This is a genomic window from Nitrospirillum guanabarense (assembly GCF_034653355.1).
Lineage (GTDB): Bacteria > Pseudomonadota > Alphaproteobacteria > Azospirillales > Azospirillaceae > Nitrospirillum.
Genome location: NZ_JAYEER010000002.1, coordinates 230,686 through 286,958 on the forward strand (window position 1 = coordinate 230,686; position 56,273 = coordinate 286,958).

A 56,273-nucleotide genomic window follows, 5' to 3' on the forward strand; every position below is an offset into this window, starting at 1 on the left:
TCTGGTGGCGCCGGGTGGCGTCATCGCCAACGTGGGCGTGCATGGACACAAGGCCGACCTGCACCTGGACCGACTGTGGGCGCAGAACATCGCCATCACCACCCGACTGGTGGACACGGTCAGCACGCCTATGCTGCTGAAGACGGTGCAGTCGCGGAAGCTGGACCCCTCGGTGCTGATCACCCACCGGTTCACGCTGGACGGCATCCTGTCCGCCTACGACACCTTCGGCCATGCCGCCGACAGCCGCGCCCTGAAGGTGATCATCAGCCCCTGATCCCACGACCGCCGCGACGCGATCGGAGATTGAGGTGGATCATTTTGCCAACGGCCGGGATGGTGAATGGTTGGGTCATGAACGGGTAGGCGTCTGGACAGGCTCCAGCCCCTGCCCGGTGATCGTGACAAGGACGCTTCCCATCATGTCGCGCGATGCTTCGAAGGCCGACAACCGGGCGCAGTTGGCGTCCACCGCCTATCGCCTGCCAGCGCTGGATCAGAGTTTCCTGATGAGCGACAGCATGCGCGGGGCGCGGCTGATGCTGGAGTATGAAAAGGCGGAGGAGAGGCTGCGGGCCTGGGGCGTGCGCTCCACCCTGGTGGCCTTCGGCAGCGCCCGGGTTCGCGATCCGGCCGCGCCATCGACGACGGCGGAGGAGGTGGCGCGCGCCACGGAATTCCCCGGTTCCGACCGGTGGTACGGCGAGGCGCTGGCCTTCGGCCGGCTGGCCTCGCAGCAGGGCGGGGCGCTGGACGGCATCCCCGGCGGGTTCCGCGACAACGTCATCGCCACGGGCGGTGGCGGCGGCCTGATGGCGGCCGTGAACCGCGGCGCATGGGAGGCCGGCGCCCCCAGCATCGGCTTCAACATCGCCCTGCCGCATGAGCAGGAGCCCAACCCCTACACCACGCCGGAACTGACCTTCCAGTTCCATTACTTCGCCATGCGCAAGCTGCACTTCGCCATGCGGGCGGCGGGCCTGGTCATCTTCCCCGGCGGCTTCGGCACCCTGGACGAGATGTTCGAGATCCTGACCCTGCGCCAGGCGGGCAAGTCCCCGGCCATTCCGGTCGTGCTGATGGACAAGGCCTATTGGAATCGGGTGGTGAATTTCGACGTGCTGGCCAAGACCGGCATGATCTCCCCGGCCGATTTGGAACTGTTCAGCTTCGCCGACGACGCCGCGGGCGTGTGGCGCGCCCTGCTGGCCCATGGCCTGAAGGTACCGACGGCCCCCGCTGCACGCCCTTCCGAAACCGGATCCTACGCCTGACCATTCAAAGGCCTGTTCCCATGATCCCCACCGTCACCTTCCACGGCGCCGCCGGCACCGTCACCGGGTCCTGCACCCTGATCCGCCACGATGGCGGGGCGTTGCTGATCGACTGCGGCCTGTTCCAGGGCCCCAAGACGGTCAAGGAGCTGAACTACCGCGACTTCCCCTTCGACCCCCGCGAGCCGGCGGCGCTGGTGCTGACCCACGCCCACATCGATCACAGCGGCCTGGTGCCCAAACTGTGCCGCCAGGGATTCAAAGGCCGCATCCACTGCACCGGGGGCACGCGGGACCTGCTGACCTTCATGCTGCCGGACAGCGGCTTCATCCAGGAAAGCGAGGTTCAGCACCTGAACCACCGCAACCGCCAGCGCGGCCGGGCGGAGGTGCAACCCATCTACACCCGCAAGGACGCCGAAGCCTGCCTGGACCAGCTGGAGCCGGCCGGGTACGGCGTCTGGATCGACGTCATGGCCGGCGTGAAGATCCGCTTTTGGGACGCGGGGCACCTGCTGGGCTCGGCCTCGGTGGAGGTGCGGGTGGCGGGCGACGGCGGGGAACAGACGCTGCTGTTCTCCGGCGACCTGGGGCCGGGCGACAAGCCCTTCCACGGCCTGCCCGACGGCCCGTCGGGCATGGACTGGGTGTTTTGTGAATCGACCTACGGCGGCACGCTGCGCCCGCCCATGGACAATGAGGAACGGCGGCGCCAGCTGGGCGAAGAGGTGGCTGCGGCGCTGAAGACCGGCGGGGTACTGCTGATCCCCGTGTTCGCGGTGGAGCGGACGCAGGAGCTGCTGTACGACCTGGCCCGGCTGATGGACGACGGGGCCCTGCCGCGCACGGACATTTTCCTGGACAGCCCGCTGGCGGTGAACGTGACGGATGTCTTCCGCCAGCACCTGTCCGACATCAACCACGCCGCCGTCGCCGATCCCTTCGACCGGCCCTATTTCCACCCCATCACGGCGGTGGAGAACAGCAAACGCCTGAACCGCCTGGGTGGTGGCGCCATCATCATGGCGGCCAGCGGCATGTGCGACGCCGGCCGCATCCGCCATCACCTGAAGAACCATCTGTGGCAACGCAACGCCACGGTCCTGTTCGTCGGCTATCAGGCGCCGGGCACGCTGGGCCGCATCCTGACCCAGGGGACCAGCCACGTCCGCATCCACGGCGAAGAGGTGGAGGTGCGCGCCCGCATCCGCACCCTGGACAGCTATTCCGGCCACGCCGACCAAGCGGCCTTGTTGGCGTGGCTGGCGGCGCGCGGCCCCATCCGCAATGGCATCGCCCTGATGCACGGGGAGACCACGCCGCGGCAGGCCCTGGCGGACGCGCTGGCCACCCGGGGCCTGTCGGTCCCGGTCTATCAGCCTGAACTGGATGAGACCATCGTCCTGCGGCCCGGCCATGCTGAGCGGAAGCCGGCCAACCAGCCGCGTCTGGCGGCCGTGCCCGAACAGGATTGGCACAACGTCTATGCCGCCACGATCCTCGACCTGGCGGAAACGCTGCGCCACGCCGACGGCGACGCCCAGCGCCTGGCCCTGCTGGACCGCATCGCCGCGCTGTTGAAACCCCAGGCCCCCAACCCGGCGCCCCCGGCCAACCCCTGAAGGAGCACCGGCCCCATGCGTTTCCTCAAGTTCCTGCTGGTGTTGATCCTGTTGGCCGGCGCCGCCGGCGGCGGCTACCTGCTGTGGCTGCGCACGCGCGGCAACGTGCTGCCGGCCGGCTTCGTCTCCGCCGACGGCCGCATCGAGGCGCAGGAGGTGGACATCGCCGCCAAGTACGCGGCCCGCGTCCTGACCATAGAATTCGAGGAGGGGCAGCTGGTGCAGGCCGGCACCGTGCTGGCCCGCCTGGACGTGCGCGACATCCAGGCCCAGTACCGCGCCGCCGTCGCCGCCCTGGCGCAGGCGCAGAAAACCCGTGACCAGGCCGCCAGCCTGGTGGTGCAGCGGCAAAGCGACCTCGAATTCGCCACCAAGGAGATGAACCGGGCGACGGAGCTGTTTTCCCGCGGTAACGTCTCGCAGCAACGGGTGGACACCAACCGCAACCAGCTGAAAAGCGCCTCGGCCGCCCTGCGATCGGCCAAGAGCGGCCTGAGCGCCGCCGAGGAGGGCATCCGCGCGGCGGAGGCGGATGCCGACCGCCTGCGCGACCTGGCGGACGACGGCATCCTGAAGGCGCCGGTGACCGGCCGCATCCTCTACAAGCTGGCGCAACCGGGGGAAATGCTGGGCGCGGGCGGCAAGGTCGCCACCCTGCTGGACCTGTCCGACGTGTACATGACCTTCTTCCTGCCCACCGACTACGCCAACCGGGTGGCCTTGGGCGCCGACGTGCGCCTGCTGCTGGACGCCCTGCCCGGCCTGGCCATCCCCGCGTCGGTCAGCTTCGTGGCGCCCAAGGCGCAGTTCACGCCCAAGCAGGTGGAAACCCGGGCGGAGCGCGACCGCATGATGTTCCGGCTGAAGGCGCGTGTGCCCCAGGCCCTGGTGACCGGCCATATCGAACAGGTGAAGACGGGTGTCAGCGGCACCGCCTACGTCCGTCTGGACGCCAAGGCCGCGTGGCCCGCCTGGCTGCAGTCGCGCCTGACCACGACGGCGGCGCAATGACACCGCCGCCGGCCATCCGCGCCACGGGCGTCAGCCATCGCTATGGCCATACCCAGGCGCTGGATGCCGTGACCCTGGTGGTGCCGCCCGGCGGCACCCTGGTCCTGATCGGCCCGGACGGCGTGGGCAAGTCCACCCTGCTGGGCCTGATCGCCGGCGCCAAACGCCTGCAGCACGGCGGGTTGGAGGTGTTGGGCGGCGACATGGCGCGCGGACGGGACCGCCGGCGCCTGCAACCCCGCGTCGCCTTCATGCCACAGGGGCTGGGCCGCAACCTCTATCCCGACCTGTCGGTGCGGGAAAACCTGGAGTTCTTCGGCAAGCTGTTCGGCCAAGGCCCGGGGGAACGCCGCCAGCGCATCGACCGCTTGCTGGCGGCCACCGGCCTCGCCCCCTTCCCCGACCGGCCGGCGGGCAAGCTGTCGGGCGGCATGCGCCAGAAGCTGGGGCTATGCTGTGCCCTGATCCATGATCCCGACCTGCTGATCCTGGATGAGCCGACCACCGGCGTCGACCCGTTGTCGCGCCGCCAGTTCTGGGACCTGATCGACGGCATCCGGGCGGAGCGGCCGGGCATGACCCTGCTGGTCGCCACCTCCTACATGGACGAAGCCCAGCGTTTCGACCGCGCGGTGATGATGGACGGCGGTCGCATCCTGGCCGACGGTACGCCAGGCGAGCTTATGGGCCGTAGCGGCACAAGCACCCTGGAGGCGGCCTTCGTGGCCCTGCTACCGGTGAACCGGCGGGGACCGGGCGAGGCGGCCGCCATCGCCCCCCTGCCGCCCGGTGGCCCCATCGCCATCGAGGCCCGGGAGCTGACCTGCCGCTTCGGCGATTTCGTCGCCGTGGACCGGGTCAGCTTCGCCATCCCCAAGGGGGAGATCTTCGGCTTCCTGGGCTCCAACGGCTGTGGCAAGACCACCACCATGAAGATGCTGACCGGCCTGCTGCCGGCCAGCGCCGGCACGCCCCTGCTGTTCGGCCAGCCGGTCGACCCCGGCGACCTCGCCACCCGCCGCCGGGTGGGCTACATGGCCCAGTCCTTCTCGCTCTACGGCGATCTGTCGGTGGCGCAGAACCTGGACCTGCACGCCACCCTGTTCGGCCTCGGGCGCGGCGCGGCGCAGGCGCGCATCGCCGAGGTGGTGGCCGACTTCGGCCTGGCCCCCTACCTGCCGGCCCTGGCGGATAGCCTGCCGCTGGGCGTGCGCCAGCGCCTGTCGCTGGCCGTGTCCGTGCTGCACAAGCCCGAAGTCCTGATCCTGGACGAGCCGACCTCGGGCGTGGACCCCGTGGCCCGCGACGCCTTCTGGCGGCAACTGACCACCCTGTCGCGCGACCAGGGCGTCACCATCTTCGTCTCCACCCATTACATGAACGAGGCCGCGCGCTGCGACCGCGTCGCCTTCATGCAGGCCGGCCGCGTGCTGGCGGTGGGCGCGCCGGAGGACCTGCGCCGGGCGAAGGATGCCCCCAGCCTGGACGACGCCTTCGTCGCCTACATGCGGGAAAACGCGCCGGATGAGGTACCCGGTCCCACCCCGGTGGCGATCTCCCCCCACCGGACGCCACGGCGGACGCGGGCGGCCTTTCCCTGCGGCGGCTGTCGGCCTACGCCCTGCGCGAGGGGCTGGAGCTGCGCCGCGACCCCGTCCGCCTGACGGTCGCCCTGCTGGGCACCCTGATGCTGATGCTGGTCTTCGGCTTCGGCATCAACTTCGATGTCGAGAACCTGCGCTACACCGTGCTGGACCGTGACCACAGCCCCCTGTCGCGCACGGTGGTGGAGGCGTTCTCCAGCTCACGCTACTTCCAGGCCACGCCGCCCGCCACGGACGCGGCCCAGGCCTTGAGGCGCCTGCAGGCCAACGACATCGCCCTGGTGGTGGACATACCGCCGGACTTCGGCCGCGACGTGAAGAAGGGCACCCCGGCGGAGATCGCCGTGCGCATCGACGGCGCCATGCCCTTCCGGGCGGAAACCATCCAGGGCTATGTCGCCGGGCTGTTCACCCGCCTGCGGCAGGATCTGGCGACGGAGGCCGGTGTCGAGGAGGCGCCGGGACTGAACCTCATTCCGCGTTTCCGCTACAACCAGGCCTTCCGGTCCGCCGACGCCATGGTGCCCTCCGTCATCGGCCTGCTGCTGGTCTTCATCCCGTCCATCCTGACGGCCCTGGGCGTGGTGCGGGAGAAGGAGCTGGGCTCCATCACCAATCTGTACGTGACGCCGGTGTCGCGGCTGGAATTCCTGCTGGGCAAACAGCTGCCCTACATCGCCATCGCCTTCTTCAACTACACCATCATGGTGGTGATGGCACTGGTCATCTTCCATGTGCCGCTGAAGGGCAGCCTGGCGGGCCTCAGCCTGGGCGCGCTGGCCTACGTCATGGCCACCACCGCGCTGGGCCTGCTGGTGTCCTGCTTCGTCAGCACCCAGACCGCCGCCGTGTTCGGCACAGCCATCGTCACCATGCTGCCGGCCATCCAATTCTCCGGCATGATGCAGCCCGTCTCCACCCTGTCGGGCATGCCCCACCTGCTGGGCGCCATCTTCCCCACGACGTACTTCGTGAAGACGGTGGTGGGGGCCTTCACCAAGGGGTTATTCCTGGCGGAGCTGACGCCCTTCATCCTGTCGCTGCTGGCCTTCTTCCCGGCGCTGGTGTTGACGGCGGCCGTGCTGCTGCGCAAGCAGGAGACCTGAGCCCATGGCGGCCTTCCGCAATCTGCTGACCCTGGCGCGCAAGGAACTGGCGGGCCTGCTGCGCGACCGCTTCATGCTGTTCTTCGTGCTCTACGCCTTCACCGGCATGATCTACCTGCAGGCCACGGGCATCAGTCACGAACTGCGCAACGCCTCCATCGCCATCGTGGACGAGGACCAGTCGCCCCTGGCGCTGCGTTTCCGCTCCGCCTTCCGCGCGCCGGACTTCCAGGCTCCCGCCCTCATCGGCAAGGGCGAGGTCGACCGGGCCATGGCCGAAGCGCGCTACACCTTCGTGCTGGACGTGCCGCCGGACTTCCAGGCCGACCTGCTGGCCGGCCGGGGGGCGGAGCTGCAGATCCTGGTGGATGCCACCGCCATGATGCAGGCCGGCATCGGGGCCGCGCAGATCCAATCGGTGCTGAGCGATGAGGTCGCGCGCTTCCTGGCGCGCGACAAGACCACCACCGTCCCCGACGCGGTCAGCGCCCAGCTGCGCTTCGCCTTCAACCAGACGCTGGAGACGACGCGCTTCACCGGCCTGATGGCCATCCTGTTCAACGTCACCATGCTGTCGGTGCTGCTGACCGGCGCCGCCGTCATCCGCGAGCGGGAGCACGGCACGCTGGAGCATCTGCTGGTCATGCCCGTGCGCCCGCTGGAGATCATGGGGGCGAAGGTGCTGGCCAACGGCCTGGTGGTGCTGGGCATGACGGCGCTTTCCCTGGCCCTGATCATCCGCTGGGCCCTGGGCATCCACCTCGCCGGGTCCATGCCCTTGTTTCTGACGGGCACCGGTGTCTACCTCTTCTTCACCACCGCCCTGGGCATCTTCCTGGCCACGGTGGCGCGGTCCATGCCGCAACTGGGCCTGCTGTTCATCCTGATCGTCCTGCCCTTGAACCTTCTGTCCGGCGGCAACACGCCACTGGAGAGCATGCCCCTCTGGCTGCAGCGGATCATGCAGTTCTCGCCCGCCACCCAGTTCGTGGCCTTCGCCCAAGCCATCCTGTACCGGGGGGCGGACATCACCTTGGTCTGGCCGCATTTCGCCGCCGTGGCCGGCATGGGCGCCCTGTTCTTCTGCCTCAGCCTGTGGCGCTTCCGCCGCCACCTGGCGGCGGCGCGCTGACCGTCAGGGCACCAGAACCGCCGCCCCGCGCACCCGGCCGGCGCGTAGGTCGGTGATCGCCTGGTTGGCCTGGGACAGCGGATAAGCCGTCACTTCGGGCCGGATGCCGGCCAGGGGCACGACGCGCAGGAAGTCCAGGGCGTCGGCCCGCGTCAGGTTGGCGACCGAGACCAACTGGCGCTCGCCCCACAGCAGGCTGTAGGGGAAGGCGGGGATGTCGCTCATGTGGATGCCGGCGCAGACCACCCGCCCGCCCTTTCGTACGGCCGCCAGCGCCGCCGGCACCAACGCGCCCACCGGGGCATAGAGGATGGCCGCGTCCAGGGGCTCCGGCGGCGGCTCTTCCGACGAACCGGCCCAGACGGCGCCCAGGGACAGGGCAAACTCCTGCGCGGCCAGGTCATCGGGCCGGGTAAAGACGAACACCTCGGCGCCCTGCCAGCGGGCGACCTGAAGGATGATATGGCCGGCGGCGCCAAAGCCGTAGAGGCCCAGCTTGCGATGTGGGCCCGCCATCACCAGCGACCGCCAGCCGATAAGGCCGGCGCACAGCAGCGGGGCCGCCATGGCGTCGCCCAGGTCGATGCCATCCAGGGGATAGACGTAACGCGCCTCCGCCACCGCCAGGGTGGCGAAGCCGCCGTCGCGGGTGTAGCCGGTGAAGGCGGGCTGGTCACACAGGTTCTCATGGCCCGACAGGCAATAGGGGCAGCGCTGGCAGCTGTGGCCCAGCCAGCCCGCGCCCACGCGCTGGCCCAGGTTGAGGCCGGTGACCCCGGGGCCCAGCCGGTCCACGACGCCCACGATCTCATGACCTGGAACGCGGGGCAGGCCACCGGACGGCAGGTCGCCATCGATGAGATGCAGGTCGGTGCGGCAGACGCCGCAAGCCCGGACGGCGATGCGCACTTCGCCGGACTCCGGCCGCGGGTCGGGCAACTCCCGTTCCTCCAGCGCCCCCGTTCCATCCCATACCATGGCGCGCATGACATTCCCTCCGGTTCGGCAGCTTCCGGCCAATCCCCAGTGAACACCTTTCTCCGGGCCCCGGCATTGATCGGCCGCAATCCGGATCGGAATCGCCGATGTCTTGACGCATCACAAGGAACCCTGGGCCCTGCGGATGATCCCATGGGCTGGCAACCGACACACATGGGATGGAGGTTCTGATGGTACGCGTCGCTTTGGTCACGGGTGGGGTCGTCGGCATAGGGGCCGCCGTCAGCCTTGCCTTGAAGGCCGCCGGCCATACGGTGGTTGCCACCTGCCCGCCCGCGGATGAGGCCGCGGCCGGAGCCTTTCGGCAGGCCACGGGCCTGCCGACGGTTTTCTGGGACGTCGCCGACTACACCGCCTGCGCCGACGGCGTCGCGCGGGTCACCGCTGACTTTGGCCCGATCGACATCCTGGTCAACAACGCCGGCATCACCCGCGACGCCATGCTGCACAAGATGACACCCGAGCAATGGCGGGCCGTCATCGATGTCGACCTGGGCGGCTGCTTCAACATGTGCCGCGCCGTCATCGAAAGCATGCGCGAACGCCGCTTCGGCCGCATCATCAACATCAGTTCGGTCAACGGCCTGTCGGGTCAGGCGGGACAGACCAACTACGCCGCCGCCAAGGCGGGCCTGATCGGATTCACCAAGGCCCTGGCGCTGGAAGGCGCGTCCCGCAACATCACCGCCAACGCCGTGGCGCCAGGCTACACCAAGACCGCCATGGTCGAAGCCGTGCCCGCCGACATCCTGCAGACCATCGTCAATGGCATCCCGGCCAAGCGCCTGGCCCAGCCGGAGGAGATCGCCCGCGCCGTGGCCTTCCTGGCCGCCGATGACGCCGGCTTCATCACGGGCGAGACCCTGTCCGTGAACGGCGGCAAATACATGCAGTAAGGGCGGATGGGCCCGGTCGGGTGGGGCGGCGCCGGGGGGCCGCCCCATCGCTTTTTCAGCCGTGCGGACCGCGTGCGGCCCGAGGCCCCAGCGCCTCCACCGCCACGTGCAGCAGCCGCCCGAGCCCCTCGGCGTAATCCTGGCTGGCCTTGGCCGCGAAGGCTTGGCCGAAGCGCTGGAGGTCCAGCGGCGTATGGCAGGCCGACAGGGTCTTGCACGCCTCGCAGTCCTCGTGGAAGCGGCCTTCCCAAAGCCGCACCATCTCCTGGACGGTGCCCAGCATTCCTTGCGTCCAGCGGCCATAGATGTTGTGGACATCGTCCAGCCAGGCGACGTTGCCGGTGAAAACCTCCTCCATCACCCCTTTCGCCAAGGCTTCGGTCGAATTCAGGGGTTGCGTACCGTCAGGCATGATGACCTCCGTTTCCTTGGGTGTGGATGTCCAGCGGACCAGGCCCCGTGAAATGCGGCGGGACTGACGCCTCCCGGCCGGATGGCGTCGCCCCGCCATGCCGGGCCAGGGCCGGCAGCTCCGTGGCCAGCGAGGCCAGGACCATCAGGTCCCTGGCGGCGATGACGCCGACCAGGCGACCCTGATCCAACACCCATAGCCGGCTTCGCCCGATCTGGCCCAGCCGGCGGAAGGCATCGACCACGCCGGCGTCGGCGGCGATGACGTCCTCCTCCCCGCACGGGACCATGATGTCGCGGACCGGGGTCGCGGACCACTCGTCGGACGCCAGGGCCGCCACCTGCGGGATGCCGACGACACCCATGACACGGCCGTCCCAGACCACTGGAAAGCTGCGGTGGTGATAGCGGTAGACATAACGGGTGAGGAAATCGCCGACGACGGCCTGCGGACTGACGTAAATGGGATCCGGCGTCATCACGTCGGCCACCCGCGTCCCACCCAGGACCGTGCGCACCTGCATGTCCCGGTATCCGCTCGCGGCGGCATTCCGCAGAAACATGCCGACGATCACCCCCCACAGGCCGCCCATGACATCGCCCGTCACGGCGTTCCAGAACCCCATCGCGATGAGGAACAGGCCGAACAGATCGCCGCAGGCCGCCGCGACACGGGTGGCCCAGGCGTAGTCATCGCGCAGCCGCCACAGCGCCGCCCGCAGCACGCGGCCGCCGTCCAGCGGGAAGGCGGGCACCAGGTTGAACAGCGCGAGATAGGCGTTGAGCTGGCCGAGATAGGCCAGGGTCACCGCCACCGCCGGCCAACCATCCACGTCCGGGAGCTGGCGCGCCAGCGCCCAGCAGGCGGCGGCGATGACGCCGCTGGCGGCGGGGCCGGCGATCGCCACCAGGAACTCCTGGGACGGTTTCCCGGGCTCGTCGGCGATTTCGGCCACACCCCCGAAAATGAAGAGGGTGATGCCGTTGATCCGCATGCCGAACCGGCGCGCCACCAGGCTGTGCGCCAGTTCATGCAGCAGGACGCAGACAAACAGGCCCAGCGTCCCCGCCACCGCCATCCACAGATAGAGCGGCCCCGGCCTGCCGGGAAGCAGCGCGGGGAACACGCCCGCCGCCAGCGACCATCCGATCAGGGCGGCCACGAAGAACCAGGACAGGTCCACGAAAATGGGAATGCCCAGCACCCGCGGCAGTTTGAGGCGACCTGGCGTCATGATTCCTCCCCTTCCCGGCCCGCCGATGGGGAAGGCCCCTTCGCGGGCGGTGGAGACACTGTGCGCCCCCACGGACGCGCGCGCCTTGCGTTGCATCAAGGCCGCCGTCACCACGGCTGCCATGATGGGGATGGCCGGCCCCATGCCGTGGACCGGCGATAGGAGGCATCCCATGACCGCCGCCGTTCCCATCCCCGCCCCGCCTCAAGCCCCGGCCCGGCGCGCCCACCGCCGGGCGTCCCGACCGACCGTGGCCGTCGCCCTACCGCCCCCGCCCGCCGCGGAATCGGATCCGGATTTTCGCGCCCTTGACCGCGCCTTGCGTGCCACGGCGGCGCGCATGACGCAGGGACTGTCCCCATCGGTCGTGCTGGAGGCGTGGACGGACTGGGCCGTGCACCTGTCGGCCAGCCCGGGCCGGCGGCTGGGCTGGACCCTGGCGGCGGCGGACGCGGCCGGGCAATTCGCCGTGTGGCTGGCGGAGGCGTTCGCCAGGGGCGGCGCCGCCCCGCTGGTCGACCCGCAGCCCGGCGACCATCGCTTCACCGATCCGGTCTGGCGGCAATGGCCCCATGTGGCCGTGGCGCAGGCCTATCTGCTGGGCGAAAGGCTGCTGCTGGACGCCCCCCGTCGCGTGCCCGGCGTGGCGCGTCAGCATGAGAACGAACTGGCCTTCCTCTTCAGCCAATTGGCCGACGTCCTGTCGCCCACCAACCTGCCCTGGCTGAACCCCGTCATCATGGGGCGCACGCTGCAGGAAGGCGGCGCCAACCTGGCGCGCGGCTGGCTGAACTGGCTGGAGGACGCCAGCCGCCTGATGAAAGGCGCGCCGCCGGCGGGAACGGAGGAGTTCCAGGTGGGCCGCGACGTGGCGCTGACCCCCGGTTCGGTCATTTACCGCAACCGGTTGATGGAGGTGATCCAATACGCGCCGGCGACGCCCACCGTCCATGCGGAGCCGGTGCTGATCGTTCCGGCCTGGATCATGAAGTACTACATCCTGGACCTGCGACCGGAAAATTCGCTGGTGCGCTGGCTGGTGGGGCGCGGCCACACCGTCTTCATGGTCTCGTGGCGGAATCCCGACGCCGGCGATCGGGATTTGAGCCTGGACGATTACCGCCGCCTGGGCGTCATGGCGGCGCTGGACGCCGTCGCCGCCGCCGTTCCCGGCCAGCGGATCCACGCCTGCGGCTATTGCCTGGGCGGCACCATCCTGTCCATCGCCGCCGCCACCATGGCCCGCGACGGGGACGACAGGCTGGCCAGCCTGTCCTTGCTGGCGGCGCAGACCGATTTCGCCGAGGCGGGCGAGCTGATGCTGTTCCTGGATGAGCGCCAGGTCAGCCTGCTGGACGACCTGATGTGGATGCAGGGTTACCTCAGTGGCGGCCAGATGTCCGGCGCCTTCCAATTGCTGCGCCCCAACGACCTGATCTGGTCGCGGTTCATCCGCGACTACCTGCTGGGCGATCGCGAGCCCATGACCGACCTGATGGCCTGGAACGCCGACACCACGCGCATGCCGGCGCGCATGCACGGCGAATACCTGCGCGGCCTGTTCCTGGAAAACCGCCTGTCCGCCGGCCGCTTCGCGGTGGACGGGCGGGTGATCGCGCTGCGCGACATCAAGGTGCCGATCTTCGCCCTGGGCACGGCCCGCGATCACGTCGCCCCCTGGCGCTCGGTCTACAAGATCAACTTGTTCAGCGACACCGCCGTCACCTTCACCCTGGTGTCCGGCGGCCACAACGTGGGCATCGTCAACCCGCCGGCGGGGGAGCGCGGCAGCTACCAGATACTGACACGGCACCCGGATCAACGGTACATCGACCCCGATACCTGGGCGGCGTCGGTGCCGAGCCAGGGCGGCTCCTGGTGGCCGGCCTGGGAGGAGTGGTTGCGCGGCGCCGGAAAGGCGGTCCAGGTCGCGCCTCCTGAAATATCGTCCACGCTGTGTCCGGCACCCGGCGAGTATGTGCATCAGACGTGAGCCACCGGACCCTCCGGACGCCAAGGCGCGCCCGGAGGGTTGACCGAGCTGAACGTCTTTCGACCTTCACCACCCGTTCGTCAGGACGATCTTGCCGCGCGCGCGGCCGGACGCCTGGTGATGGAACGCCCCGATGGCGTCGCGGCAAGGCACAATGCGGTCGATCAAGACCTCGGTCCCCGCCGCGACCTTGTCCATGACGGCCGCCAACCGGAGGCCGTCGGAACTGTGGAAGACGAACGCGGCATCCACGCCGTGCGCCTTCGCGAAGGCCTCATCCGGCGGGGCCGCGACGGAGGCGAGGAAACCACCGGCGCGCAGCACCTGATAGGAGCGCGCCTGGGTGTCGCCGCCGATGGTGTCCAGGACCATGTCCACGTCTGAGACGCGTTTGGTGAAATCCTGGTTGCGGTAGTCGATCACGAGATCGGCGCCTAAGCGTTCCGCGATGGCGATGCCGCTGCCGGATGCGGTCGCCACCACCCGCGCGCCGGCTTGGCGGGCGAACTGGATGGCGAAGCTGCCGACCCCGCCCGCGCCGGCATGGATGAGTATCGTCTGCCCCGCCCCCAGCCGGGCGACCTCGAACAGCGCCTGCCAGGCCGTGCCCGCGGCTGTCGGGACACCGGCGGCCCGCTTAAAGGTGACGGCATCGGCCAGACGCACGAGGTGGTCGGCCGGGACCAACGCGAACTCCGCCAGGGCGCCGCCGCTGGTCGGCGCGGTTCGCGCCACGACCCGGTCACCGGCGCGCCAGCCCGACACGCCGTCGCCCACGACCTCGATGGTGCCGCTCAGGTCGCTTCCCAGCGTGTAGGGGAAGGCCAGCGGGAAGAAGGCCTCCATGTAGCCGCGCTGCAGCTTCACATCGAGCGGGTTCAGGCTGGCGGCCGCGACGCGCACCAGCACCTGGCCGGCTCCGGGCTGGGGCATATCGATGGTGTCGATGACCGGATCCGCCGCGTAGCCGTGGATACGAAACGCCTTCATTCTCCCTTCTCCCCGGCACCCATGGCGCCCACCTGATGCAGCCAGCCGAACCAGTCCTCCAGGTGCCAGGTATGGGTGACGCGTCCATCCCGCACATGATGGAACTCGTGGATCGGGATGGCGAAACGGATGCCGGTCGGCGCCACGCCGAACCATTCGCCCTGGTGGGTGCCCGTTATCTCGGCGCGCACGGCCGCCCGGCCCGGTGCGCCGATCAGTTCATGGATGATGATGCGCACGTCGGGGAAGGCGGCGCTGAAGGCGCGAACCAGCGGCTTCATGCCCTCGCGGCCGGGGGCCTGGCCGGGGGCGAGGGGAATGTCCTGCCAGTCCGTGGCCAGCACCTCCTCCAGAAGGTCGGGATTATGGTCGGAAAAGGCGCGGTAGAGCGTCTCGATCGCGACGCGATCCCGCTCGGCGAGCCCATTGGATGTGACGATAGGGTTTTGCGACATGGACTGTCTCCTGGTTGACACCCTCCAAAGCTAGGCAAGCGAGCAACATTCTTGAAATCGATAGTCTGTATGTGAAAACATCCATGGCATGGATTTGCATGGCATCGACCTCAACCTGCTCGTCGCCTTCGACGCCTTGATGGCGGAGCGGAGCGTCACGCGGGCGGGCAAGCGGACAGGACGCACCCAGCCGGCGATGAGCGCCGCGCTGGCGCGGTTGCGCGCGCTGTTCGAGGATGAACTGTTCGTTCGCAGCCCGTCGGGGTTGCAACCCACCCAGCGCGCCAGCGACCTGGCGGAACCCCTGGGCCGGGCGCTGGCCGAGATCAGCCGGACACTGGAGTTCACCCAGCGCTTCAACCCCACCACATCGTCGCAGGCGTTCACGCTGGCCCTGTCCGATCATCCGGCCTTGGTACTGCTGCCGCGGCTGACCGAAGCCCTGCGGGAACGGGCGCCCAATGTGACGCTGCGCATCAACGCCTTCACCCACCGGGACGATGCCGTCGCCATCCTGGACGCCGGCGACGCCGACCTGACGATCAGCGTCCCACCCCGCCAGCCGGTGGGCGGCCGCATCCTCAGCCTGCCGCTGTTTGAGGAGCGCTTCGTCTGCATCATGCGGCGCGGCCATCCGGCGGCCTCGCGCACGCTCGACCTGCCGACCTTCCTCAGCCTGTCCCACCTTCTCGTCTCGCCAGAGGGGGAACGGTTCGGCCAGGTCGACGCCGCGCTGGCGGCGATGGGCTTGCGCCGCCGCATCGCCCTGTCGCTGCCGCAGATGTACGCGGCCCCTTCCCTGGTGGCCCGCTCCGACCTCATCGCCACCCTCATGGAAGGTGCAGTCGACGCGTCCGCCGCGCGCAACGATTTGTTGATCCTACCGCCGCCCGTCGCGCTGGGGCCGGTGTCGTTCGCCATGTCCTGGCACCGCAGGAACGACGCCCACCCGGTTCAACGCTGGCTTCGCGAAACGCTCTCAAGCCTTTATCCGATCCAGCCGGCGCACGGCTGATCATCGAAGCCATCCCGGAGAGGTCGTTCCAGTCCATGCCCGCACGCCCGGCCGCGTCATGGGGAGGTGCCGGCCTTCACCCCTGAAGCAAGGATGGACGCGAAGAGCACCCGCTTGAACTGCTCGATGGGTTGTGGGGACCGGTCCACTTTCATGCGCATCATAGCGCCTTCCCAGGCGGCGAGAAGGAAGGTCGCGACGTCGCCGGCATCGAGATCGTCCCGGATCTCACCCGCTTCCTGGCCGGCACGCACAGCCTCGGCGAACGCGTCGGTGAGCGTGCGGCAAACCTCGACCAAATGGGTGCGCAGCACCTCGCTCTGTTCCGGCACTTCAAGGCTCATGTTGCCGACAAGGCAGCCGTATCGCCAGCCCGCCGCTTCCAGCCGTTCGGTGATGGCATCGAAATAAGCGCGCAATCGTTCGACCGCCGGCCGGCTTTCATCGCGCAACGTGCCGTCCATGATCGCCTGTGTGCGCTCATGGTAGCGATCGAGGATGGTGGCGGCGAAAGCCTCCTTCGATCGGAAATGGTTGGTGAAGCAGCCCTGGGGCACGCCGGCGTCACTGGTGATCTCGCGCACGCCGGCACCGGCGTATCCACGCTCATGCAGCGTACGCACCCCGGACTCGATGATTTTTTCGCGAAGGGACGGTCTGGCCATTGCTAATAAATACAGTTGGACGTATTGCTTGGCAAGCGCAGTCCGCCGGCGGCGCCTGAACGCTCACGGTTCCCCGCATGGAAGTGCTCAGCGCAACAATCCAAGAAGGCGAGATATGGCGATCATCGACTACACCCCTGCGGCGCTGGACGCGGCGGGCGGCGCACTTGCCGAAGCGGGCCCGGTCTACATGGTCAATCTGGTGCGTTATCGAGACCAGGCCACCTATGAAGCGGCCTCCGATCTGCCGCCCTGCTCGGGCAGGGAGGCCTATTTCCAACGATATGCCCCGGCCTTCCAGGCTGTCGCGCGGGGTGAGGACTATTCGGTTTTCTGGGTCGGCAATGTCCGGGGGGTGCTGGTGGGCATCGCTGGCGAAGCCTGGGACGATATCGTCATCGTCCGCTATGCGAGCTTCGCCACGCTGCGCCGAATTCTTGAAAACCCGGCCTACGCGGAGCAGGCCGCGCCACACCGGCACGCGGCGCTCGCCGATTGGAAATTCATGGTCACGACCCAGCCCGAGCTGCCGAGATAAGGCGCCGACCCTGGGGGCAAGGCAATCGCCGCTTCATGGCGATTGCCGCCTTTGAATGGCTTCCTGGACGATTCATGATCCTTGGAGCCACCTTTTTGGGAACTTCGAGAAACCAGTTCGGCGGTGGCGCCACGGGATGGCTCCTCACCCAGCCTTGGCGCCTTGGATCCTCGGCCTCACCAGCCGCCGAACCAGGACACATGAACCCTGCGGCGCTTCAATCCGTCCCCGGACGCGGGCCCGCCTGGCGGATCACCGCCAGCGCCGCCGCCGGCCAGGCACGATCGGGCAGCAGGTGGTCATCTTCCACCCGCATACCGATCTCCGCCCGCCAGCGGCCGCCGACACGGGACGAATTGTGCCAGTTGCCGGTGGCGGCGTTGTCGGCGGTGACGCCCCAGGCGAAGTTCTTGCCCACGGTATTGGCGTTCAGCCAATAGCCGTCGGTCTCCACAACGTTGCCCTCCACCCGCAGGTGCTTGCTGCCCTCATCCAGGTAGATGCCGATGCGGTCGGCGATGTCGAAGATGTGATTGTCGCGGATGACCGTGCCGGGGTTGGCCGACAGGTTGTAGATGGCGCCGCCGTCGAAGAACCACTTCTTCACACCATGGATGCGGTTGCCCGCCACTGTCATGTTCCGCAGCACGGTCGGCTGGTCGAACACCGGGTTGTGCAGATAACCCTTCTGGTTTTCCCGGTAGTTCCGGTTGCCGCCCACGTCGTTGTAGCCCCAACCCCAGCCGATGGCGATGCCGTCGTAATTGGCGTCGGAGATGTCGTTGTGCAGAATGTCGGCCCTGTCGATGTAGGTCGTCAGCACCGCCGCGTTGTCCTTGTAATCGCGGGCCACGTCGGTGATGACGTTGTCGGCGATGGTCAGGTCGCGGTTGACCTGGCGCGGGTCGGCGGGGTGGTGCGCCTCCACCCGCACGCCGCCGGCCATGATGGCCCCGCCGGCGATGACGGCGAAGCGGTTGCCCAGAACCTTCACCCCATCCGTCCCCAGGCCCACGCCGGTCAGGTGGGCGTTGGCGTCGTTACCTATGCCCAGCGCCACCTGCCCCAACTGGCTGAAGGTGTTGCCTGTGAAGGTGATGTCGCGCGCGGCCGAGACCTGCACGGCGCCGGGGATCTGGTCCCACTTCTGGCGCATGCTCTCGAATTCCGGGCAACCCCAGCCGCAGGTGGCGTAGGCGTCCACCGGCCGCAGGGGGGAAACCTCCTTGAGGTAGGCGCCGCTCTGCTGGTTGGCGTAGCCGGTGTCCCGCGACGGCCCCATCCAGCTGGTATGGGAAAAGCGCAGTCCCTGGAAGGTCAGGTTGCGGATGGGATGGTCATAGCTGCCGCCGATGGCGACCAGCGCCTCCAGCCGGGGCAGAATGATCGTCATGGCGGTGATGTCGGCGTCGGGCCGGGGCTTCACGTACAGCTTGCCGGCGGCGGGATCGATGTACCATTGGTTCTGGTTCAGGTGCCATTCGCCGCGCTTGCCGAAGAATTCCGGCGCGTTCACCAGGAACAGCCGCGCCTGGTCAGGCATGAAGGGCTTGTTCAGCGTGTCATAGCCCCAGCTGTTGTTGTCCCAGGCCGGCCGCTTCAGCGTGACCTGCATGCCGTCGATCCGCTCCACCGGGGAATAGCGATCGGTGAAGATGCCTGTGGCCTCCACTTCCAGCCGCTGCGGCGCCTTGACGGCAGCGATGGTGGCCAGCGCCGGGTTCTTCAGGATAAAGCCGTGGGCGGTGAACTCCACATCATGGTGGGTGATCTCGATGGCCGGCCGGTCGGCGGCCGCGCCGTCGATCCACAGCTGGCGGCTATCCAGGCCCTTGGGCACATCGGCGACATAAATGTCGTTCTCCGCGTCCGCCAGCGTCCAGCCGGTGACGCGCATGCCGCCCGAAATCAGGGCCTCCACCCCCGCCGCCGCCTTCCATACCACATGATGGTCCCCCTGTCCGCCGTCGGCGGCGGCGAAGAGCAGCGGCTTGTCCAGCGCGTACGTGCCGGCCGCCAGTTCCACTATGACGTCATGGTCGCGGTTGGCGGTGCGCACCGCCGCCTGGGCGCGGACCAGGGTGCGAAAAGGTCGCGCCATCGTTCCGGGTGCGGAATCATCCCCGCCAGGCGCCACGTGAAAGGTCACCGGTTCTGCCGCCACGGCCACGCCGGGCAACAGCAGCAGCACACCCGCCAACAGCAGGCGGGTCCAGGGCGGCGGGGTGATCATAAGCAGGCGCTCCTTAATGTTTATCGTCCCGCCCCGACGGGCCGCCCCAGTACAGGCCGCTATCAGACCACCTGCCGTGCCGCATCCAGGCGCAAGGTCAGGTCGGCGCGGCCCGGCATTTCGGCCAGGATGTGCCGGGTCAGGCGTTCGTAGAACTGGATGAAGCGGCTGACTTGGTCGTCGGTCATGGTGCCGTCGGTGGGCTTGCCCGCCGCCCGCAGCTTGGCGCGCAGGCCCTCCTCCTGCTGGATGCGCCAGCCGCGCACCACGGCGAAGTCGGGGGCGGCCAGCAGGACCAGGGCGTCCAGCCGGCCGAACAGGCGCTGATAGTCCCCGGCCAGGGCGGCGTTCACATGCCGGCGCCACTCCCCAGCGGCATCACGGTCCCGCTCCAGCTCATTCACCGGCGGGTCCAGGTCGGCGGCGTCCTGCGGCACGGCGCCCACGCACCAGCCTTCGAACAGCACCACGTCCACCGGACCCTCGACCCAGGCGCCCTCGGCGGCGCGGCTGTCCACGGCCTTGTCGAAGCGCGGCAGCAGCGTGCGGCCCGGCGTCCCCAGCCCGTCCAGCACCGCCAGGCCCAAGCCTACGTCATGCGTGCCGGGCACGCCGCGCGTGGCCAGCAGGGGATGGATGTCACGGGCCAGATCCTGCCGCTCCTCCTTGGTCAGGTACAGGTCGTCCAGCGACAGCACGGCGACCCGCAGGCCCGACGCCGCCAGCCGCTCGGCCAGGCCGTCGGCCAGGGTGGACTTGCCGCTGCCCTGGGCACCGCAAATGCCCAGGATGAAGGGGCGGCGCGGCGCCTCATCCAGGCGCCGGCGCAGCAGGCCCTCCACCTGGTCAAGCGACGCGGTCATGCGGCACCTCGCCCGCGAAGAAGCGGTCCAGGTTGGCGGCCACCCGCATGCCCATGGCGGTGCGCGTCTCCAGCGTGGCGCTGCCCAGGTGGGGCAGCAGCACGGCGTTGGGCAGGGCGATCAGGCCGGGGTTCACCGCCGGTTCCCCCTCGAACACGTCCAGGCCGGCCGCGGCGATGGCGCCGCTGGACAGGGCCGCGATCAGGTCCGCCTCGTTCACCACGGTGCCGCGCGCGGTGTTGACCAGGATGGCGGTGGGCTTCATGCGCGCCAGCAGGGCGGCGTTCACCAGATGGCGCGTGGCCGGCCCGCCGGGGCAATGCAGGGACAGGACATCCGAGGTGGCGGCCAATTCCTCCAGACTGTCGACATGGGTGGCATCCAGGGCCGCCTCCACATCCGCATCAGCCTGGCGGCGGCTGTGATAGGCGATGGACAGGCCGAAGGCCCGGGCGCGGGCCGCCGTCGCCTGGGCGATACGGCCGAAGCCCACCAGGCCCAGCCGCTTGCCCGCCAGCCCCTGGCCCAGCAGGTGGGTCGGACGCCAGCCGGTCCACTGGCCGGCGCGCAGCTCCCGCTCCCCCTCGCCCGCACGGCGGCTGGCCATCAGCATCAGCAGGATGGCCAGGTCCGCCGTGGCGTCGGTCAGCACGTCGGGCGTGTTGGTGACGACGATGCCGGCGGCCTTGGCCGCCTCCAGGTCGATATGCTCGAAGCCGGCGCCGAAGTTGCCCAGGATGCGCACCCGGCCATTCGGAGCCGCCAGGATGGCGGCGCCAAGCCGGTCGGTGACCGTGGGGCAGATGGCATCATACCGGCCCATGGCCTCCGTCAGTTCGGCGGCGCTCAACGGCCGGTCGCCGGGGTCCACGGTGACGTCGTAGCGCTGGCGCAGGTACGCCTCCACGGCGTCGGGCCAGCGGCGGGTCAGCAAGATCTTCGGGAGCATGGCGCTTCCTGTTCAGGCGGGTGGCGGGACGGGCGGCATCATATCCTTAAATCACCGGGGCGCAGGTTGGTCATCATCGGGGATCCTAGCGCCGCCGGAACACGGGCGGCCGCTTCTCCTTGAAGGCGGCGCGGCCTTCCGCCGCGTCGGCGGTGGCGAAACAGATGGTCTGCAGGTCGCGCTCATACGCCATGGCCTGGTCCAGGGGCATGGAAAAGGCGGCCCGCAGGTTCAGCTTGGCCGTTTCGGCCGCGATGGGCGCCCGGGTGGCGATGGTGGCGGCCAGCGCCTGGGCGCGGGGCAGCAGGGCCGCCGGCTCCACCACCTCGCTGATCAGCCCCCAAGCCAGCGCCCGGGCGGCATCAATCGGGTCGCCCGTCATGATCATCAGGGCGGCGTTGGAGGCGCCGATGGAATGGGCCAGGAAAGCCGCCATGCCGCCGCCGCCGATCCAGCCCAGCTTGATCTCCGGTGCCGCGAACTGGGCGTTGGTGGCGGCGATGCGGATGTCGCAGGACAACGCCGTCTCCAACCCACCGCCGAAGGCATAGCCGTTGACGGCGGCGATGGTGGGTTTCAGGCAATGGTGGATGGCGTCGCAATAGTCGGCGCGGTTGCGGAAATCCCATGATGTCGCATAACTGTCCAGCTCCCTGATGTCCGACCCGCAGCAGAACGACCGTTCCCCTGCCCCGGTGATGACGACGGCGCGGATGGTGTCGCTGCCGTTGCATTCGGTGACGGCGTCGGTCAGGGCCTTTGCCATCTCCGGCGTGACGGAGTTCAGCTTCTGCGGACGGTTGAGCGTCAGGGTGGCGACGTGGCCATCGACGCTGAACAACACTTCATCGGTCAATTCATCTCTCCATGCCCGGCTGGCGGGATGCGGCGTACAGGCTCTGCAAGTCGTCGATGACGGCGCCGTGCGGCCGCCCGTCGGCCAGGGCGGCGCGAATCAGGGCCGACGCCGCGGTCTGGAAGGGGATGGCGCCGGGATGGCGGGGCCGGACGAAGGCGGCCTCCAGCGTGGCGGCGGTGTCGCGGTAGAAGCCGCCCCAATGGTCGTTGACGCGCGCGTCGGCCCAGGCGGAGCGCAGGCTGGGCTGACCGTCGTGGTCGGGGATGAAGCCGGCCTGGGCGCCGGCCGACATCAGCCAGCGCAGATGGTCCAGCAAAGCCGGGGTGACCTGGGCACGGGTGGTGATGCCGATGCCCGTGCCGCCCAGGGTCGATCCCGGCCGACCACCCGGCGCCTGCCGGGGGGCGTCGGCATAGCGCAGCGGGTGGCGGCCCGCCTCAGCGCGGGTGTAGTTGACATAGCCGTAGATCAGCGGGCACAGGGCCACGTCGTCCCCCGCTGCCATGCGGCCCAGGATGCCGATGGGGTTCAGGTCGGCCAGCGCCGCCGGGCTGGCCGCCGCCAGCCGCGCCATCAGGTCCAGCGCCGCCACGCCCGTCGCCCGCCCGACGAAGCACTCGGGATCGGCCTCCGCCGGTGGTTCGCCCAGGGCCACGCAGATGGACTGGAACGACAGGGCCGCGTGCGGCCCGGCCAGCGACAGCGCCACGGGCCGCCGCCGGGACAGGGCCGCCACCCCCTCCCAGGTCGTCGGCGGCGGCCCGTCGACCAGGTCGGGGCGATAGGCCATCACCTGGGTGGCGGCATCCAGCGGCAGGGCCCAATGCCGGCCGGCGTAGCGATAACTGGACAGGCAGGGGCCGATGACGTCCCGGCCCCAGGCCGCGATCTCATCGGTGCCGAACAGCGCCTCCAGCGGCACCAGGCACTGGCCGGCCACGGCGTCGCCCACATGGGGATGGTCCAGTACGATCAGATCATAGCGCCGGCACAGTTCCGCGATGGGGTGCTTTTCGAAATCCTCCAGCGAGTGACGGTCCCAGGTCAGGGCCAGCCCGTCGCGCGCCGGGACCAGCGCGCCGGCCGCCGCCGCCAGGGCGTTGTAGCCGCGCGGATGGTCCCAGGTCAGGGCACGGTAATGGGGGACACCGTTCGGCATGGGCAGACTCACGGCGCCCCCACGACACCGGCGGCCAGCAGCCGCTCGATATCCACCTGCGACAGGGACAGACCCTCCAGCACCTCGCGCGTGTGCTCACCCACCAGGGGGGCGCCACGGTCCAGCGCCGCCGGCGTCTTTGAGAAGCGGATGGGGAAGCCCGGCGTCCTCACCCGGCCTTCGGTCGGGTGATCATAGGTGATGAAGGTGCCGTTGTGGGCGATCTGCGGATCGGCCACCAGGTCGGCGTAGCCGTAGACCGGCCCGCACCAGATGTCATGGGCGCGGAACAGCTCCAGCCACTCGGCGGAACTGCGGCCCAGCAGCCGGATGCGGACACAGGCGACAATCTCGTCCCGGAACTTCCAGCTGTCCGCCTCGTCGTTCAACCCCTGCAAAAACGGCTCGTCGATCAGCTTGCCCAGCTTGTCCAGCCCGGCCATGGCGACGACGATGTAGCCATCGGCCGTCTTGAACACGCCGTAGGGGGCGCGGATGTAGCAATGGGCGTGCGCCTCGGCCGAGCGGGTCTGCGGCTTGCCGCCCACGGTGAAGACGGACAGTTCCTGCATCTGGAGGGTGGTGATGGCATCCAGCATGTTGACCTGGACCAGCTGCCCCTCCCCCGTCCGTTCCCGGTGCAGCAGGGCGGCCAGCGCACCCTCGAACGCCGTGTAGGCGGTGATGGCGTCCACCAGGTACTGGCCGGCCGGCTGCGGCGGCTGGTCGGCGCTGCCGGCCGACAGCATGGCGCCGGACAGCGCCTGCAACAGCAGGTCCTGCCCCGGGTAGTTCACATAAGGGCCGTCCTCGCCATAGCCGGACATGGAGACATAGACCAGGCCCGGGTTGATGGCCGACAGCGTCTCATAATCCACGCCTAGGCGCTTGGCCACGCCGGGGCGGTAGTTCTGCAGGAAGACGTCGGCGTCCCTCACCAGATCCAGCAGGATCTGCCGGCCCTCCGGCGCCTTCAGATCCACGGCCAGGGAGCGCTTGTTGCGGTTCAGCGACAGGAAGGAGACGTTGATCTTGTTGCCGCGGGCGCCGCCGGCCGAGGCGTGGCGCTGCCATTCGCCGCTGGTCGGTTCCACCTTGATGACGTCGGCGCCGAGATCGCCCAGGCGCTGCGCCGCGAAGGGGCCGGCCATGGCGATGGAACAGTCGAGAACGCGGTATCCGCTGAGGATGCCCATGATGGTGTCGTCCTAGGACAAATTGGAATGGAAGGAAGGGAGTTGGCCCAGGCAAAAGGGCTCAGTGCATGACCCAGCCGCCGTCGACGTTCAGGGTCTGGCCACTGATGAAGCCGGCGGCGTCCGACGCCAGGAAAGACAGGGCGGCCGCGATGTCGCCGGGGTGGCCGCGCCGCTTTATCGACTGGTGGTCCAGCACGAAGCGGATGTAGCCCTCCGGATCCGGGTGGATCTTCTCCGCGTCCGTGGGGAAGGCGCCGGGGGACAGGGCGTTGACGGTGACGCCGTAGGCGCCGAATTCCCGCGCCCAGGCCCGCGTCAGGCCGACCAGGGCACCCTTGGACGCGACGTAGGGCGACAGGTTGGCCCAGCCGCCGTAGAAGGTGATGCTGGCGATGTTGATGATGCGGCCCCAGCCCCGGGCCCGCATGTGGGGCAGCGCCACCTGCACCGCCACGATGCCGGCATCAACGTTCACGCGCTGGACCGCCTGGTGATCCTCAATGCTGTAGTCCTCGAACGGCTTGGCCGGATAGATCGCGGCGTTGTTGATGACGACATCCAGCCCGCCCAGTGCCGCCGCCTGGTCCGCCAGCAGGGCACGGAAACCCGCCAGGTCCGAAAGGTCGGCCTTGAGGGGCACCAGCCGGCCGGCGCCGATGTCCGCGGCGGCGTCCGCCAGGGCCGCCAGCTTGGCGGCGTCATGGTCGACGGCCAGCACGATGGCGCCCTCGCGCAGGAAATGCAGGGTGGCGGGCAGCCCCAGGCCGCCGGCGGCACCGGTGTATAGGATGGTCTTGGCCCCGATGGACATCGGCTGCCTCCTCACGCGCGGATGATGGGACGGAAGTCGCCCGAGGGAGGGGGATAGTCCGCATCCGGCTGGCGGGCGATGGCCTGGATGCGCGCCACGGACGCGGCCACCGACGCGGCGTCCGGCAGGATGCGGAAGACGCTGTCGTAGCGCCGCTCCTCCCCATGCTCCAGCCAGATCAGTTCATCGCGCCGCTTGGCGTAGGGCTTGCCGAAGACGTGGTTGGTGGAGGGCTCGATGCCCAGGGCGTAGTGGCCCTGCTGCAGGTTCTGCCATTCATACATGGCCGGGAATTGACGCTTGTCCGTCTCCACCTCCAGGCCAAAGCCGATGGTCTCGTTCACCAGGGCGACGGGCACGAGGGAGTCCGCGTCGGCCGCCATCTCGTGCTGCCAGACCTGCTCATGGAAATCGCGCCGCGGCGCCGGCAGGGTGCGGTAGCCCACGCCCTGCTTGCGGTAATCGTCCCCGGCGTGGGAAGCCCAGACCACGTCACGAACGGGCGCCACATAGCGCGACCCCTCCGCCAGCACCGGGTGCCCGACGTTGATGTGGTAACAGTACATGTGCGGCGTGCGGTAGAAGCCATGGTTGACCACCCGGTCATGCAGGCGGACTTCGTCCGTGCCCACCTTGGCCTCGACGCGGCGGATCAGGTGCAGGTCCTCCCCGAACACGGTGGATTGCTGCACCACGCCCTCCGCCCACAGCCAGCAGTCATCACCGTCCCAACGCTCGCCATAGCCCGTCAGGCGGGCGGGAATGGTGCCGATGCGGCCGTGCAGGGAGGATTTGACGCCGGTGCGCGGGCCATAGACGTAATGGTCGGCCGCATCCTCATCCATGAACAGGATGTGGTCCAAGCCGCAGGTGACCAGCAGGCCGGAGAAGGAGCGGAACCAGCCCAGGCCGCCCTCCCCCTCATACTCATGCAGGCCGGGATGGCGGAAGCCGGACGGCGAATGCCAGCCGATGGCGCGGCCGTTATGCTCGCAATCCGCGATGTCCATGGCCCGGTCGACCAGGACGGTGAAGCGCAGCCCCGTGCCCGTGCGGAATTCCAGCAGGCGCACGCCGCGCTCGACACCATCGCCCAGGGTCATCAGCCGCACGCCGGCGAATTGGGAGAGGGAGCCCGTGTGGGCCGCGACATCGCGGCGGGACCGGACCTGTCCGTAAAGGCTGACCATCCCGTATCCTCCGTCAGTCTGGTCTTGAGGGCTTGCTTTTCAGGCGCTTGGATTTCGGGGATTAAGGCCTTCAAACGCGACCTTGTCAATTCAGAAGCGCCATGTGATATCTCAGATATCGAAATAAAAAGTTCAGAAGGTGCGGAATGAGCGACATACGCCGGCTGTGCTACACCGTGGACTTGCGGGATGACGCGGAGCTGATGGCCCGCTACAAGGCCTGGCATGGGCCGGGCGCCGTGCCGAAGCCGGTGGTGGACGCCATCCGGAAAGACGGCATCCGCGACCTGGAAATCTGGCTGTACGGCACGCGCATGGTGCTGATCATGGAGGTCGGCCCCGACTTCGACCCCGGGACCAAGGCGGCCAGCGACGCGGCCAACCCCGAGGTCCAGGAATGGGAGCGGCTGATGGGCACGTTCCAGCAGCCCCTGCCCGGCACACCGGCCGGCCAGACCTGGGTCGCCATGGAACGCATCCACTCCCTGAAGGAGCAGGCGTGACGAGAGGGAGCGCCGTGAACCCGGCCGCCATCAACGCCGCGGCGCGTCGTCCTGCTGGATGCCGGAGCGTTCCATCACCGCCCGCGCGCCGGCCGGCCAGGCGTCGCCCTTGACCTCGACATTGTCGACCAGACGGTTGTTGAGATAGTCGGTCAGCGTTCCCCGCGCCCGCCCGTCGCGGAACCAGTTGCCCGTGGCCAGATCGTCCATGGCCGTGCGACGGGGTAGGTTGAAGTCCAGGGTGTTGACGTTCAGCCAGACGTCGACCCTGTCGACGACGTTGTTGCGCACGGTCAGGTATCGCGACCCCTCGTCCAGGTAGATGCCGATGCCGCCGGGGACGTCGTAAATGTAATTCTCGGCGATCAGGCCGCCGGGATCGGCCGAAAGATGGTAGATGGCGCCGCCGTCCCCGTACCATTGCTTCACGGAATGCACGCGGTTCCCGACGATGACGGCGTCGCGCAGGATGGTGGGCGTGTCGTAGACCAAATTGCCCGGCTGGTCATAATAACCGCGCTCCCGCGTCCGATAGGCAGAGCTTCCGCCCGGGTCGTTGACGCCCCAGCCCCAGCCGACATCGATCCCATCATAGGGCGTGTCCGACACGTCGTTATGCAGGATCACCGGTGCCGTCGCATAGGTGACCAGGATGGCCGCCTGCTCCCGATAGTCTTGCGACACGGTCCTGATCCGGTTGTTGCGGATCAGGATGTCGCGGACAGTCATTTCGGGACGCGGCGGATGGTGGGCGTCCGGCGTGACGCCGCCCACCATGATGGCGCCGCCCGACAGATCGGTGAACAGGTTGCGCGACACCTCGACGGCGATGGCGCCCAGCCCGATGCCGCTGTCATTGGCATCGGCATTGTTGCCGATGCCCAGCGCCACCTGCCCCAGATGCGCGAACTCGCCCCCCTCGAACAGGATGCGGGTCGCGGCGGCCACCTGGATCGCCGCCGGCTGCTGGCGCCAGTGGTTGCGGGCGGCCTCGAACGCCCAGCAGCCCCACGAACAGTCCTGTATCGGCTCCTGGGGATAGTCGGGAAGCTGGCCGGCCAGGAAGGCGCCGCTCTGCTGGCTGGCATAGCCCTGCGGGCCGGATGGTTCCAGCCAGCTGGTATGCTGGAAGCTCACCCCCTTGAACTGGAGATCCTTGACCGGCGTGTCATAGGTGCCGGCGATGGAGACCAGCATCGACAGGCGCGGCAGAACCACCGTCGCCGTGCCCAAGTCCTCCCCGGCGCGGGGCTTGTAGTAAAGACGGCCGGCGGCCGGATCGGCATACCACTGGCCGGGGTCACGCAGGAAGGCCAGGGCGTTGACCAGGAAAAGCCGGGCGGAGGCCTCGGAAACCGGCCGGGCGATGGTGTCATAGCCGATGATGTTGTTCCGCCAACCCGGCTGCTGCATGACGATGCGGTCGCCCTCGATCCGTTCCACCATCGCGTGCCGGTCGGTGAACCAGCCCGTACCCTCGACCTCGATCCGCTTCTGGTCCGGCACGTCGGCCAGGCCCCGCCAGGCCGGGTCGACAATCTCCATCCCCCAGTCGTGGAAGCGGAAGGCCTGGCGCCCCACCTCCAGCGTCGCCCGACGGGCCAGCCGGTCATTGACCCAGATCTGGCGCGGGTCGACACCGCGCGGGATGTCGGCCGCCCATATCCCCTTGGCCGGGTCGGCCAGCCGCCAGCCGGTCACCCTGTCGCCGCCGGAAATCACCGGCTTGGCCCCGTCCGCCGCCTCCCAGCGCACCAGGTGCCCCGCCTGCCCGCCATCGGCCGCGGAGAAGCGCAGCGGTTCCGCCAGGCGATAGACCCCGTCGGCCAGCCGCACGATGACGTCCCGGTCGCGGTTCAGGTCCCGCACGGCGGCCTGGGCACGGGCCAGCGTGGCGAAGGGATGGGCCGACGACCCGTCGCCCGTGTCGGACCCGGTGGGCGATACCGACAGGACCACGGGCGGCGGCGTGGGCCGTTGCGGGATCTTGATGGTCGCCAGCAGCTTTTCCCCGTACAGCCGTTCCGGCTGATGGCCGGGGGGCAGGTCAGGGGCGGGTGCTGTCTGCGACCACCCCGGCGCCGATGTCAAAAGCAGAGCCAACAGGCCGAGACGCGCCGCATATGATCCCATCGCTCACCCCCCCTTACAGGCTTTGTTTTCAAGACGCCGGCCGCCTCAGCGTACCGACCGGATCGGCAACACGAAGAACGAAGAGGCGAAGACGAAGAGGATGGCCGCGATGAACAGCACGCTGTAATCGCCACCGGACAAGCCCAGCAACCAGGCCGACATGACGGGGCTGATGGCCTGCGGAATATTGATGGCCGTGGTCAGGATGCCCAGATCCTTGCCGGTGGACCCGGTGTCGCGAGGCAGCACCTGCGTCATCAGCGCCATGTCCACCGCCGTGAACGCGCCGTAGCCCAGCCCGACGATGCCGGCATAGAGGTACATCCCCTCCACCGTCGGGATGACCAGCGGGACCACGCAGGCCGCCGCCATGATGACGGAGGAGAAGAAGACGAAGGGCTTGCGCCGCCCCACCCTGTCCGACAGGAAGCCGGAAACCAGGCCGGAGAACAGCAGCATGACGAAGGTGATGGCGGAGATGTTGCCGATGACGACGTTGGCCTGATCCACCGACAGCTGGATGTAGTCCCGCAGGATGTAGAGCTGGTAAGTCACCACCCCCTGGTATCCCATGTAGATCGTGAAGCGGCCCAGGAAGGCCCAGCCGAAATCGGGATACTTGCGCGGATCGATCCAGAAGCTGCGCAGGAAGCCCGGCAGGCTGAAGGGCGCGGGCTTGAGGTGTTCGGACGGCACCTCACGGTTCAGGAAAACGAAGGCGACGCAGCAGGCCGCGACGGCCAGGGCGAAGACCAGGTAGCCCAGCACCAGCTGGCTGGCCAGTTGCCCCGCCACGATGATGCCCACCGTGCCGCCGGCCGTCATGCCCGCCCCGATGAAGCCCGAGGCGGTCCCCCGGTTGGCCGGCGCGAAGCGGTCGGCCACCACGGTGGACAGCGGCCCCTGCATGGCGTTGTAGGCGATGGCCGCCATCACCCACAGCACGGTGATGGACCACAGGGACGTGACCAGCGACACGCCGAACAGGCACATGGACCCGATGAGGGAGGCCAGCGCGATCCACGGCGACCGCCGGCCCCAGCGCGACCGGGTGCGGTCGGACAGGGCGCCGGCGATGGGGGTGGTCAGCGTCGAGAAGATGGACGTGACGGACATGACGATGGCGAGGTTCGCCGCCTTCGCCGCCGGGTCCAGCGCCGCCACCTGGTTGGGCAGCAGCACCGAGATGACCCCATTGTAGAGGGCCAGCAGCACGAAAAAATTGATCAGCAGCGACCAGAGCAGGACCCAACGCCGCCGACCCGCGACATGCTGGCTGGTGTCTTCCGCCGGGGCGGAAGGAAGGGGGACGTCCATGGGAATGTCGCTCATCTTTGGTTGATCTCTCCCTGACTGCCGTCATGACCGGCCCTCTTGGGTGGGGCCGCTGCCGATCCGAATGTCTATCGATGCATTATCCGCCGCCCAGCCGGTAGACCCGCCGTGCCGTCTCCCGGCAGACAGCGTCCCGCTCCGCCTGGCTCCAGTCCGCGGCGATGTCCTGGAACAGCGCCAGCCATGCCGGGTAGCCGCCGGCCAGGTCCACCACCGGCCAATCGCCGCCGAACAGGCAGCGCCCGGCACCGAAGCAGGCCAGGACATGGTCGATGTAGGGCCGCAATTCCTCCACCCGCCAGCCGTCCCACCGCGCCTGGGTGGTCAGGCCGGAGATCTTGCAGGCCAGGTTGGGGAAGCGCGCCAGCCGGGCCAGGGCGTCGGCCCAGCCGTCGGCCCGGACGTCACCGCCGTGGGTGGCGATGTCGGGCTTGCCCAGGTGATCCAGCACGGTGACGGCATCCGGCACCGCCGCGTACAAATGGTCCAAGGCATGGGCGAGGGCCGGCAGCTGCGGCGCGCGGGCGCAGATGTCCAGGCTGAACCCCGCCTTCGCGGCCCGCACCATGCCGTCCAGGTGGTCAGGGTCGGTGACGAAGGCCAGCGGTTCGTTCTGCACCGACCGGCGCACGCCCCGCACCAGGGGCCGCGCGGCCAGGGCGTCGATCACCGCCTGCGCCCCCGCCCCCCATTCCAAAGGCGCGAAAGCCACGATGCCGCCCACCGGCACGCGGTCCGCCAGGCCGGCGACCCAGTCGACCTCATCCAGCGCCTGGGCCGGATCGCAGTCCGCCTGCACGAACACCGCCTGCTCGATCGGCAATTCCAACGCCGCCCATTCCGCCGAGGTGTGCGGCCCGGCGATGGAGGGAACGTGGGACAGCCAGTCGTAGCGCAGGCGCGCCGGATCCCAGAGGTGCAGATGGGCGTCGATCAGCATGGGCTTATCCCGCGCGCGCCAGGCGAACTTGCGGCGGGGCGGCGCCCAGGTCGGCGCGGTCCAGGATGGCCGGCCGGCGCCAGACGCGCCGCGCCTCCTCGCTCAGCAACAGGCCGTGGCCCGGCGCCTCCCGGCCGTAAATGTGGCCGTCCTCCATGCGGTAGCTCTCCTCCACCAGATGGTCGAAGTTCTGGTAGGAGTATTCCAGCCACTCGACCTCCGGCAGGGCCAAGGCCATGTTGACGCCGACCTCCAGGAAGGAGTTGCCCAAAGTCACCGGCACCACCTTCTCCGCCGCCAGCCAACCGATGCGCATGACGTCGGTGACGTGGCCGTGGACGTTCAGCATGTCGGCCCCGCCCGCCTCGATCAGCGCGCGCTTGCCCGACACGTCCAGATATTCGCCGCTGTTGATCAGGGTGCGGCCGGCCGTCTGGCGCAGCAGGCGCAGGCCGTCGAAATCGTTGCGCTGGATGGGATCCTCCAGCCAGAAGATCTCGTGCCCGGCCTTGCGCATCAGCTCCAGGTTCAGGATGGCCTGCTTGGGCGACCAGGCCTCGTTGGCGTCCACCATCACGGTGGCGTCAGGCCCCACGGCCTGCTTCAGCAGATCCAGGCGGTGGATGTCGCGCCCGATCTCCGGATGGCCCACCTTGATCTTGAAGGCGGTGAAGCCCTCGGACGCGGCATGGGCGAACAAGTCCTGGAACGCCCCGTCGTCCAGGTGGAAATCCAGGCCGGACGCATAGGCGCGTACCTTCTGCTTGCGGGCACCCAGCAACCGCCACAGCGGCAGGCCCACAGACTTGGCGAACAGATCCCAGACGGCCTGCTGCAACGCCTCTTCGAACGGCAGGGTGTAGCGCCGGGCGATGCCGCCGCGCGGCCGGGTCACCCGATGGGCCAGGGCGCCGGACTGCTGCCCCTCCACCCCGGGCCACACCTCCGACTGGAAGACGCGGATGATCTCGGCTTCCTCCGGCAGGGGGAAGAACAGCGACTGGACGAATCCCAGGCCCGTCGATCCGTCGGAACCGACCAGTTCCAGGGCTGCGACATGAACGTCATCGGTACGGACTTGGCTATCCCCGATGACCCGATCTCGGGCAAACTGGAATCGTGTGATGCGGAAGTCGACGATCTGCATTTTCACCGCTACACTCTATTCAGATATCGATATCTGAAATATCAGGACACGAATTAGATATGGCAGCGGCACGCAAAAAGCAAGCGGCAAACGCGGCGGTCGAGGACTCCGGCAACGCCCCGGAGGGCAAGCGCCTGAGTGAGATCGCCTACAGCGCCATCCTGGAAGGGCTGTTCGCCCGCAAGGTGCCGGCCGGCGCCTTCGTGTCGCAGAATGACCTGGTGCAGTTGCTGGGCATCCCGGTGCAGCCCTTGCGCGACGCGCTGCGCGTGCTGGAGGCGGAAGGGGTGCTGACCATCCATCCCCGCTCCGGCATCCAGTTCCTGAAGCCGGACTTCGAATTCGCCCGATCCACCTATCAGTTCCGCTCCATCATAGAGCGCGCGGCCGCCCGCACCTATGCGGAAACCGGCGACGCGGCGGAAATCGCGGCCCTGCTGGCCGACCACCAGGCGCTGATCGCCGCCATAGAGAAGGACGGCCTGACCCCCGCCCTGACCCAGACGCTGGAAGGGCTGGAGCAGCGTTTCCACGGCGCCATGATCGCCTGCCTGCGCAACCCGCTGATCGAGACGACGGCCCGCCGGCTGAAGAACTACGTCACCCTGATCCGGCTGGAACGGCTGATCACCCAGCCGCTGGCGCTGCGTACCTTGAATGAGCATATCGAGGTGCTGCGGGCCTGCACCGACCGCGACGGCGACCGGGCGGAGGCGGCGCTGACCGTACACTTCCAGGCGGCCCTGCAACGCATCCTGGGCATGTTCTGACTCGGCAGCTGCCTGCCGTTGACATATGAAATGACGTATCTAATATATCAGTTGCGACTCAATCGTCTCAACCGAATGGATACGTGATGAAACTGGCCCGTTACGGCGCCCCCGGCCATGAACGCCCCGCCCTGCTGGATGCCCAGGGCGCCCCGCGCGACCTGACCGGCATCGTCGACGACATCGCCGGCGACGTGCTGACCAGCGCCGGCCTGGCGCGGCTGGCGGCCATCGACCCCGCCACGCTGCCCGCCCTGCCGGCGGGCCAGCGCATCGGGCCGGCCGTCGGGCGCGTGGGCAAGATGATCTGCGTGGGCCTGAACTTCCGCGACCATGCGGCGGAATCCAACCTGCCCCTGCCCAGCCAGCCCATCATCTTCATGAAGGCCACCACCGCCATCTGCGGCCCCAACGACGACATCGTCATCCCCTACGGCTCGATGAAGACGGATTGGGAGGTGGAGCTGGGCGTGGTCATCGGCGACACCGCCCGCCATGTGCCGCTGGAAAAGGCGCTGGACCACGTGGCCGGCTATGTCCTGATCAACGACCTGTCGGAGCGTGAATTCCAGCTGGAGCATGGCGGCCAATGGGTGAAGGGCAAGAGCTGCGACACCTTCGGCCCCATCGGCCCCTTCCTGGCGACCAAGGACGACATCCCCGACCCGCAGGCCCTGGGCATGTGGCTGACGGTCAACGGCCACCGCTACCAGAACGGCACCTCGGCGGAGATGGTGTTCGGCGTGGCCCACCTGGTCAGCTACATCAGCCGCTACATGACCCTGATGCCGGGTGACGTCATCAGCACGGGCACCCCCGCCGGCGTGGGCCTGGGCCAGACCCCGCCCACCTATCTCAAGCCCGGCGACGTGATCGAGCTGGGCATCGACGGCCTGGGCACCCAGCGCCAGCGCACCGTGGCCTGGAGCACGGCCCAGAACACGGTGGAATAGCATGGCGCTGGACCCCTCTTCCCTGGGCGCGCTCGGCTTTGGGGCCGCGCCCATCGGCAACCTCTACCGCGCCATGCCGGAGGAGGACGCCGAGGCCACCATCCGGTCGGCCCTGGAGGCCGGCATCCGCTACCTCGACACGGCCCCGCACTATGGCTTCGGCCTGTCGGAGAAGCGCCTGGGCCGCATCCTGTCCGCCTTGGACCCGGAGGGGAAGCTCATCCTCTCCACCAAGGTGGGCCGGCGGCTGGACCCGGTGCCAGACGCCGATCTGACCCAGGTGCGCCAGGGCTTCGTGACGCCGGAACCGTTCGAGAGCCGCTTCGACTATTCCTACGACGCGGTCATGCGCTCCTATGAGGCCAGCCGGCAACGGCTGGGGCGGGAGCGCATCGACATCCTCTATGTCCACGACATCGGCCGTTACGTCCACGGCGACCGCCATGCGGAGACGTTCCGCCAGTTCATGGCGGGCGGTTACCGCGCGCTGCGGGAGCTGCGCGACGGCGGGGCCGTGGGCGCCATCGGCCTGGGCGTGAACGAGTGGGAGGTCTGCGTCGAGGCGCTGGCCCACGGCGATTACGACCTGATGCTGCTCGCCGGCCGCTACACCCTGCTGGACCAGTCGCCGCTGGACGTGTTCCTGCCGCTGTGCGCGCAGCGGGGCGTCAGCATCGTCATCGGCGGCCCGTACAACTCCGGCATCCTGGCCACCGGCGTGAAGGGCCCGGGCCCCGTCAACTACCAGTACCAGCCGGCCCCGCCCGACATCGTGGCCCGCGTGGCCGCCATCGAGGCGGTGTGCGACGCCCACGGCGTGCCTCTCGCGGCGGCGGCCCTGCAATTCCCCCTGGCCCACGGCCAGGTGGTCTCCGTCATCCCGGGCATGGACAGTCCGCGTCAGGTGGAACGGGCCGTCAGCCTGGTCCGCCACCCCATCCCCACCGCCCTATGGGCGGACCTGAAACAGCAGGGGCTGCTGCGCGCCGATGCGCCGGTGCCTGTTTAATCAGGCCGCTCCAGTCCGCTGACGCTCCCCGCGAAACTGCGGCGGATGCGGTCGCATCCCGCAGCGGCATGGCGCATGCCGCTGACATCACCTGAAGGAAACACCATCATGGGACGCCTTGAAGGCAAGACCGCCATCGTCACCGCCGCCGGCCAGGGCATCGGCCGCTCCAGTGCCGAGCTGTTCGCCCGCGAGGGCGCGCGGGTCATCGCGCTGGACATCAACCCCGAAACGCTGGCCACCATGACGGGCGTGGAGACCCGCGCCCTGAACCTGCTGGACGGCGCGGCCATCCAGGCGCTGGCCGAAGACATCGGCGGCATCGACGTGCTGTTCAACTGTGCTGGCTATGTCCACGCCGGCACGCTGGCCACGACGGCGGAAAAGGACCTGGACTTCTCCTACGACCTGAACGTCAAGGCGGCCTTCCGCATGATCCAAGCCTTCCTGCCCGGCATGATCGCGCGCGGCGGCGGCTCCATCGTCAACATGTCGTCGGTGGCGGGCTCGGTCCTGGGCGTGGCCAACCGCTTCGCCTATGGCGTGACCAAGGCCGCCGTCATCGGCCTGACCAAGTCGGTCGCCGTGGACTTCGTGGGCCGGAACATCCGCTGCAACGCCATCTGCCCCGGCACGGTGCAGTCGCCCTCGTTGGATGAGCGGCTGGCCGCCACGGGCGATGCCGACGCCGCCCGCGCCGCCTTCGTCGCTCGCCAGCCCATGGGCCGCATCGGCCGGCCGGAGGAGATCGCGGAACTGGCGCTCTATCTCGCCTCCGACCTTTCCTCCTACACTACCGGCACGATCAACGTCATCGACGGCGGCTGGTCGAACGCCTGATGGCATGGGGCCTGAAGGGTATGGGGACTTTGGCATGATCATTTCCTCTCCGCGTGATTTCCGGGAGGCGGCCAGGCGCCGCCTCCCCCGCTTCCTGTTCGACTATGCCGACGGCGGTGCGGGGACGGAGCAGACGATGCGCCGCAACGTCGACGACCTGGCCGACTTGGCGCTGCGCCAGCGCGTGCTGAAGAACGTGGCCGACATCACGCTGGGCTCCCGCCTGTTCGGGCAGGACGTCGCCATGCCCGTGGCCCTGGGGCCGGTCGGCATCTCCGGCATGTTCCGCCGGCGGGGGGAGGTGCAGGCGGCCCGCGCCGCCAACCGGGCGGGCCTGCCCTTCTGCCTGTCCACCGTCTCCATCTGCTCATTGGCGGAGGTGGCGGCGGGCACGGACGGGCCGCTGTGGTTCCAGCTCTACGTCATCCACGATCGCGGCTTCATGCGCGAGCTGCTGGCCAACGCCAAGGCGCTGGGGGCCAAGGCCCTGGTGTTCACGGTGGACATGCCGGTGCCCGGCACCCGCTACCGCGACGCGCATTCCGGCATGTCCGGTCCCAATGCGCCGCTGCGCCGCATGCTGCAGGCCGTGGCCAAGCCCGCCTGGGCCTGGGACGTGGGCCTGCACGGCCGTCCCCACCGGCTGGGCAACCTGGAGCCGGTGCTGGGCGATAAGAGCGGCCTGAACGACTACATGGGCTGGCTGGGTTCCAACTTCGACCCGTCCATCTGCTGGCAGGACCTGGAGTGGATCCGCCAGGGCTGGGACGGCCCCCTGATCATCAAGGGCATCCTGGACCCCGACGACGCCCGCGCGGCCGCCGACATCGGCGCCGACGGCATCGTCGTCTCCAACCACGGCGGCCGGCAGCTGGACGGCGTGCTGTCCTCGGCCAAGGCCCTGCCCGCCATCGCCGACGCGGTGGGCGACCGCCTGACCGTGCTGGCCGATGGCGGCGTCCGCTCCGGCCTGGACGTGGTGCGCATGCTGGCCCTGGGCGCCAAGGGCGTCCTGCTGGGCCGCGCCTGGCTCTACGCCATGGCCGCGCGCGGCGAGGCCGGGGTCACCCAACTGCTGGAGATCTACGCCAAGGAAATGAAGGTCGCCATGGCGCTCACCGGCGTGCGCGGCGTGGGGGAGATCGACCGGTCGATCCTGGCGTGAGGGGGGTGCTGTGACGGAGCTGCTGTGCGGATACGGCGGTCACCTTGTGGTCACTTGTTGGGGGGCTCGCCCCAGGTTTCCACTAACATGGCCTCTGCATCGGCTCGGGCCTTCACAAGCTTCTGAAGATCTGCATTTGTTGGTTCTGAAATTATTCTAAATTCCGAATAATTCCGTTCAAGATATCGCCACCCAGCCATGAATTGCCGATACGTGGTATATGGGTGAAGGAACTGTATCCCGGCAGTAAGCGCCGCAGATAGCGCGGCAAAAGACAACCTAATATATGCGGGCTCTTGAATTCCACCGGCCACTAATGTACATGCAGCCGCGATCATATGCGCGACGAATCCACCATATTTATGCCAAATTGCACCCCTCGTCCACATAGATAAAGACTCTTTAACTTTATTTTCTTCTACGCAGATTCTTGCTTCTTCAGCAGAAATGTCCGGTGCAAGTGGCATTATTAAGCCTCCCAACTTTCACCTTGTGGTCAGATAACTGGTCCGTGCTCGCCCCGAATTTCCCGAATTCGGCGCCAAATCCGGGCTTCGGCACGATGTGCTTCGATGAATTGCGGGGGGATGTGCCATACGCCGCGCCGGCGGCCCGGATCCTGGCTTTCGCCTCTTCGAATTCGAGATATAGGCGGCTCAACTCGGCTCCCTCTTCTGGCGAAATTATGCTCTTCGTCATGGGTTTACCTTGTGATCAGTCGACCAAACCATCAAAAGGGCCAAGCACCTGGTCGAGGGACATTATCGGCCTTACGAATTGCCCGGCGCCAACAGCGGCAACCGCTCTTGCTGCCTGCACCAGTTCGCCAATCTCCGGCGCCAACGAGACGGCCAGCGTTAGAAGCTGTCTCTGGCTGAGCTTCGGAGCCGCATCTATGGCCGCCTGGATCGCGTCGGCGGCGGATGGGTTAATATCTTTGCCACTTTGGGCAAACGCATCAGACGCAGCGCCAATCATCTCTGCTGTGAGGGGAATTGGCAAAATCGCGAACCTACGTGACATCTCGTTCCCCCTTCACCTTGTGGTCGTTTGAGGGCAGTCAGCAGTGGTGGTATTCGGCCGCCCGCCGCCAAGCTTCCAGCGCCTGACTTTCAGTTTTGCCCTGGATGTGCCCAGGGTCTTTCCCGGCAGGGCCGGTGCCGGAAGCAATCCAAACTGTCTTGGACTTCTGCCAAACGGACACCTCTACCGCGATCCCCCGAACTTTGACGGAGTGCTTCGCCATATTGCCCTCCATTCACCTTGTGCTTTTGTGACGATGGCTGATGAGAGCTTGTTGCCCGGCGTCGGTAAGCCGGGCATATACCCATTCCCACGCAGGGTTTTGCCCTGGCAGGGGCGCGTCCTCTAACCATCCCTTCTGTCGGCATTCTTCGACGTGATCAGTTGTAGCGCTCTCACCTGTGGCGGTGTGAAGCCCTATCCAGACATCTGCCTCTTCCCGACGCAAGCGTGCCCCGACATAGGCTAATTCGAGTACCGCCAATTGCTCAGTCGTCAATACTGGCATTTGTCCTTCTGGGGCTTCGCGCTCGGTCATCGTTTTACCTTTCTTGTGCGAGCCGCTGCTTCGGCGGCCAGTTACCAGCGGCGGCTTCTTATGCTGCACGCCCCTTGCTCATGGTGCCGGTCGCTTCCTCAATCCGGCGCAGCATCGTGGACCGGTCCAGGCCAACATGGGCGGCAATCCGGGCGGTGGACCAATCCGGTTCCGGGAACAGCCGCAGCGCCTCCGCCAGGCTCTTGCCCGTCAGCTTGACGCGCGGCCGGCCGGTGGGTAGTCCCGCCTTCGCCCTGGCGTCGGTCAGGGCCCGGCCGCGCTGCCGGCGCATCAGTGCGGCGCCTGCTTCCAGGTCTATTTGGTCCAACACCACCTTTTCCACCAGCAGCTCCATCCGTGCGCCCGCGCGGATCAGGGCCGCCGCGACAGCCCCCCATACCGGGGCGCCGATCAAATGGCCCGCGTGAGGGATCGTCAGTCGCTCGCCTGCCCCCAGGGAGCGGATCGCCTTCCCCAACTCGGGCATCTGCTCAATAGTCACCTGTCCGCCGCGCGGCTCGCGGGGCATGACATTGATTTACAGCCGCGCCCGATTTCCTAATCATATCAAGCCATAACGGCTTATCAGTGCCGGCTTTCGTAACCATATAGCGGCTGACCCGAAAGACCACGCCCTGACCCCGCGCACAGCACAGATAACCGGTCCCGTTTTGATCCGGTATTGATACGCCTATCTTTGCGTGCAAGCCAGGGGTCAGGTGATCGCAGATGGCTTGACGCGGGGGCGTCGGCCAGCCGTGGCATCTCCGCCTTGGCGTCCGAACCTGATCCCCTGACCACAGAAGGAGCGCCCTACGCACACCAAAAAAGAACCCCACCCCGTTGCCGGGATGGGGGGTGGGAGGTTGGTGGAAGGAAGGGGCGGGTGAAACCGGGAGCCTAGAACTTCACCCGCACGCCGGCGGCGAAGCGGCGGCCGGTGGTGCGGTACTCTTTGGTGCGGTCGGGCGTGGTGGAGTAGATGAACTCGTTCTCGTCCGTCAGGTTCAGGCCTTCCAGGGTGAGGGAGATGTTCTGCGTCAGGTCGTAGGACAGGCTGGCGTCCAGCTGGCCATAGGCGTCGAAATATTCCGGATCGCCGTTGCGGCCGCTGGCCACCTGCAGGAACTTGTCGCGCCAGGTGTAGGCCAGGCGGGCCTGGACGCCGTATTTCTCATAGAAGGCGACCAGGCTGTAGGAGTATTTGGATAGGCCCTGCAGGCCATAGCTGGCGCCGCTGACCACGTTGGCGTACTGGGCGTCGCTTTCCACGTAGGTGAAGCTGGCCTGCCCGCCCAGGCCGTCGAACGGCCCCGGCAGCCTGTCGAACACCTGGCGGTAGCCGACCTCCAACCCCTTCACCGTGGCGCCCTTGCCGTTGGTGGGCTGGGTCACCTGGAACACCACCTGGTCCACCTTCTGCGGCGTCGTGGCCTGGGCCACGAAGCTGTCGATGTTCTTGTAGAACAGGGCGGCCGACAGCATGGACAGGGGCTGGAAGTACCATTCCAGGCCGAATTCCGCCTGCGAGGCGCGGAAGGGGTTCAGGTCGGGGTTGCCCTTGGTGATCTGCTCGTTGCCCGGGTTGGACAGGATGGTCTGGGCCGGCGACAGGTCGGACAGGGTCGGGCGGGTCATGACGCGGGAGGTGGCGAAGCGGGCCACCAGGTCGTCGGTCAGGTCCAGCTTGACGTTCAGCGACGGCAGGACGTCGGTGTAGTGGCCGCTGAAGCTGATGGGCTGGACATCCGACAGGACGATGAGGTTCTGGCCCTGGCCGTTGGGCTTGGCGCTCAGCACGGTCTGCGCGGCACCGGCGCTGGTGTACGTCGTGTCCTCGATACGCACGCCGGTGTTGACGGACAGGGGCAGGCCGCCGATCTCCGTCTTCAGGTCGAACATGATGTAGCCCAGGTTCACCTTCTCCTTCACGCGGGAACTGGCGGCCGGGTCGGCCACGGGCCGGGTAAAGATGCCTTCCGGCCGCGACAGCAGGTAGTTGACCATGGTGTGCGGATCGTAGGTGATCCAGTTCCGCACGATGTTGTCGCTCTGGTACTTGGAGAAGAAGTCCATGGTCGTCGGCGTGAACAGCGACGACGGCAGCAGCACCGCGCCGCCGCAATAGGCGCAGGCCACGGAACCCGGCTGGCTGATGGCGTCCGCCGTCTTGGTGCGTTCCTGGTGCGACGCGCCGGCGGAGATGGAGACGCCGCCGCCCGGGTCCCAGGTGCCGTCCAGCTTCGCCTCGTTGATCTCATCCTTGTAGTCGGTGCCGCCCCACAGGTTGTAGTGGGCCCCGACGTGGTTCACATCGGTCGCGACGTTGGGAATGGTGGGCGAGGTGAAGTTATAGTCGTAGATCGGGCTGCCGTTGCGCCGGTCGAACGTCATGGTCATGTCGCGGCGGCGGATGGTGGAGAAGATGCTGTCTTCCTTGCCGTTGCGCGTCGCCTGCGAGGTGGAGGCGTCGAACACCAGCTTGAAGGCGTCCTTGTGCCAGGCGGTGTTCAGGCCCACCAGGTAGGTTTCGGTCAGGCGCGGGGTGTAGGTGACGATCTCGTCCACCGTGCCGCCGACGATCTTCTGATAGACGGCGGAGCCGTTCTTGACCACCTGGTCGACCAGCGTGCCGGAGGAGAAGTCGTAGGCCAGGCCCTGCGACTGGTCGATCTGGTCCATCTTGGTATAGAAGCCGTCCAGCGTGAACGTCAGGTTGTCGTTCGGCTGGTACTGGACGGTGCCGTTCAGGCCCGTGCGCTTGCGCGACGTTTCATAAAAGAAGGGCGACAGGTTGGACGGCATGTCCACGCCGGTGAAGCTGCCCACGCCGGGGGCGGTGCGGCCGTACCAGTAGTCGGTGGGGTCGACGTTGCCGCGCTTCACATGGCCGGCACCGATGTCGAATTCATCGTCGCGGCTGTCGCGCTTCTCGTAAGAGGCCACCAGCGCCACGCCGAAGGTCGATTCCGGATTGTGCCAGCTGACGACGCCGGACAGCGAGGGGTTGGTGCTGTCCGCCAGCTCGCCATACAGCGCGCGGGCGCTGCCGGCCACCACCAGGTCCTGCTTCTGCTCCAGCGGGCGCACCGTGCGGATGTTCACCGTGGCGCCGATGGAGGCGCCGTTGATGTTGGCGCTGGGGCTCTTGTAGACGTCGGCGCCGGAAATCAGCTCGGAGGGCAGGACGTCGAAGCTGAACTCACGCCCCACGTTTTCCGTGGCCAGGGTGCGGCCGTTCAGGGTGACGGTGTTGAACTGGGGCCCCAGGCCGCGGACCGAGATGAACTGACCGTCGCCACGGTTGCGGTCGATGGCGACACCAGTGATGCGCTGCAGGGATTCGGCCACGTTCTGGTCCGGCATCTTGCCCAGGTCTTCACTGGCGATGCTGTCGACGACGTTGACCGAATTGCGCTTGATCTCGGTGGCCACCTGCAGGGAGCGCTTGATGCCCGTGACCACGATCTCTTCCAGGCCCTGGTCGTCGGTGGCCGGTGTCGCCGCCTGCTGGGCGAAGGCCGTGCCTACCGTGGCATGCAACAGGGCGCAGCAAGCCACACCTTGGGCGAGCCCCATCAACGTACGCTTCATCGTGAACGTCCTCTCCCTTAATCGATGGGCTTATAACATCGAGATGCCAGTGCCCGTTGTTTGAAATATCAGTGCCACGTTATGAAATTCTACGCAACGGGTTTTCTGCGTTCGTACACCTCAAAAAAAAGATCAGGGAACGGATGGCGCGGGCACACCCGTCCCGCCGCCGCTGGCACCAGGCGAGGGGGATGGGGTGGGGCCAGGGTCTGGAAAGGGGAAGGGGCGGGCGATTTCGCTCGGCGTCGGGTGGCCGGCAAGGCGCAAGGCCGGCGGCGTTCGCGCCACCGGCCCGGTTCTAAACTCGGAATGACCGTGAGGGGTGGGCGGTCGGCCTCAGGCGTGCGGATCGGCGCCAAGCCATCCGCCGATTCACGGGCGCTGAACGAGTCCGCTTAAAGATAGACCCAGGGGCGACGTTCCTGGTCAGCCTGGCGCTTCCCCTGGATCCCCGCTTGGCGCAGCAGCGTCAGGTCGATGGCGTCCAGGCCGTGCAGCAACATCTCCCGCGCCTCCGGCTCGATGCTGAAGGAATGGGTGCCGCCGTCCGGCGCGGTCACCCTCTGGTGCCGCAGGTCCACCGTCACCAGCCGGGTGCGCGGCGCCTCGGCCACCATGGGAGCGATCCCAGTGATCGCGTCCATGGGCAGTTCCACCGGCACGATGCCATTGCGCACGCAGTTGCCGCGGAAGATGGGGTTGAAGGACGGGGCCAGGATGGCGCGGAAGCCATACTCGGCCAGCGCCCAGGCGGCATGTTCCCGGCTGGAGCCGCAGCCGAAATTCTCCCCCGCCAGCAGGATGGCCGCCCCCCGGTAGACCGGGTCGTTCAGCACGAAATCCGGGTTGGGATCGCGGCCGCCCACGGCGGTGTAGCGCCAGCCGGCGAACAGCCCGTCGGCCAGGCCCTTCTTGGAGACGGACGTCATCTCGCGCGAGGGAATGATGGCGTCGGTGTCGATGTTGGGCCGCAGCAGCGGCACGGCGACGGCGGTCAGGACGGTGAATGGCGTCATATCAGACCTCCAGCAGGCGGGGATCGGCCAGGCGGCCGGCGACGGCCGACGCCGCCACCGTTTCCGGCGATGCCAGGTGGGAGCGGGTTTCCGGCCCCTGCCGGCTTTCGAAATTGCGGTTGGTGGAGGTGACCACGCGCTGGCGATGACCGAAGCTTTCCCCCGGCGAAGAAACACATGGAGCAGCCGGCCTCCCGCCACTCGAAGCCCGCGTCCAGGAAGACGCGGTCCAGCCCCTCGGCCTCCGCCTCGGCCTTCACCCGGCTGGAGCCGGGTACGCAGATGGCCCGCACCCCCGCCGCCACCTTGCGCCCGCGCAGCAGGGTCGCCGCCCGGCGCAGATCCTCCAGCCGGCTGTTGGTGCATGAGCCGATGAAGGCGGCGTCGATGGGCAGACCCGCCAGCGGCGCGCCGGGCGTCACCGCCATGTAGGACAGGGCGCGGTCATAGGCCTCCCGCGTGTTGTGGTCGGCCACATCCTGGAAAGCGGGCACCGGCTGGTCCAGGGGCACGGCGTGCTGGGGACTGTTGCCCCAGGTGATCATGGGCGCCACCGCCCCGGCATCGATGGTGATGGTGCGGTCGAACACGGCACCGTCATCGCTGTACAGCCGCCGCCAGGCGGCAACCGCCTGATCCCACCGGGCCCCCTTGGGCGCGTAGGGGCGGCCCTGGAGATAGTCGAACACCACGTCATCCGGGGCGATGATGGCGGTGAAGGCGGCGAATTCCGTCGCCAGGTTGCACAGGGTCAGCCGTCCCTCGACACTCAGCGCCCGCACCGCCTCCCCGGCGTATTCCACGACATGACCCCTGGCGCCGCCGGCACCGTGGCGGGCCAGGATGTGAAGCGCCAGGTCCTTGGGCGTGACGCCCTGGGCCAATCGGCCGTTGACCGTCACCCGCATGGTGCGCGGCCGGCGCACCCGCAGGGTGCCCGTGGCCAGCGCGTGCTCCGCCTCCGTCGAGCCGATGCCCCAGGCCAGCGCGCCCAGCGCCCCCTGGCTGCAGGTGTGGCTGTCGGGGCAGACCAGGGTCAGGCCGGGCAGGACGATGCCCTGTTCCGGGGAGATGACGTGGACGATGCCCTGGCGCGGGTCGCCCAGGTCGAACAGGGTGATGCCGGCCGCCCGCGCCGCCGCCCGGGTGGCGGTGATGAAGGCGGTGCCGGTGGGCATGATGGTGCGGTCGCCCCGGCCCGGCAGCGTGTCGACGACATGGTCCATGGTGGCGAAGACTTGGCCGGGCGCCATGACCTTCCGTCCCGCCGCCGCCAGGCTTTCCAGCGCCACGCCGCCCGTGCGCTCATGCAGCAGCACGCGGTCGACCAGCAGCAGTTCCGTCCCGCCGCCCAGGTCGGCCACCTGATGCTCCGCCCAGATTTTTTCGAAGATGGTCCGCATGCCTATCAACGCCCGCCTGCCAAAGGGTCACTTCATTTGTTATATTTCTATAACAAATTGTGAGGGCGCGCCAGCCGGTAAAAAACCGCTATAACCCGCAAGGGCACGCAGGACGGAGGGAGGGCGGTGGTGAAGGAAGCCAAGGGGGTCGTGGACCGGCAGGGGGCCGTGCCGCTGTACCATCAACTGTTCCTGACCTTGCGGGACGAGATCACCAGCGGCCAGCGGGCATACGGCAGCGCCGTGCCCACGGAACTGGACCTGGTGCAGATCTACGGCGTGTCGCGCATCACGGCCCGGCGCTGCCTGGACGAACTGGCGAACAGCGGGCTGGTGGAACGTCGGCGGCGCATCGGCACCCGCGTGATCTTCCAGACCCCCGTGCGGCCGCTGGAAGCCAACATTGACCAGGCGGTGGATTCACTGGTGGCCTTTGGCCAGAACACCCAGGTCCGCGTGATCGACATCGCGGAGGAAGCGGCCGGCCCCGCCGTGGCCCAGCGTTTCGGCCTGCCCGCCGGGGCCGCCCTGGTGCGCGCCGTGCGCGTCCGCTCTCTGGATGGGGCGCCGCTGGGCGAGGTCGTCAGTTATGTGCCCGCCCGCCTGGGGCCGTTGATGACGCGGGAGAACCTGACCACCAAGCCCATGCTGGCCCTATTGCGTGGCGCAGGCATCGGCATCGGCCACGCCCGGCAAACCATCGCCGCGGTCTCGGCCGACGCCGCCCTGACCGCCGCGCTGGAGGTGGAGCCCCGCGCGCCCCTGCTGCGCATCGAGCGGCTGGTCAGCGACAGCGCCGGGCAGCCCATCCTGCTGACCATCGCCCACTACCGCGCCGACCGCTACCAGATCACGCTGGACCTGGGCGCCGGCGGCGCGGGGGAAGGCGGCGCCCTGGGTACCGCCCTGGATGCCCAAGGCGGCACCCAGGGCTGATGCCGGCTTACCCCACCACGCCGCGCGTGCGCCAGGCGCCGATCTCCGCCGCCCCATAGCCCAGGCCGGCCAGGATGTCGTCGGCGTCCGCGCCCGCCTCGGGGATGTCGTGGTGCAGGCCGGGACGGCGGCCGTTGAATTCCAGCGGCAGGGCCGGCAGCCTGGTGGCGGTGCCGCCGGGGATGGTGACGTCCAGCAGGCCGCCCTCGGCGTTCAGATGGGCGTCGTCGAACAGTTCGTCCGGCCGGGTGATGGGGGCGAAGGGCAGGCCCACGCCTTCCAGCCGCTCCACCAGGGCGGCGCGGTCCTCGTTGGCGAACAGGGCGCGCACCCGCGGCAGGATGACGTCGCGCGCCAGCACCCGGTCGTTGTTGCGGGCGTAGGCGGGATTGCCACCAAGGTCATCCAGGCCGAAGGCCGTGCAGAAGGCCTGCCATTGACCGTCGCTGACCACGCCGACGAACAGCAGTTCCCCTTCCCGTCGGGTCTCGAACACGTCGTAGATGGCCCAGGCGGACAGGCGCACGGGCATGGGCTGCACCGCCTTCCCCGTCACCGCCTGCTGGGCCATGTGCTGGCCGACCAGGAAGGCCGTGGTCTCGTAGAGGGAACATTTGACGGCCCCGCCCCGCCCGGTCTGCTGCCGGCGCAGCAGGGCGGCCAGGATGCCGATGACACCGAACATGCCGCCGGTGATGTCCACAACCGACGAGCCTGCGCGCAGCGGCCGGCCCGGCGGCCCGGTCATGTAGGCCAGGCCGCCCATCATCTGCGTCACCTCGTCCAGGGCGGTGCGGTGTTCATAGGGACCCGCCAGGAAGCCCTTGGCCGAGCAGTAGACCAGCCCCGGGTTGCTCTGGGCCAACGCCTCAGGCCCCAGGCCCAGCCGTTCCAGCGTGCCGGGACGGAAGTTCTCCACCAGCACGTCGGCGCCATCCACCAGGCGCCGGGCGATGGCCAAGCCCTCGGGGCTCTTCAGATCCAGGCACAGGCTGCGCTTGTTGCGGTTGAACATGGGGAAATAGCCGGCGCCGGAGCCCAGCAGCCGGCGCGTCTGGTCCCCGCCCATGGGTTCCACCTTGATCACCGTGGCGCCCAGGTCGCCCAGGATCACCCCCACCGACGGCCCCATGACCATGTGGGTGAATTCAACCACCGTGACGCCGGCCAACGGCAGCGCGTCCCTGTCCATATCCATTCTTGTCTCCCGCCACATCCGCTTCGGGCTCGACAGGCCCTTTTTAATTGATATAGACTTATAACAATAAAACAAGCGAGCCGATGGAGCCGGGAGACAAGAGCATGGCAGCTGGGGACGTCCTGATCAGTGAGGTGGGGCCGCGCGACGGCCTGCAAAGCATCACCGCCATCATGCCGCTGGCGGCCAAGAAGGCCTGGATCACAGCGGAAGCCGCGGCCGGCGTGCGGGAGATCGAGGTGGGCAGCTTCGTGCCGGCCAAGCTGCTGCCGCAGCTGGCGGACACGGCCGAGGTGGTGGCCCATGCCAAGACCATCCCCGGCCTGGCCGTCGCGGTGCTGGTGCCCAACGCGCGCGGGGCGGAGGCGGCCATCCAGGCCGGCGCCGACAAGCTGACCCTGCCTTTGTCAGTGTCGGAGACGCACAGCCTGCGCAACCTGCGCCGCACCCACGCCCAGGTGATCGAGGAGGCGGAGGCCATCGCCGCCATGATCGCCGCCCTGCCCCCCGACCGGCGCCCGCATTTCGAGGGCAGCCTGTCCACCGCCTTCGGCTGCACCCTGGAAGGCCCCATCCCCGACAGCCAGATCGCCCGCCTGGCGGAGGAGCTGATGGCCGCTGGCTGTGACGAGGTCGGGCTGTCGGACACGACGGGCTATGCCGATCCGGCCAGCGTGCGCCGCCTGATCAAGCTGGTCCGCGACACCGTCGGCGCCGACGCCCTGACCGGCATCCATCTGCACAACACGCGCGGCCTGGGCCTGGCCAACGCCCTGGCGGCGCTGGACGCCGGGCTGACCACACTGGACAGCTCGCTGGGGGGCCTGGGCGGCTGCCCCTTCGCGCCCGGCGCCTCCGGCAACATCGTCACCGAGGACCTGGCCTTCATGCTGGAAGCCATGGGCGTCCGCACGGGCATCGACCTGGACGCCCTGTTCGCCGTGCGGACCATCCTGGCGGACGCGTTGCCGGGCGAACCGCTGTACGGCTTCATTACCGCCGCCGGCCTGCCATTGGGCTTCAAGCCCGCTGATCACCACTGAGGGAGACGTCGCATGACCATCGTCGGCACGCGCATGATCCGGGATGACCGGACGGCCCGCCAGATTTTCGAAGACGTGATGGCCAATCCGGCCCGGACCAAGTTCGGCTTCGGCGAGAAACTGGCCATCGTCAACGTGGATTTCCAGAACGCCTATACCCGCATCGACGAGTTCAAGACGGCTTATGAGACCGATCCCCGGCAGATCGAACATGTGAACCGCATCTCCGCCCTGGCGCGGGCCAAGGGCATGCCGGTCATCTGGACCCACGTGGCCTATGCCGAGGATGCCGGCGACGCCGGCGTCTGGGGCACCCGGACCAACACGCCGGACAGCCTGCAGAACATCAAGTACGGCAGCCGGCGGCACGCCTTCGACGACCGGTGCGACATCGATACGGCCGTCGATGCGATTTACACCAAGCGCATGCCGTCAGCCTTTTTCGAAACGCCGCTGGCCAGCTATCTGGTCTGGCACAAGGTGGACACGGTCATCGTCACCGGCGGTTCCACCTCCGGCTGCGTGCGGGCGACGGCGGTGGACTCCCTCAGCCGCGGCTATCGCACCATCGTTCCCATCGAGACCTGCGCCGACAAGCACGAGAGCTATCACTTCGCCAACCTGACCGACCTGCAGCTGAAATACGCGGATGTTGAGCCGGTGCAGGCGGTGGTCGATTGGCTGGAGGGGCGGTGATGGGCACGGCACCCCAAAGCCCCTTGGTCAACGATCCTGGGCTGTACGACTTCCGCCCCTATCGCGACCGCCACCCCATCCGCTGGCCGGGCGACAAGCCCGTCGCCGTCTGGATCTCGCCCAACCTGGAATTCTACGAGATCGACCCGCCGGCCAACTCGTTCCGCAAAAGCTGGACCAAGCCCCATCCCGACGTGGTCGGCTACAGCCACCGCGACTACGCCAACCGCGTCGGCCACTGGCGCATGGCGGAAGTGATGGAGCGCCACGGCTTCAAGGGCACGGTGTCCCTGTCCGTGGCGCTGTGCCAGCACCATCCCGAAGTGGTGGAGAACGCCAACGCCCTGGGCTGGGAGTTCTTCAGTCACGGCATCTACAACACCCGCTATACCTACGGCATGGATGAGGCCCAGGAACGGGCCATCATGGAAGACAGCATCCGCACGGTGCAGGAGGCCACGGGCCAGCGCATCCGGGGCTGGCTGGCCCCGGCCCTGACCCACACCACCCGCACCATGGACCTGCTGGCGGAGATGGGCTTCGCCTACACCTGCGACCTGTACCACGACGACCAGCCGGGGCCGGTGCATGTGGCACGGGGGCGCCTGGTTTCCATGCCCTACAGCCTGGAGGTCAACGACCACTACGGCTTCGCCGTCTACAACATGAGCCCCCGGGAATACGCCGACACCCTGATCCGCCAGTACGAGCGCCTGGCGCGGGAGGGAGAGGCGTCGGGCACGGTGATGTGCATTCCGCTGCACAGCTATCTGATCGGCCAGCCGCACCGCATCGGCCCGTTCGAGGAAGTGCTGCGCCACATCGCCGCCGATGGCCGCGCCTGGATCACCCGGGCCGGCGACATCGCCGAGCATTTCCTGGCCCACGATTACGACGCGGTGGCGACCGAAACCGCCCACCCGGTAGCGGAGTAAGCGCCCATGTCCCTTGATCCTTCATATCTGGAGTATCCCCGCCGCCGCCGGGGCATGGACCATGACCTCTACCCCTGGTCCAACCTGTTCGACCGCCCGGCCGTCAGCTGGCCGGGGGGCAAGGGCGTCGCCGTCTGCGTCGTGGTCAGCCTGGAATGGTTCCCCCTGACACCGGCGGACAAGCCCTTCCGGGCACCGGGGCATATGCAGACCCCCTTCCCCGACTATCGCCACTACACCTCCCGCGACTACGGCACCCGCGTCGGCTTCTACCGGCTGCTGGACGCCTTCGCCGCGGTGGGGGCCAAGGTGTCGGTCGCCGTCAACGCGGCCATCGCCCAGCGCTATCCCGCCGTCATCAGCGAGATCATCGCGGCGGGCCATGAGATCATCGCCCATTCCACCGACATGAACGGCACCATCGCCGCCGGGCTGGAGGAAGAGGCGGAGCGCGCCCTGATCGGCACCGCGCTGGATGTGCTGGAACAGGCGACGGGCACGCGACCGGCCGGCTGGCTGTCCATCGCCCGCTCTCAGTCCTGGAACACGCCCCGCCTGCTGGCCGAGGCCGGCGTGCGCTACATGTGCGACTGGGTGAACGACGACCTGCCCTATGCGATGCGGACCCCGGCTGGCGACATCATGAACCTGCCGCTGAGCCACGAGCTATCCGACCGGCAGATCGTGAACGTGCTGCAGCAGTCGGCGGACAGCTACGTGCGGCAGATCCAGGACGCCTACGCCTGGCTGGACCAGGAAGCCCGCACTTACGGCCGGCGCCTGCTGCCGCTGCAGGTGACGCCCTACATTCTGGGCCTGCCCTACCGCATCGACGCCTTCGACGGTCTGCTGCGCTGGCTGAAAGACCAGGACAACGCCTGGTTCGCCACCGGGTCGGAGGTGGTCGGCGCCACGCCGCGCTGATCCTTTTCAACGCAAAAAAGCCCCGCGTGGGAGATCATCCCGCGCGGGGTTTTTCCTTTGGGCAAACCGGATGGGCCATCCCGGATGCTGAAATGGGAACGGCCCCGCTGATGCGGGGCCGCCCGAAGGTGTCGAAAACCGGGATCAGAACTTGTAGTGCGCCCGCACATCCCAGGTCATGGGCGGGTTCAGGTAGATGGAGGTCGCCGACAGGAAGGAGACCTTGTAGGTCCGGTCCAGTGCAGTTCTTGCAGCCGACCGACAGGGTAAGGTTCGGCACCTTCGCCGGTTCGTAAGCCAGGTTCAGGTTCCACAGCACCTGCGGATCGGTCCAGGCGCCGTCCGTGCTGTCGGTGTTGCCGGCGTTGCCGATGGCGTAACCGTTGTTGTAGTCGAAGCCGACGGTGGGCCGGAAGATGCCGGCCTCGGTGTCGATCTGGTAGGTCGCCGTCACCAGGCCGGTGAAGTCCGGCGCGCGCACCGGACGGGCGATACGGCCCTTGAAGTCGACGAAGCCCCGGTTGCAGTTGTTGGAGATGCCGGAGCTGTTGTTGGATGCCAGCGCCGCCTGGCAGGCCGCCATCTGCGCCTGGACATCGCTGGAGATATCGATGTAGCGGGCGTGCTGCACACCGATGGAGCCGCTGAAGGTCAGGCCCCGGATGGGCACCCACTCCGCCTCCAGCTCACCGCCGTAGTTGCGCAGGCCGGCCGGGTTGGTGGTGGTGAAGATGCGCTGGCCGTTGACGGTGTAGGCCGCGGAGATCTGCACGTCCTCCGCCTCGCTGTAGAAGGCGGTGGCGTTCAGGCGCAGCGTGTGGTCCAGGAAATCGCCGCGCATGCCCACCTCCTCCGACCACACCTTTTCCGGCTTGAAGGCCAGGAACAGGTTGTTGGCCAGGGCGCGGCCGTTCCAGCCGCCCGACTTCTCACCCCGCGTGGCGGAGGCGTAGATCATGACGCTGGGGTCGATCTGGTAGGACAGGGCGAACCGGGGCGTCACGAACTCGTTTTCCAGGTCGGTCGGGATGCCGGCGGCCTCGATCAGGGCGGTGCTGAACAGCGGCCCCTTGCCCCCGGCGTTGGTCGCGACCTTCAGCTGCTTCTCCTCCTTCGACAGGCGGACGCCGACGGTGGCGGTCAGCGCGTCGGTCAGCTTGTAGTCGCCCTGGGCGTAGGTGGCGTAGGAGTCCAGCGTGTTCTTGATGGTGCGGTCGCCACTGACCGTGAAGCCGGAGGCCGTGCCGACCCCCGTACCCAGGTCGGTCCAGTTGTTCTCATGCAGGTAATAGAAGCCGACGGTATAGTTCAGGCGGTTGTCGAGCGCTTGGCCATTGGCCTTGAACTCCTGCGACCACTGCTGGTGCAGGCTGTAGTTCAGGATGGGGGACACGCCGGTGGCGACGGGATTGGGCGCCGCCGGGTTGGAGTCGATGAAGTAGCGCTGGGTGGTCTGGCGGAAGCCGGTGATGGAGTTCAGCGTCAGGTCGTCCAGTTCCCAGGCGGCGTTGGAACTCAGCGACCAGCTCTTGGTGGAGTTGCCGACCTCGTTGTTGGCCTTGGTGCCGGTGAAGTATTTGGCCAGCGCGCCCTGGGTGATGCCGATGGTGGCGATGCGGTCGCCCGTCGCCGGATCGACCCGGTTGATCAGATTGGCCTCGTTCTCATCGACGTAGTCGCCGGCCAGGTCGATGGTCACCCGGTCCGTCGGCAACAGGCGGACGGCACCCCGCACACCGTAGGAGTCCGTGCCGTTCAGCTTGTCGCCGGTGTTGACCTGCCGGACGTAGCCGTCGCTGCGGTCGCGGTACATGCTGACCTTGGTCAGCACCTTGTCCGACAGGGGCGCGTCCATGCTGGCCCGGATGTCGGTCTCACCGAAGCGGCCGGCGCCGGCCTCCAGGTAACCGCCGGCGGTGGCCGAGGGCTTCTTCATGATGACGTTGATGGCGCCGCCGGTGGTGTTGCGACCGAACAGCGTGCCCTGGGGACCGCGCAGCACCTCGATGCGTTCCACATCGAACAGACCGAAGTTGTTGGCGTTCTGGCGCGAGATGTAGACGTCGTCGACATAGGTGCCCACCGGCACGTCCTGCGTGGCGATGGATTCCGTGTTGCCAATGCCGCGGATGTAATAGGTGTTGGAACTGCCCAGGCCGACGTTGTTGTTGCCGATCAGGTTGGGGATGTGCTGGATCAGGTCGATGGTGTCGCGGATCTGCCGGTCCTGCAGATCCGCCGCCCCCAGCGACGACACGGCCAGCGGCACGTCCTGCAGGTTCTGCTGACGGCGCTGGGCCGTCACGATGATTTCCTCAAGCTGGCTGGCATCGGCCGCCTGCGGCGCCACCGGCTGGGCCGTGGAAGGGCCAGCCGATTGCGCCAGGGCCGGCATGGCCGCCAGCGCGCCCAGCAAGGCAAGGATGGAAACTCCCCGAATTTTACCCGTCATCATGAATGCTCCCGTTCTTTTGATTTGAAGGTGAGGGGCGTGCCCGCCCTCGCTCTCACCAGGCTGTTGGGTTGGCCGGCATTTCGCCGCGGTAGGCCTCCATATCCGGGGGCAACACCGGGTCGTAGGCCGGCCACCATTGGAAGGGCCGTTCCGCCTGGACGTAGTTCGTCGTCAGCGGGCCGCCCTTGGTGCGGAAGAAGTAAAGGTTGCCTGTCAGGGTGCCGTAAGGGCCGTGCGGCGCCTCCGGCGGCCGCCAGAAATAGGCGCCGGGCCGCATGACGCCGCGGTTGCCGTGCACCTCGCCGCTCAGCAGGTACATCTCCTCGACGGTGGGGTGAACCTCCGACCGTTCGGCCCAGCGCACCGGCAGGGTGCCCAGCAACCAGGAGACGTCGCCGGTGACCGGGTCCTTGTAGAGCATCTTGCGCCCCGCGCCCGGCGGGAACTCCGGATGGAAGTTGCCGGTGTAAGGCACCTGGTAGCCGTCCAGCCGCACCACCAGGCGGGCGGGATCGTAGTCGGTGACCGGGACCGCCTGGTCAGGCGCCGCCGACAGGAAGGTCAGGACCACGGCGCCGCCGGGGCTGGCCAGTTCACCCCGCTCATACCCGGCGGGCAGGTGGGCGTAGGCCAGGTGGCCGTACTCCTGGCCGGCCATCGTCAGCGTGCCATCCAGGACCAGGAACTCCTCGTCCACCACGAGGCGGGACGCCGGGGCGGTGAAGCCGGCGGGATACCGGACCAGCATGCTGACGGCACCCGTGGCGTCGTCATGGCTCAGGACCTTGGCCTCGACGCCGTCACGCAGGCCCCACAGGGTGTGGGGTTGCCAGGGAATGTATTGGGCTTGAATGAATTCGATCCAGGAACGCGCCAAGATTCAGGCTCCTAACTGCAATGAAATCAACGGGGGGCCGGGACTTCGCCCCGCAACGGTGCTTTGGGGTCGTCGCTTTCGCTCAAGATCCGCATCAGCTTGCGCATGGACACCTCCAGCTCGGCCCGCGACCGGGCCAGCACGGCGGCGTCCTCGGCCAGGGCGTCCGCCTGGCCCGGGGCGATGACGCCCACCCGGGCCAGCACCGTTTCCAGGGCCAGGCGCCGCGTGCGCTCGATGTGCAGCTGGGACGCCAGTTCGAACACCAGACCGGTCAGGCGTTCCGCGTCGGGCGCCATGGGCGGCAAGGGGGGATAGCTTCGGTCGGTCATTGCGGCTTCTCCGCTTCCAGCACGGCCCAGGGGAAATGCCACTCGGCACGGGTGGGCCAGGACAGGTCGGGCAGGCGGCCGGCCCCCCGTTCGTCGAAGGCCACCCAGCGGGCGTTCACCAGGCCGGCGGCGGCGGCCATGGCCGGTAGGTCGGCGGCGATCATGGGCGGCAGGAAGGGCTCGTTGTTACGGGCGCCGTGTTCCACCATGGCCAGGTCGCGCAGGCCGTCGCCGGTACGCTGGAAATCCAGGAAGCGCAGCACGCCGCCGGGGGCCAGCAGGCGCGACGCCTCCGTGAATACCGCCGGCAGCACGTCGACCGGCACCTCATGCACGAACATGGTGGAGGTGACGAGGTCGGCGCTCCCCCCTCCAGCCCGGTGGCCACCGCGTCGGCCTGACGGAAGCGGACGGCCAGCTTGCGCTCGCTGGCCCGGCGGGCGGCCAGGTCCACGCAGGGCAGCGCCAGGTCCACGCCGATGACCTCGGCCTCCGGATACGCCTGCTTCAGCGGCCAGGCGGACTTGCCGAAGCCGCAGCCGAGATCGACCATGCGGCGATAGGACCGCTTGGGCAGCGCGGTTTCCACGAACAGGCGGTGGAAGGCGTAGTCGTCATTCTCCCCCAGCATCACCAGCCGGGCACCCAGTTCATAGACCCGGCCGGCCAGGTCGTGCGACCACACCCCGCCCGGCTGCACGTGGATGTCCCAGTCGGTGTACCAGTCCGGCAGCACCAGGTCGGGATCCACCTCCACCGTGGCCGGCCCGTCGGGCCCCGGCGGCAACGCGCCCTGGCGGACCACCGCGTCGGATACCGCCCGCCACAGCATCTTCTGCGACCCGCGCTCCAACCAAGAGAACCACGGGTAGGTGGCCAGCCCATGCACCAGCGGCGCCAGGCTTTCGGGGTCGTTCACCGGCACCGGCGATGGCGCCGCGGCATCGAAGTCGGCCCGCAGGCGGGGATAGACCGTTCCGGCCCAATGCCGCCGCAGGCTCAGCACGAAATCCAGAGCAGCCCTGTCCTCAATGGCCAAAGCCATGATACTGCCTCCATGTCTTTATTGGCTTTTTGCTTGCTCTCGGCGTCGGTCACGGTGGACCGACGAACTCGATCCATTCGCCGGCGGCACCTTGGAGACAGGCGCTGGTGCCACCGCCGGGCAACAGCGCCGCGTGGGTCCGCAGGCCAGCGAAGACGCGCGGGTCATCCACGCTGAAACTGACCATCGCCATGCCGGGCGGCAGCTCGCCGGGGGCGGCTTCCCGCGGCTGGGTCACGGCCGGATAAGCGTCCAGTTCGATCAGGGTGCCGCGCGGCAGCTTGACCAGGCCGTGGGCATGCTCCGTCTCCGGCGGCAGGCCGTTGGCCCAGGAAATCACCTGCACCCGCGTCGACACCGGCGGATCGATGGCGTTGGCGAAGCCGGCGTAGGTGGCGAACAGCGCGCCCAGGTCAGGCCCGCCGGCGACCACGATGAAGACATGGCCGACGAAGGCGGCGGCCTGCGCCAGATCCAGTCCGCTGCCCGGGCCCACCTGGGTGAGGTACAGGCACTCCCCCGCCGGCCCCAGGACCTGCATGGCGCGGATCATGGGGAAACGCTGCAGGCTCTTGGGCGGGCCGATGACGCGGAACGCCGATCCCTCCAGCCGGGCGGCCAGCGCGTCCACATCCTGGACCACGATCTCCGTGGCATTCCAGCCGTGGGTGGTCAGCGCCTGCCAGCCGGCCGCCGCCGGACTTTCCACGAAGCGCAGCCAGGCCGGCGTGCCACAGGCCGGGGCCAGGGTCAGGTAGCGCCGCCCCGCCATGGCCGGCGCCCCCCACGCCGCCGCCGTGTCCGCCGGCAGGATGCCCTCATCCACCGGCTGGTAACCCAGCACGGAACCGTAGGCCGCCCGGATCACCGCCAGGTCCGGCACCACATGGGTGACGGCCCGGATGGTCCCCAGCAGGGGCGCCCCGCCCTCGGTCATGCTCAATCCCCCTTCGCGATCATCTTTTCCACCGCCACCACACCGGCGCGGTAGGCGGGCATGCCCAGGGACAGGACGGTCAGCGCCGTCACACCGATCACCAGGGCCTCGATGCTCATGGCCCAGCCCAGCCGAGCCGGGTCGCCGAACAGGTCGGTCATCCACCCCACCGGCGGCGGGCCGATCAGCTGGCCGGAAATGCTGATCACCAGGTAGTAGACGGCGGTGGCCTGCGACTTGATCTGCCCGGGGGCGATCAGGGTCAGGGACGCCGGGCCCGCGGCGGCAGCCATGGCTTGGCCGACGAAGGCGAAGAA

At 68.2% G+C, this 56,273-nt stretch carries 54 protein-coding genes (2 of these 54 only partly in view); 22 read left to right on the forward strand and 32 right to left on the reverse strand.

Features of this window, described 5'->3' with window-relative positions; all coding sequences use genetic code 11:
• The 7 genes from UAA55_RS07670 to UAA55_RS07700 all read left to right on the forward strand — a co-directional run.
• A protein-coding gene (locus UAA55_RS07670) for a zinc-dependent alcohol dehydrogenase family protein (protein WP_322952089.1) crosses the window boundary here: on the forward strand, positions 1-277 show its 3' end. It extends 761 nt beyond the left edge of the window; 277 of the gene's 1,038 nt are visible here — the last part of the coding sequence; its start codon lies beyond the left edge, outside the window; it ends in the stop codon at positions 275-277.
• 145 nt (positions 278-422) lie between these two features.
• Positions 423-1,274 carry an LOG family protein gene (locus UAA55_RS07675; protein WP_322952090.1) on the forward strand — a complete coding sequence of 284 codons (852 nt, stop codon included), beginning with the start codon at positions 423-425 and terminating at the stop codon, positions 1,272-1,274.
• Positions 1,275-1,294: 20 nt separating this feature from the next.
• Entirely contained in the window at positions 1,295-2,896 is a 1,602-nt protein-coding gene (locus UAA55_RS07680; RefSeq protein ID WP_322952091.1) for an MBL fold metallo-hydrolase, read from the forward strand.
• Positions 2,897-2,911: 15 nt separating this feature from the next.
• Complete coding sequence (locus tag UAA55_RS07685) at positions 2,912-3,907, forward strand: HlyD family secretion protein (RefSeq protein WP_322952092.1); 996 nt, start codon at positions 2,912-2,914, stop codon at positions 3,905-3,907.
• Entirely contained in the window at positions 3,904-5,571 is a 1,668-nt protein-coding gene (locus tag UAA55_RS07690) for an ATP-binding cassette domain-containing protein (RefSeq protein WP_322952093.1), read from the forward strand. Before UAA55_RS07685 ends, UAA55_RS07690 begins: the two co-directional genes overlap by 4 nt.
• A 23-nt stretch (positions 5,572-5,594) precedes the next feature.
• The gene (locus tag UAA55_RS07695; protein WP_322952094.1) at positions 5,595-6,617 is read left to right on the forward strand and encodes an ABC transporter permease; all 1,023 of its coding nucleotides are present in this window, start codon (positions 5,595-5,597) and stop codon (positions 6,615-6,617) included.
• A 4-nt stretch (positions 6,618-6,621) separates the two neighbouring features.
• Positions 6,622-7,749, forward strand: a complete 1,128-nt coding sequence (locus tag UAA55_RS07700; protein ID WP_322952095.1) for an ABC transporter permease — start codon at positions 6,622-6,624, stop codon at positions 7,747-7,749.
• A gap of 3 nt (positions 7,750-7,752) precedes the next feature.
• Here UAA55_RS07700 and UAA55_RS07705 read toward each other — a convergent pair whose 3' ends face one another.
• On the reverse strand, positions 7,753-8,736 hold the full coding sequence (locus tag UAA55_RS07705) for a zinc-dependent alcohol dehydrogenase family protein (protein ID WP_322952096.1): 984 nt from the start codon (positions 8,734-8,736) through the stop codon (positions 7,753-7,755).
• Positions 8,737-8,918: 182 nt separating this feature from the next.
• On the opposite strand from UAA55_RS07705, the gene phbB reads away from it, so the two are divergent.
• Positions 8,919-9,644, forward strand: a complete 726-nt coding sequence (phbB, locus tag UAA55_RS07710; protein ID WP_322952097.1) for an acetoacetyl-CoA reductase — start codon at positions 8,919-8,921, stop codon at positions 9,642-9,644.
• A gap of 55 nt (positions 9,645-9,699) precedes the next feature.
• Here the strand turns inward: phbB and UAA55_RS07715 are convergent, their stop codons facing one another.
• Both UAA55_RS07715 and UAA55_RS07720 read right to left on the reverse strand, forming a co-directional pair.
• Positions 9,700-10,056, reverse strand: coding sequence for a hypothetical protein (locus UAA55_RS07715; protein ID WP_322952098.1), 357 nt, complete (start codon positions 10,054-10,056; stop codon positions 9,700-9,702).
• A complete protein-coding gene (locus UAA55_RS07720; protein WP_322952099.1) occupies positions 10,049-11,464 on the reverse strand; it encodes a site-2 protease family protein in 1,416 nt (471 codons plus the stop codon). The genes UAA55_RS07715 and UAA55_RS07720 overlap by 8 nt, the downstream gene beginning before the upstream one ends.
• Here UAA55_RS07720 and UAA55_RS07725 point away from each other — a divergent pair.
• The gene (locus UAA55_RS07725; protein WP_322952100.1) at positions 11,463-13,283 is read left to right on the forward strand and encodes a PHA/PHB synthase family protein; all 1,821 of its coding nucleotides are present in this window, start codon (positions 11,463-11,465) and stop codon (positions 13,281-13,283) included. The genes UAA55_RS07720 and UAA55_RS07725 overlap by 2 nt on opposite strands.
• Before the next feature lie 66 nt (positions 13,284-13,349).
• Here UAA55_RS07725 and UAA55_RS07730 read toward each other — a convergent pair whose 3' ends face one another.
• Both UAA55_RS07730 and UAA55_RS07735 read right to left on the reverse strand, forming a co-directional pair.
• The gene (locus tag UAA55_RS07730) at positions 13,350-14,273 is read right to left on the reverse strand and encodes an NADP-dependent oxidoreductase (RefSeq protein ID WP_322952101.1); all 924 of its coding nucleotides are present in this window, start codon (positions 14,271-14,273) and stop codon (positions 13,350-13,352) included.
• Positions 14,270-14,728: an ester cyclase gene (locus UAA55_RS07735; protein ID WP_322952102.1), complete on the reverse strand. Its 459-nt coding sequence runs from the start codon at positions 14,726-14,728 to the stop codon at positions 14,270-14,272. The genes UAA55_RS07730 and UAA55_RS07735 overlap by 4 nt, the downstream gene beginning before the upstream one ends.
• Positions 14,729-14,816: 88 nt before the next feature.
• Here UAA55_RS07735 and UAA55_RS07740 point away from each other — a divergent pair, with 88 nt between their 5' ends.
• Entirely contained in the window at positions 14,817-15,743 is a 927-nt protein-coding gene (locus tag UAA55_RS07740) for a LysR family transcriptional regulator (protein WP_322952103.1), read from the forward strand.
• Between the two features lie 56 nt (positions 15,744-15,799).
• Here the strand turns inward: UAA55_RS07740 and UAA55_RS07745 are convergent, their stop codons facing one another.
• Positions 15,800-16,408 (reverse strand): TetR/AcrR family transcriptional regulator, encoded by a 609-nt coding sequence (locus UAA55_RS07745; RefSeq protein ID WP_322952104.1) that lies wholly within the window; start codon positions 16,406-16,408, stop codon positions 15,800-15,802.
• A 115-nt stretch (positions 16,409-16,523) separates the two neighbouring features.
• Here UAA55_RS07745 and UAA55_RS07750 point away from each other — a divergent pair, with 115 nt between their 5' ends.
• A complete protein-coding gene (locus UAA55_RS07750; protein WP_322952105.1) occupies positions 16,524-16,946 on the forward strand; it encodes a DUF1330 domain-containing protein in 423 nt (140 codons plus the stop codon).
• A 217-nt stretch (positions 16,947-17,163) separates the two neighbouring features.
• Here UAA55_RS07750 and UAA55_RS07755 read toward each other — a convergent pair whose 3' ends face one another.
• From UAA55_RS07755 to UAA55_RS07790, 8 genes are all read right to left on the reverse strand, one after another.
• Positions 17,164-19,179, reverse strand: coding sequence for a right-handed parallel beta-helix repeat-containing protein (locus tag UAA55_RS07755; RefSeq protein WP_322952106.1), 2,016 nt, complete (start codon positions 19,177-19,179; stop codon positions 17,164-17,166).
• A 62-nt stretch (positions 19,180-19,241) separates the two neighbouring features.
• Entirely contained in the window at positions 19,242-20,042 is an 801-nt protein-coding gene (locus UAA55_RS07760) for a hypothetical protein (protein ID WP_322952107.1), read from the reverse strand.
• Positions 20,026-20,991, reverse strand: a complete 966-nt coding sequence (locus UAA55_RS07765; RefSeq protein ID WP_322952108.1) for a 2-hydroxyacid dehydrogenase — start codon at positions 20,989-20,991, stop codon at positions 20,026-20,028. The genes UAA55_RS07760 and UAA55_RS07765 overlap by 17 nt, the downstream gene beginning before the upstream one ends.
• Positions 20,992-21,076: 85 nt before the next feature.
• Positions 21,077-21,847: an enoyl-CoA hydratase/isomerase family protein gene (locus UAA55_RS07770; protein WP_322952109.1), complete on the reverse strand. Its 771-nt coding sequence runs from the start codon at positions 21,845-21,847 to the stop codon at positions 21,077-21,079.
• A 1-nt stretch (position 21,848) separates the two neighbouring features.
• Positions 21,849-23,009: an extracellular solute-binding protein gene (locus tag UAA55_RS07775; protein ID WP_322952110.1), complete on the reverse strand. Its 1,161-nt coding sequence runs from the start codon at positions 23,007-23,009 to the stop codon at positions 21,849-21,851.
• Between the two features lie 8 nt (positions 23,010-23,017).
• A complete protein-coding gene (locus tag UAA55_RS07780) occupies positions 23,018-24,205 on the reverse strand; it encodes a CaiB/BaiF CoA transferase family protein (protein WP_322952111.1) in 1,188 nt (395 codons plus the stop codon).
• Positions 24,206-24,266: 61 nt separating this feature from the next.
• Positions 24,267-25,019, reverse strand: a complete 753-nt coding sequence (locus UAA55_RS07785; RefSeq protein ID WP_322952112.1) for an SDR family NAD(P)-dependent oxidoreductase — start codon at positions 25,017-25,019, stop codon at positions 24,267-24,269.
• Positions 25,020-25,030: 11 nt separating this feature from the next.
• Positions 25,031-26,209: an aldose 1-epimerase family protein gene (locus UAA55_RS07790; protein ID WP_322952113.1), complete on the reverse strand. Its 1,179-nt coding sequence runs from the start codon at positions 26,207-26,209 to the stop codon at positions 25,031-25,033.
• A gap of 146 nt (positions 26,210-26,355) precedes the next feature.
• Between UAA55_RS07790 and UAA55_RS07795 the strand changes: the two genes are divergently transcribed.
• Complete coding sequence (locus UAA55_RS07795; RefSeq protein ID WP_322952114.1) at positions 26,356-26,712, forward strand: L-rhamnose mutarotase; 357 nt, start codon at positions 26,356-26,358, stop codon at positions 26,710-26,712.
• A 30-nt stretch (positions 26,713-26,742) separates the two neighbouring features.
• Here the strand turns inward: UAA55_RS07795 and UAA55_RS07800 are convergent, their stop codons facing one another.
• The 4 genes from UAA55_RS07800 to UAA55_RS07815 form a co-directional block, all read right to left on the reverse strand.
• Positions 26,743-28,815 (reverse strand): right-handed parallel beta-helix repeat-containing protein, encoded by a 2,073-nt coding sequence (locus UAA55_RS07800; RefSeq protein ID WP_322952115.1) that lies wholly within the window; start codon positions 28,813-28,815, stop codon positions 26,743-26,745.
• A gap of 75 nt (positions 28,816-28,890) precedes the next feature.
• Positions 28,891-30,177: an MFS transporter gene (locus UAA55_RS07805; RefSeq protein ID WP_322952116.1), complete on the reverse strand. Its 1,287-nt coding sequence runs from the start codon at positions 30,175-30,177 to the stop codon at positions 28,891-28,893.
• 82 nt (positions 30,178-30,259) lie between these two features.
• A complete protein-coding gene (locus UAA55_RS07810) occupies positions 30,260-31,120 on the reverse strand; it encodes an amidohydrolase family protein (RefSeq protein ID WP_322952117.1) in 861 nt (286 codons plus the stop codon).
• Positions 31,121-31,124: 4 nt separating this feature from the next.
• The gene (locus UAA55_RS07815) at positions 31,125-32,267 is read right to left on the reverse strand and encodes a mandelate racemase/muconate lactonizing enzyme family protein (RefSeq protein ID WP_322952425.1); all 1,143 of its coding nucleotides are present in this window, start codon (positions 32,265-32,267) and stop codon (positions 31,125-31,127) included.
• Positions 32,268-32,326: 59 nt separating this feature from the next.
• Between UAA55_RS07815 and UAA55_RS07820 the strand changes: the two genes are divergently transcribed.
• From UAA55_RS07820 to lldD, 5 genes are all read left to right on the forward strand, one after another.
• Positions 32,327-33,037 carry a GntR family transcriptional regulator gene (locus tag UAA55_RS07820; RefSeq protein ID WP_322952118.1) on the forward strand — a complete coding sequence of 237 codons (711 nt, stop codon included), beginning with the start codon at positions 32,327-32,329 and terminating at the stop codon, positions 33,035-33,037.
• 86 nt (positions 33,038-33,123) lie between these two features.
• On the forward strand, positions 33,124-33,990 hold the full coding sequence (locus tag UAA55_RS07825) for a fumarylacetoacetate hydrolase family protein (protein WP_322952119.1): 867 nt from the start codon (positions 33,124-33,126) through the stop codon (positions 33,988-33,990).
• A 1-nt stretch (position 33,991) separates the two neighbouring features.
• Positions 33,992-34,999 carry an aldo/keto reductase gene (locus UAA55_RS07830; RefSeq protein WP_322952120.1) on the forward strand — a complete coding sequence of 336 codons (1,008 nt, stop codon included), beginning with the start codon at positions 33,992-33,994 and terminating at the stop codon, positions 34,997-34,999.
• 108 nt (positions 35,000-35,107) lie between these two features.
• Positions 35,108-35,839 (forward strand): SDR family oxidoreductase, encoded by a 732-nt coding sequence (locus tag UAA55_RS07835; protein ID WP_322952121.1) that lies wholly within the window; start codon positions 35,108-35,110, stop codon positions 35,837-35,839.
• Positions 35,840-35,873: 34 nt separating this feature from the next.
• Entirely contained in the window at positions 35,874-37,004 is a 1,131-nt protein-coding gene (lldD, locus tag UAA55_RS07840) for an FMN-dependent L-lactate dehydrogenase LldD (protein WP_322952122.1), read from the forward strand.
• Positions 37,005-37,054: 50 nt separating this feature from the next.
• Here the strand turns inward: lldD and UAA55_RS07845 are convergent, their stop codons facing one another.
• The 6 genes from UAA55_RS07845 to UAA55_RS07870 all read right to left on the reverse strand — a co-directional run bounded on the left by UAA55_RS07845 (position 37,055) and on the right by UAA55_RS07870 (position 44,578).
• Positions 37,055-37,471, reverse strand: a complete 417-nt coding sequence (locus UAA55_RS07845; RefSeq protein WP_322952123.1) for a hypothetical protein — start codon at positions 37,469-37,471, stop codon at positions 37,055-37,057.
• 247 nt (positions 37,472-37,718) lie between these two features.
• Entirely contained in the window at positions 37,719-38,027 is a 309-nt protein-coding gene (locus UAA55_RS07850; RefSeq protein ID WP_322952124.1) for a hypothetical protein, read from the reverse strand.
• A 596-nt stretch (positions 38,028-38,623) separates the two neighbouring features.
• The gene (locus UAA55_RS07855; protein ID WP_322952125.1) at positions 38,624-39,094 is read right to left on the reverse strand and encodes a hypothetical protein; all 471 of its coding nucleotides are present in this window, start codon (positions 39,092-39,094) and stop codon (positions 38,624-38,626) included.
• Between the two features lie 371 nt (positions 39,095-39,465).
• Entirely contained in the window at positions 39,466-42,159 is a 2,694-nt protein-coding gene (locus UAA55_RS07860) for a TonB-dependent receptor (protein ID WP_322952127.1), read from the reverse strand.
• 395 nt (positions 42,160-42,554) lie between these two features.
• Positions 42,555-43,175, reverse strand: coding sequence for a 3-isopropylmalate dehydratase small subunit (gene leuD, locus UAA55_RS07865; protein WP_322952128.1), 621 nt, complete (start codon positions 43,173-43,175; stop codon positions 42,555-42,557).
• Complete coding sequence (locus UAA55_RS07870) at positions 43,172-44,578, reverse strand: 3-isopropylmalate dehydratase large subunit (RefSeq protein WP_463667845.1); 1,407 nt, start codon at positions 44,576-44,578, stop codon at positions 43,172-43,174. The genes leuD and UAA55_RS07870 overlap by 4 nt, the downstream gene beginning before the upstream one ends.
• Positions 44,579-44,707: 129 nt before the next feature.
• On the opposite strand from UAA55_RS07870, the gene UAA55_RS07875 reads away from it, so the two are divergent.
• A complete protein-coding gene (locus tag UAA55_RS07875; RefSeq protein ID WP_322952129.1) occupies positions 44,708-45,514 on the forward strand; it encodes a GntR family transcriptional regulator in 807 nt (268 codons plus the stop codon).
• Between the two features lie 7 nt (positions 45,515-45,521).
• Here UAA55_RS07875 and UAA55_RS07880 read toward each other — a convergent pair whose 3' ends face one another.
• Positions 45,522-46,712, reverse strand: coding sequence for a CaiB/BaiF CoA transferase family protein (locus UAA55_RS07880; RefSeq protein ID WP_322952130.1), 1,191 nt, complete (start codon positions 46,710-46,712; stop codon positions 45,522-45,524).
• Between the two features lie 104 nt (positions 46,713-46,816).
• Between UAA55_RS07880 and UAA55_RS07885 the strand changes: the two genes are divergently transcribed.
• Genes UAA55_RS07885 through UAA55_RS07900 form a run of 4 tightly spaced genes read left to right on the forward strand, consistent with a single transcriptional unit; the run spans position 46,817 to position 50,310 of the window.
• Complete coding sequence (locus UAA55_RS07885; RefSeq protein ID WP_322952131.1) at positions 46,817-47,755, forward strand: hydroxymethylglutaryl-CoA lyase; 939 nt, start codon at positions 46,817-46,819, stop codon at positions 47,753-47,755.
• A 12-nt stretch (positions 47,756-47,767) separates the two neighbouring features.
• Positions 47,768-48,451, forward strand: a complete 684-nt coding sequence (locus UAA55_RS07890; RefSeq protein ID WP_322952132.1) for an isochorismatase family protein — start codon at positions 47,768-47,770, stop codon at positions 48,449-48,451.
• Positions 48,451-49,386 carry a polysaccharide deacetylase family protein gene (locus UAA55_RS07895; RefSeq protein ID WP_322952133.1) on the forward strand — a complete coding sequence of 312 codons (936 nt, stop codon included), beginning with the start codon at positions 48,451-48,453 and terminating at the stop codon, positions 49,384-49,386. Before UAA55_RS07890 ends, UAA55_RS07895 begins: the two co-directional genes overlap by 1 nt.
• Before the next feature lie 6 nt (positions 49,387-49,392).
• Positions 49,393-50,310: a polysaccharide deacetylase family protein gene (locus UAA55_RS07900; RefSeq protein WP_322952134.1), complete on the forward strand. Its 918-nt coding sequence runs from the start codon at positions 49,393-49,395 to the stop codon at positions 50,308-50,310.
• 34 nt (positions 50,311-50,344) lie between these two features.
• Here the strand turns inward: UAA55_RS07900 and UAA55_RS07905 are convergent, their stop codons facing one another.
• The 7 genes in view from UAA55_RS07905 to UAA55_RS07935 are tightly spaced (at most 52 nt apart) and all read right to left on the reverse strand, a layout consistent with a single transcriptional unit that may run on beyond the window.
• Positions 50,345-52,765, reverse strand: coding sequence for a TonB-dependent receptor (locus UAA55_RS07905; RefSeq protein WP_322952135.1), 2,421 nt, complete (start codon positions 52,763-52,765; stop codon positions 50,345-50,347).
• A 52-nt stretch (positions 52,766-52,817) separates the two neighbouring features.
• Positions 52,818-53,642 carry a cupin domain-containing protein gene (locus UAA55_RS07910; RefSeq protein ID WP_322952136.1) on the reverse strand — a complete coding sequence of 275 codons (825 nt, stop codon included), beginning with the start codon at positions 53,640-53,642 and terminating at the stop codon, positions 52,818-52,820.
• Positions 53,643-53,668: 26 nt separating this feature from the next.
• Complete coding sequence (locus UAA55_RS07915; RefSeq protein WP_088875686.1) at positions 53,669-53,974, reverse strand: hypothetical protein; 306 nt, start codon at positions 53,972-53,974, stop codon at positions 53,669-53,671.
• A complete protein-coding gene (locus tag UAA55_RS07920; RefSeq protein WP_322952137.1) occupies positions 53,971-54,138 on the reverse strand; it encodes a hypothetical protein in 168 nt (55 codons plus the stop codon). Before UAA55_RS07920 ends, UAA55_RS07915 begins: the two co-directional genes overlap by 4 nt.
• Positions 54,135-55,019, reverse strand: coding sequence for a class I SAM-dependent methyltransferase (locus tag UAA55_RS07925; RefSeq protein WP_322952138.1), 885 nt, complete (start codon positions 55,017-55,019; stop codon positions 54,135-54,137). Before UAA55_RS07925 ends, UAA55_RS07920 begins: the two co-directional genes overlap by 4 nt.
• A 49-nt stretch (positions 55,020-55,068) precedes the next feature.
• Positions 55,069-55,956: a hypothetical protein gene (locus UAA55_RS07930; protein WP_322952139.1), complete on the reverse strand. Its 888-nt coding sequence runs from the start codon at positions 55,954-55,956 to the stop codon at positions 55,069-55,071.
• Positions 55,957-55,958: 2 nt separating this feature from the next.
• Positions 55,959-56,273, reverse strand: the final stretch of a protein-coding gene (locus tag UAA55_RS07935; protein ID WP_322952140.1) for an MFS transporter. The gene runs 984 nt beyond the window's last position; the window shows 315 of its 1,299 coding nt (coding positions 985-1,299); its start codon lies off the right edge, out of view — the gene reads right to left on this strand; its stop codon occupies positions 55,959-55,961.

Coding starts and splice junctions, on each gene's coding strand:
- UAA55_RS07845 (WP_322952123.1), bottom strand. CDS start 37,471: ATGCCACTTGCACCGGACATTTCTGCTGAAGAAGCAAGAATCTGCGTA.
- UAA55_RS07820 (WP_322952118.1), top strand. CDS start 32,327: ATGGCAGCGGCACGCAAAAAGCAAGCGGCAAACGCGGCGGTCGAGGAC.
- lldD (WP_322952122.1), top strand. CDS start 35,874: ATGATCATTTCCTCTCCGCGTGATTTCCGGGAGGCGGCCAGGCGCCGC.
- UAA55_RS07855 (WP_322952125.1), bottom strand. CDS start 39,094: ATGCCCCGCGAGCCGCGCGGCGGACAGGTGACTATTGAGCAGATGCCC.
- UAA55_RS07790 (WP_322952113.1), bottom strand. CDS start 26,209: ATGGTCAGCCTTTACGGACAGGTCCGGTCCCGCCGCGATGTCGCGGCC.
- UAA55_RS07860 (WP_322952127.1), bottom strand. CDS start 42,159: ATGAAGCGTACGTTGATGGGGCTCGCCCAAGGTGTGGCTTGCTGCGCC.
- UAA55_RS07805 (WP_322952116.1), bottom strand. CDS start 30,177: ATGAGCGACATTCCCATGGACGTCCCCCTTCCTTCCGCCCCGGCGGAA.
- UAA55_RS07925 (WP_322952138.1), bottom strand. CDS start 55,019: ATGGCTTTGGCCATTGAGGACAGGGCTGCTCTGGATTTCGTGCTGAGC.
- UAA55_RS07905 (WP_322952135.1), bottom strand. CDS start 52,765: ATGATGACGGGTAAAATTCGGGGAGTTTCCATCCTTGCCTTGCTGGGC.
- UAA55_RS07705 (WP_322952096.1), bottom strand. CDS start 8,736: ATGCGCGCCATGGTATGGGATGGAACGGGGGCGCTGGAGGAACGGGAG.
- phbB (WP_322952097.1), top strand. CDS start 8,919: ATGGTACGCGTCGCTTTGGTCACGGGTGGGGTCGTCGGCATAGGGGCC.
- UAA55_RS07765 (WP_322952108.1), bottom strand. CDS start 20,991: ATGCTCCCGAAGATCTTGCTGACCCGCCGCTGGCCCGACGCCGTGGAG.
- UAA55_RS07825 (WP_322952119.1), top strand. CDS start 33,124: ATGAAACTGGCCCGTTACGGCGCCCCCGGCCATGAACGCCCCGCCCTG.
- UAA55_RS07720 (WP_322952099.1), bottom strand. CDS start 11,464: ATGGGATGCCTCCTATCGCCGGTCCACGGCATGGGGCCGGCCATCCCC.
- UAA55_RS07780 (WP_322952111.1), bottom strand. CDS start 24,205: ATGGGCATCCTCAGCGGATACCGCGTTCTCGACTGTTCCATCGCCATG.
- UAA55_RS07795 (WP_322952114.1), top strand. CDS start 26,356: ATGAGCGACATACGCCGGCTGTGCTACACCGTGGACTTGCGGGATGAC.
- UAA55_RS07810 (WP_322952117.1), bottom strand. CDS start 31,120: ATGCTGATCGACGCCCATCTGCACCTCTGGGATCCGGCGCGCCTGCGC.
- UAA55_RS07715 (WP_322952098.1), bottom strand. CDS start 10,056: ATGCCTGACGGTACGCAACCCCTGAATTCGACCGAAGCCTTGGCGAAA.
- UAA55_RS07680 (WP_322952091.1), top strand. CDS start 1,295: ATGATCCCCACCGTCACCTTCCACGGCGCCGCCGGCACCGTCACCGGG.
- UAA55_RS07900 (WP_322952134.1), top strand. CDS start 49,393: ATGTCCCTTGATCCTTCATATCTGGAGTATCCCCGCCGCCGCCGGGGC.
- UAA55_RS07675 (WP_322952090.1), top strand. CDS start 423: ATGTCGCGCGATGCTTCGAAGGCCGACAACCGGGCGCAGTTGGCGTCC.
- UAA55_RS07920 (WP_322952137.1), bottom strand. CDS start 54,138: ATGATCGCCGCCGACCTACCGGCCATGGCCGCCGCCGCCGGCCTGGTG.
- UAA55_RS07700 (WP_322952095.1), top strand. CDS start 6,622: ATGGCGGCCTTCCGCAATCTGCTGACCCTGGCGCGCAAGGAACTGGCG.
- UAA55_RS07695 (WP_322952094.1), top strand. CDS start 5,595: ATGCTGATGCTGGTCTTCGGCTTCGGCATCAACTTCGATGTCGAGAAC.
- UAA55_RS07730 (WP_322952101.1), bottom strand. CDS start 14,273: ATGAAGGCGTTTCGTATCCACGGCTACGCGGCGGATCCGGTCATCGAC.
- UAA55_RS07690 (WP_322952093.1), top strand. CDS start 3,904: ATGACACCGCCGCCGGCCATCCGCGCCACGGGCGTCAGCCATCGCTAT.
- UAA55_RS07725 (WP_322952100.1), top strand. CDS start 11,463: ATGACCGCCGCCGTTCCCATCCCCGCCCCGCCTCAAGCCCCGGCCCGG.
- UAA55_RS07755 (WP_322952106.1), bottom strand. CDS start 19,179: ATGATCACCCCGCCGCCCTGGACCCGCCTGCTGTTGGCGGGTGTGCTG.
- UAA55_RS07880 (WP_322952130.1), bottom strand. CDS start 46,712: ATGGATATGGACAGGGACGCGCTGCCGTTGGCCGGCGTCACGGTGGTT.
- UAA55_RS07930 (WP_322952139.1), bottom strand. CDS start 55,956: ATGACCGAGGGCGGGGCGCCCCTGCTGGGGACCATCCGGGCCGTCACC.
- UAA55_RS07915 (WP_088875686.1), bottom strand. CDS start 53,974: ATGACCGACCGAAGCTATCCCCCCTTGCCGCCCATGGCGCCCGACGCG.
- UAA55_RS07835 (WP_322952121.1), top strand. CDS start 35,108: ATGGGACGCCTTGAAGGCAAGACCGCCATCGTCACCGCCGCCGGCCAG.
- UAA55_RS07890 (WP_322952132.1), top strand. CDS start 47,768: ATGACCATCGTCGGCACGCGCATGATCCGGGATGACCGGACGGCCCGC.
- UAA55_RS07685 (WP_322952092.1), top strand. CDS start 2,912: ATGCGTTTCCTCAAGTTCCTGCTGGTGTTGATCCTGTTGGCCGGCGCC.
- UAA55_RS07735 (WP_322952102.1), bottom strand. CDS start 14,728: ATGTCGCAAAACCCTATCGTCACATCCAATGGGCTCGCCGAGCGGGAT.
- UAA55_RS07815 (WP_322952425.1), bottom strand. CDS start 32,267: ATGCAGATCGTCGACTTCCGCATCACACGATTCCAGTTTGCCCGAGAT.
- UAA55_RS07885 (WP_322952131.1), top strand. CDS start 46,817: ATGGCAGCTGGGGACGTCCTGATCAGTGAGGTGGGGCCGCGCGACGGC.
- UAA55_RS07895 (WP_322952133.1), top strand. CDS start 48,451: ATGGGCACGGCACCCCAAAGCCCCTTGGTCAACGATCCTGGGCTGTAC.
- UAA55_RS07870 (WP_463667845.1), bottom strand. CDS start 44,578: ATGCGGACCATCTTCGAAAAAATCTGGGCGGAGCATCAGGTGGCCGAC.
- UAA55_RS07850 (WP_322952124.1), bottom strand. CDS start 38,027: ATGTCACGTAGGTTCGCGATTTTGCCAATTCCCCTCACAGCAGAGATG.
- UAA55_RS07785 (WP_322952112.1), bottom strand. CDS start 25,019: ATGTCCATCGGGGCCAAGACCATCCTATACACCGGTGCCGCCGGCGGC.
- UAA55_RS07830 (WP_322952120.1), top strand. CDS start 33,992: ATGGCGCTGGACCCCTCTTCCCTGGGCGCGCTCGGCTTTGGGGCCGCG.
- leuD (WP_322952128.1), bottom strand. CDS start 43,175: ATGACGCCATTCACCGTCCTGACCGCCGTCGCCGTGCCGCTGCTGCGG.
- UAA55_RS07775 (WP_322952110.1), bottom strand. CDS start 23,009: ATGCCGAACGGTGTCCCCCATTACCGTGCCCTGACCTGGGACCATCCG.
- UAA55_RS07745 (WP_322952104.1), bottom strand. CDS start 16,408: ATGGCCAGACCGTCCCTTCGCGAAAAAATCATCGAGTCCGGGGTGCGT.
- UAA55_RS07750 (WP_322952105.1), top strand. CDS start 16,524: ATGGCGATCATCGACTACACCCCTGCGGCGCTGGACGCGGCGGGCGGC.
- UAA55_RS07740 (WP_322952103.1), top strand. CDS start 14,817: ATGGATTTGCATGGCATCGACCTCAACCTGCTCGTCGCCTTCGACGCC.
- UAA55_RS07760 (WP_322952107.1), bottom strand. CDS start 20,042: ATGACCGCGTCGCTTGACCAGGTGGAGGGCCTGCTGCGCCGGCGCCTG.